The sequence below is a fragment of the Brachybacterium sp. GCM10030267 genome, assembly GCF_042666875.1.
In the GTDB taxonomy this organism is placed as follows: domain Bacteria; phylum Actinomycetota; class Actinomycetes; order Actinomycetales; family Dermabacteraceae; genus Brachybacterium.
This window is the reverse complement of the sequence record NZ_JBHTCX010000016.1, coordinates 1-44,164: the sequence shown is the minus strand read 5'-3', so window position 1 is coordinate 44,164 and position 44,164 is coordinate 1. Positions and strand designations below refer to the sequence as shown.

Here is a 44,164-nt window from a genome sequence, read left to right as displayed (position 1 = left end):
GGGTGCGGGGTGCGGGGTGCGGGGTGCGGGGAGCGGGTCAGCGGGGGCGGTGCACGCTGATCAGCACGGAGACGGTGACCGGCGGCGGTGAGGCCGGGTCGAGACGGGCGAGGGCAGCATCCAGATCGGCGACCTCGAGGTGCCGGGCGCTCGGGGTCATCCAGGCCAGGTCCCGGGCGGTCTCCGCGGACAGGGACAGGTCGACGTGGAGCTCGCGCCGGGCGGTCTCCGCGAAGTGCGGGTCCAGGGCGGCGTGCACCCGCTCCTCCTTGTGGGGATCGACGGCGACCATGCCGGGGACCAGCTCGCGCAGCTGGGCGAGGTGCCCCTCGAGCGGCCGCACCACGATCAGGCTCCCGCCGGGGCGCAGCACGCGCGCGAACTCGGTGGGGTTGCGCGGGGCGAAGGCATCCAGCAGCAGGTCGGCACAGCCGTCGGCGAGGGGGAGCGGGGCGAACACGTCCGCGCTGCAGACCGCCGCGCGGTCATGGCTGCGAGCGGCGAAGCGCAGTGAGCGGACGGAGGTGTCGAAGCCCAGCCCGCGAGCGGCGGGGAAGCGATCCAGGAGCCCGGCGAGGTAGTAGCCGGGCCCGCATCCGGCATCGAGGATGGTCGGGGCCGGGCTGCTGCTGCGGGGAGCGTCCGCGGCCAGGTCCGGGACGTGTGACTCGGCGAGGTCACCGATCGCCTCGAGAAGGGGAGCGTAGGCCCCGGTGGCCAGGAACCGCTGCCTGGCCCGGGCCATCTCGTCGTCGTCCCCGCTGGTGGCGCCGCTGCCGCTCAGCAGTGAGACGTAGCCGGCGCGAGCGAGGTCGAAGGTGTGCCCGTGGCTGCAGCGCAGCATGTTCTGCGAGGCCTGCAGGGCGCCTCCGCAGGCGGGGCAGCGCAGCGCATCGAGGAGCCCTGCCAGGGCGGAGGGGACGGCGGTCGGCACCCACATAGAGTACGTGCCGTCGGCCCTCAGGCCTCAGCCCCCTCCACGGCGGCGGTCGCGTGCTTTCCGGCCGAGGAGATGTACTCCCGCAGGTGCTGGCCGGTCAGGGTCGAGGCATCCGCGACCAACTGCGCCGGAGTGCCCTCGAAGACGACCTCGCCGCCTTCGACGCCGGCTCCCGGTCCCAGATCGATGATCCAGTCCGCGTGCGCCATCACGGCCTGATGGTGCTCGATCACGATGACGGTCTTCCCGGTCTCGACCAGCCTGTCCAGCAGGGCCAGCAGATTGCCCACGTCGGCCAGATGCAGCCCCGTGGTCGGTTCGTCGAGGACGAAGACACCACCCTTGTCGCCCATGTGGGTGGCGAGCTTGAGCCGCTGGCGCTCGCCTCCGGAGAGCGTCGTCAGCGGCTGCCCGATCGTGAGATACCCGAGCCCGACATCGCTCATGTGCCCCAGCAGCTTCGCCGCGGTCGGCACCTTCGACTCCGGGGCGGAGAAGAACTCCCGGGCCTCGTCCACCGACATCAGCAGGACGTCGGCGATGTTCGTCCCGCCGAGCGTGTACTCGAGCACGGCCGCCTGGAACCGCCTGCCCTCGCACTCCTCGCACGGGGTCGTGACCGTCTCCATGAAGCCGAGCTCGGTGAAGATCACGCCCGCGCCCTTGCAGACCGGGCAGGCCCCCTCCGAGTTGTTGGAGAACAGGGCAGGCTTCACGCCATTTGCTTTGGCGAAGGCCTTCCGGATGGGCTCGAGCAGCCCGGTGTAGGTCGCCGGGTTGGAGCGGCGGGAGCCGCGGATGGCGGATTGGTCGACGACGGTGACATCGGCCCCGCGCGGCAGGCTGCCGTGGACCAGTGAGCTCTTGCCCGACCCGGCGACCCCGGTGATGACGCTGAGCACCCCCAGCGGGATGTCGACGTCGACGTCGCGGAGGTTGTGGTGGCTCGCGCCGCGGATCTCGATCGCCCCGCTCCGCTCGCGCACCTGCTCTTTCAGAGCGACGCGCCGGTCGAGGTGGCGGCCGGTCAGGGTGGCGGAGGCGCGCAGGCCCTCCACGTCCCCTTCGTACTGAAGCCGGCCGCCCTCGGCGCCGGCGCGGGGGCCGAGGTCGACGACGTGGTCGGCGATCGCGATGGTCTCCGGCTTGTGCTCGACGACCAGCACGGTGTTGCCCTTGTCGCGCAGCGCCAGCAGTAGCTGGTTCATGGTGGCGATGTCGTGGGGATGCAGACCGATGGTGGGCTCATCGAACACGTAGGTGACGTCGGTCAGCGCCGAGCCGAGGTGGCGGATCATCTTGGTGCGCTGGGACTCGCCGCCCGAGAGCGTGCCGGAGGGGCGGTCCAGGGACAGGTACCCCAGCCCGATCATGACGAACGACTCCAGCAGGGCCGAGAGATTGCTCAGCAGCGGCGCGACCGTCGGCCCGCTGTGCCGCTCGCGCAAGGACTCGACCCAGCCCGCCAGATCGGTGATCTGCAGGGCGCTCGCGTCGGCGATGGAGACTCCGTCGATGGTGGAGGTGCGCGCGTGCTCCGCCAGACGCGTGCCCTCGCAGTCGGGGCAGACGATGAACTTCACGGCACGGTCCACGAACGCGCGCACATGGGGCTGCATGGACTCGCGATCCTTGTTCAGCATGGATTTCTGGATCTTCGGGATCAGACCCTCGTAGGTCATGTTCATCCCGTCGATCGAGATCTTCGTCGGCTCCTTGTACAGGAAGTCGTGCATTTGGCGCTTGGTGAAGGACTTGATCGGCTGGTCCGAGGGGTAGAAACCGGAGGAGGCGAAGATCTTCACGTACCAGCCGCCCGGTGAGTAGTTGGGGATCGTGAAGGGTCCCTCGTCCAGTGACTTGTTCTCGTCGTACAGCTCGGCGAGGTCGACGTCGGAGATCTGTCCCATGCCCTCGCAGCGCGGGCACATCCCGCCCACCCTGGAGTAGCTCGCCTTCTGGGCGATCGTCTTCTCGCCCTTGTCGACGGTGACCGCGCCGGCGCCGCTGACACTCGGCACGTTGAAGGAGTAGGCGCCCGGCCCCCCGACATGCGGCTCGGCGAGCTTAGAGAACAAGGTGCGCAGGTAGGCGCCCGCATCGGTGACGGTGCCGACGGTGGAGCGCACGTTGGCGCCCATCCGCTCCTGATCCACGATGATCGCCGTGGTGAGGTTCTGGAGCTCGTCGACATCGGGACGGGCGAGGGAGGGCATGAAGCCCTGCACGAAGGAGCTGTAGGTCTCGTTGATCATCCGCTGCGACTCCGCGGCGATCGTGCCGAAGACCAGCGAGCTCTTCCCGGAGCCGGAGACCCCGGTGAAGACGGTCAGCCGGCGCTTGGGGATGTCGAGCGAGACGTCGCGGAGGTTGTTCTCCCGGGCACCGCGCACCCGGATCGCATCGTGGGCATCGGCAGGCGGCTGGTGCGGCGAGGGGGCGGTCATCGGTTCCTCCAGGGCGTCGAGATCGTGCGACCGGTCCGGGTCCTGCGGTCCTCCAGCCTATCCTTGAAGAGCCGGTTGAGACCTGGTAGCCGGTGGCGCAGCCACGGGCGCGAAAATCCGCAAAGGAGGTCGAGATGCGGCCCATCGACCTGGCCCGTGAGCACGGGCTGTCGTCGCAAGCGGTGCGCAACTACGAGCAGGCCGGCGCCCTGCCGCCCGCGGAGCGCACCGCCTCCGGCCACCGGGTCTACACCGCCCGGCATGCGGCGGCGCTGCGGGCGTTCCTCGCCCTCGTGCAGGCGAGCGGCCACCGGCCGGCGCTGGAGATCATGACGGCACTGCACGCCGACGACGTCGAGCGGGCACTGGCGCTGCTCGACGGCGCGCATGCCCAGCTGCTGCGGGACCGCTCCACCCTCGACACGGTCGCACAGGCGGCCGGCGCTCTCACCGGCGAGGGCGACACCGCGGATGCCGCCGGGTCGACGTCGGCGCGCGGCGCGGGGACGCGCGGCACCGGCACCGGCGACACCCGGGCGGGAGGCGTCGCCCGGCTCCGGGACGCCCCGGGGCGCGACCTGCGCATCGGTGAGCTCGCGGCCCGGCTCGAGATCTCTCCGGCCACCCTGCGGGCGTGGGAGGACCAGGGACTGATCGCCCCGCCTCGCGAGCGGGGCAGCGGCCAGCGGCTGTATCCGCCGGCGCAGGTGCGCGACGCCGAGCTCGTCCACCTGCTGCGCCGCGCCGGCCACCGGCTGGAGGACATCGCCCTCGTCCTCGACCAGGTGCGCAGCATGGGGGAGACCTCATCGGTCCGCACCGCCCTGGAGGCCTCCCGCCGGCAGGTCACGGCGCGAGGCCTCGCCCTGCTCGAGGCGTCCGCCGCACTGGCCGCCTACGTCCGCCCCGAGGCGACTAGCCTGAGACGGTGACCGATGAGCAGACGCACGATGAGCCCACCCATTACGACATCGCCCTGATCGGGTCGGGCTCGGCCAATTCGTTCCCCGGCCCCGAGTTCGCCGATCGTCGCATCGTGCAGATCGACCGCGGAGTGGGCCCGGACCACGTGTTCGGCGGAACCTGCCTGAACGTGGGCTGCATCCCCACCAAGATGTTCGTCCACACCGCGAACCTCGCGCACGTGCCCGCCGAATCCGGCCGCTTCGGCCTGACCGAGCAGCTGCGCCACGTGGACTGGCGCGCCATCCGCGACCGCATCTTCGGGCGCATCGACCCGATCACCGCGGGCGGGGAGGCGTACCGCCGTGATCACGAGGACAACTCCAACCTCACATTGATCCGCGGCACCGCCACCTTCACCGGTCCCAAGACCCTCTCCGTCCTCGACCGCGACGGCGGCACCCGCACCATCACCGCGGACGACATCATCCTCGGCGCCGGGTCGCGCCCGATCCTGCCCCCGATCGACGGCCTCGAGGACGCTGAGCCCCACACGTCGGACACCATCATGCGCATCGAGGAGCTGCCCGCCTCCCTCGCGATCCTCGGCTCCGGCGTGATCGCCGTGGAGATGGCGCACGTGTTCGCCTCCCTCGGCGTCGAGGTCACCCTCATCGCCCGCTCCGAGCAGGTGCTGCGGGCGGCCGACGCCGACGTCTCGGCGCGGATCACCCAGATCCTCGGCGATCGACTGACGCTGCACACGCGACTGTCGACCACGTCGGTCCATCGCACCGACGAGGGGGTGCAGCTGCGCGGCCAACGCGACGGAGAGGAGATCGTGGTCCGCGCCGAGGAGCTGCTGGTCGCCACCGGACGCCGCCCGAACTCCGACCTGCTGGACGTCGCAGCCGCCGGCATCGACACCACCGCCGACGGTCGCGTGCTGGTCGACGCGCATCAGCGCGTCCTCGGCGGCGGCGAGGTGCTCGAGGGGATGTGGGCGCTGGGAGACCTCTCCAGCCCCCACCAGCTCAAGCACGTCGCCAACCACGAGCAGCGCATCGTCCGGCACAACCTCGCCCACCCCGAACAGCTGCGCCGCTCGGACACCATGCCGGTGCCCAGCGGGGTGTTCACCCATCCGCAGATCGCGTGGGTCGGGATGGACGAGGCCGCGGCGCGGGCCGACGGGCGGGACGTGAAGGTCGCCGTCCAGGAGTACGCCTCGATCGCCTACGGCTGGGCCATGGAGGACACCACCGGTTTCGCCAAGATCATCGCCGACGCCGAGACCACCGAGATCCTCGGCGCCCACATCATCGGCCCCGAGGCCACCACGCTGATCCAGCTGCTGATCCAGGCCATGAGCACCGGCCAGACCGCCCGGGACATCGCCACCACGCAGTACTGGATCCATCCGGCGATGCCGGAGCTGGTCGAGAACGCGCTGCTGCAGCTGGTGGACTGACCCGGCGGCGGGCCCCGGCCCGGTCGCCGGCCCGCCGCCGGGAGCCGGCGAGAAGTGCTCAGCCCTGTTCGGCGCCGGGGAGGCAGGACTTCAGCGGATCCTGTTCGATCTCGGGCGCCTTCTGCGACGAGTCCCCGGAGCCCTCGCTCGGCGTGGAGGACTCGTCGGTCGGTTCGGCCTCGGTGGTCTCCTCCTGCGAGGGAGTCTCCTCGGCGGGCGAGTCGCCCTCGTCGGTGCCGGGCTCGCCCTCGGGCGGGGCACCGGTCTCGGCGGGCTCGTCCGATCCGGGCTCGGTCTCGCCGATCACGGATTCCGGCGGATCCTGCTTCATGGAGTCCTCGATCGAGGCGTCGACCCAGTCCTCGAGGTAGTCCCAGTCGGCGTCGTAGGACGGTGTGACGTCCTGTGTGATCGGGTAGGAGGTGAACCCGCCCTCCTTGACCCGCAGGGCGAGATCGATGAAGGCGTCCAGATTCGAGACGGGGATGTCCGTCTGGATGTTCTCCTCGGTCGCGTTGACCAGCTTCGGGATGGACATGGCGACCGTCGCGGGGTCGGCCTCCTCGGTGACTGCGCGCACGATGCGCTGCTGGCGGCACATGCGGTTGAAGTCATTCGACCCCTCCCGGGAGCGTGCGTACCACAGCGCGTGGTAGCCGTCGAGCTCCTGCTCGCCGGGCTCGATGTATCCGGAGATGGGGCCGGCGCCGCCGCCGATGGGGATGCGACGCTCGACGACCATCTCCACGCCGCCCAGGGCGTTGACGAGGTCCTCGAAGCCCTGGAGGTTCACCATCGCGTAGTAGTCGGTCTCCAGGCCGAGGGTCTCCTCGACCGCCCACGTGGTCGCCGTCAGCCCCGGGTTCGGGTCGTCCGGGAAGAGATCCGGACGGTCCTCCGCCCAGGTCCACACGGCGTTGATGAGGTTCTGCTGCGGCCCGAAGTAGTCGAAGCCGTCGGGGAACACCTCGGCCGCCGCCGTGCCCTCGGGGAACTCGACGCTCTCGAGGTTGCGGGGGATGGAGAACAGGGCCGTCTGCCCCGTCTTGGTGTCGATCGAGGCGACCATGAGCGTGTCCGGACGGGTCCCGGTGCGATCCGCACCGGCATCCTGCCCGAGCAGGAGGATGTTGACCCGTTCCTTGCCCGCCCAGGGATCCTTGCCGTCGGCCAGCGGATTGTCCCCGTTGCGCCCCCCGAACACCGTGTCGGACCCGAGCAGCCCCTGGTACGCCCACAGCGACTGGACGCCCCGACCGAACGGGACGGCGACGGCCACCACCATCAGCGCGGCGAGACCGAGGGCGACGAATCGCTTGGCCCCGGCCAGACGCTGCTCGGTGGAGTGGGCGAGGTTCGCCAGCACGATCTGCAGGCCCCAGACGAGCCCGACGACCACGACCGTGACCATGGCCCCGATCAGCAGGCCGCGGTTGGTGATCAGCATCATGGCGTTGCGCAGCGGATCGCCCACCTGCATGAACGCCACGACGGATACGAGCGCGAGAGCGAGCAGCGCCAGGAGCACCCAGCCCAGCCGGCGCATCCGCGTGGTCAGCAGGCCCGCCCCGGGAAGGATGGAGGTCAGGACGGTCCAGAACGCCACCTTCGGCAGCGAACCGGAGTCGGCGTCCGGGGCGCCCTCGCCGTCCGCGTCGCGTCGGGTGCGCAGGGGGCGCCGACCGTCGGCATCCGCGGCGCCCTCGGAGGGGACGGCGGAGGACGCAGGATCGTCGGAGTCGCCGCCGGATGACGCGGCACCGGGGCCGGCGGACGACGCGGGACCACCGGGGGACGCAGCACCGTGGGCGGCGGACGCCGGTCCCGCGGCCGCGGCCGCCTGCTGCCCCTCCGGGGCAACCGGTGCAGAGGGGACGGACGGTGCGGACTGCGCCGAGACGGGCGTCGTGCGTCCCGGGACGACGGTCGGGCCGCGCCCGCTCGAGTCGGGTTCGCCGCGCCGGTTCTGGCGCGCGGACTGCCCGCTGGACGAGTCCTCTGCCGTAGGGGCCTCGTCCGCCGGGCGAGATCCTGAGGGGAACGTCCGCGCCTGCGAGTAGTCCCGCGCGGCATCTCGCCGTTCGGCACCGAGGCCTTCGCTGGCACCCGGGGCGCCGGATCCGGCGCTGCTATCGGGCGTGATGGGGGGCGACGCGCCGGCGCCGGGCGCGAGAGGCTCGGCGGGGGATCGGGGAGCGTGATCGCTCGACCACGCGTCGGGCTCCGGAGAGCCCTCGGCGGCGGACCAGGCATCGTGCTCCGACGTGGAGGAAGACGCCGACGATGCGGAACCAGCGGAGGACCAGGCGTCGTGCTCGCCGGCGGACGCGGGCCCGGCGGCGTCAGCCGAGCCGGCCGCGCCAGCGGCTCCGGCGGCTCCGGCCGCGGCAGATCCCTGGAGCGGGAAGGCGGCACGGCGACCACGGGCACGTCTCGGCGCGGATCCGGTCGGCGACTGCGGCTCGCCGGACGGCTGCGTTCCGACCGGCGACGACGGCGACTGCGAGCCGGGCGGCGGCTGCGCGCCACCCGAGTGCGGCTCGGCGGAGGGCTGCTCCCCGCCGGAGGACCGAGAGCCGGAGGGCTGAGAGGCCGCGGTCTCCTCCGAACCGCCCGCAGGGGAATCGGGGAGGTCAGTGGCCGGCAGCTGCGCCGTGGGGGGCTCAGCCGCCGATGCGGGCTCTGCAGAGTCTCCGGAGGCCGGGGTCCCGCCGATCCACGTGCGCTTGGGCTTGCGGGCGCCGAAGGCGGCGTCACGATTCCTCTGCGCCTGGTCCGGCGGCAGGCTCGGGGAGTCGGCACGTCGGGCCGGATCTTGGTGTCTGCCGGACCGACGGCGCCGGCGCCGGGGGGCCGAGGGCGGGTCCGTCATGCACTACATCCTAGGTTCACGGCGTCGGATCCTCTCGCATGTCGCTGTGAGAACGTCGTGGAGGTCATGTGCAATATCCATCCGGGGTGCATCCGTATCCTGGTCCCATGCGCCTGATCCACACCCCGACGACGGACCTGACCTACGACGACTGCTTCTTCCTGCCGGCTCGTTCCGCGGTCACCTCCCGTTCCGACGTCGACCTCAGCAGCGACGACGGCACCGGCACCACCATCCCGCTGGTGGCCGCGAACATGACCGCCGTGACCGGCCGCCGGATGGCCGAGGTCATGGCACGGCGCGGCGGCCTCGCCGTGCTCCCGCAGGATCTCTCGCCGGAGCGGATCGACTCGATCGTGCGCTCGGTGAAGCAGCGAGACCTGCTCGTCGACCACCCACTCACGCTCACGGCGGACGGCACCCTGGGTCAGGCCGCGGAGCTGCTGCTCAAGCGCCCGCACCCCATCGTCGTCGTGGTCGATGAGCACCACCGCCCCCTCGGCGCCGTCTCCGCGGAGGAGATCGCCGGACGCGACTCCTTCGCCGCCGTGGGCGACGTGCTCAGCGAGGACGTTCCCATCCTCGGGACGGCGGACCTCGCCGTCGAACCCGCCGCACTGCACGGACGGATCGCCGCCACCCACCACGACGCCGCCATCGTCGTGGACGACGCACCCGGCCGGAGCGAAGGCGGAGGTGCCGGTGTGCTGCGGGGCGTCCTGACCGCCACCAGCGTGCTGCGCTCGACGATCTACCGCCCCGCCACCGACGACGCGGGCCGGCTGCGCATCGCCGTCGCCGTCGGCATCAACGCCGACGTCGCCACCCGGGTCCGCGACCTGGTCGATGCCGGCGTCGACGTGATCGTGCTGGACACGGCCCACGGCCATCAGGACCGCATGCTCGAGGCCCTGCGCAGCGCCCGCGGCGTGCTCGGGGACAGCGGGAGCACGCCCGTGCGCCTGGTCGCCGGGAACGTGGTCACTGCCGAGGGCACGCGCGAGCTGATCGAGGCCGGCGCGGACATCGTCAAGGTCGGTGTCGGTCCAGGCGCGATGTGCACCACCCGCATGATGACCGGCGTCGGCCGCCCGCAGTTCTCCGCAGTCCTCGAGTGCGCCGCCGAGGCCGAGCGGCTCGGCGGCCACGTGTGGGCCGACGGCGGGGTCCGCCACCCCCGTGACGTGGCGCTCGCGCTGGCGGCGGGCGCCTCCAACGTGATGATCGGCTCCTGGTTCGCCGGGACCTTCGAGTCCCCGGGCCAGATGCGCACCGACGAGAGCGGCCGCCGTTTCAAGGAGAGCTTCGGCATGGCCTCCAAGCGAGCCGTCTCCCATCGCACGGCCCACGAGGACGCCTTCGCCCGCGCCCGCAAGGGCCTGTTCGAGGAGGGCATCTCCACCTCCCGCATGTACCTCGCCGACGGCAGGGGAGGAGTGGAGGACCTGATCGACGAGATCACCGCCGGCGTGCGCTCCTCCTACACCTACGCGGGGGCCCGCACCACGGCCGAGTTCCGCGAGCGCGCCGTGATCGGGCTGCAGAGCGCCGCAGGCTATGCCGAGGGCCGGCCTGTCGCGGCGTCCTGGAGCTGAGCGCTAGGCTTCGAGCATGACGACTCTCGTGATCGGTGGCGCCGGGTACATCGGATCGCACGTGGTGCGACTCCTCGTCGAACGAGGGGAGACGGTGGTCGTGGTCGACAACCTCTCCACCGGGATCGAGCAGCGCACCGAGGGTGCCGAGCTGCTCGAGCTCGACATCACCGCACCCGACGCCAGCGAGAAGCTCGCCTTCCAGCTGCGGGCCTCCGGCGCGGACTCGGTGATCCACTTCGCCGCGCACAAGCAGGTCGGCGAATCCGTCGAGAAGCCCGAGATGTACTGGCACGACAACATCGGCGGTCTCGCCAACGTGCTGGCCGCCTGCGCGAGCGCCGAGGTGCGCGACGTCGTCTTCTCCTCCTCCGCCGCGGTCTACGGGATGCCCGACGTCGACCTCGTGACCGAGGAGCTCGAACCCCGGCCCATCAACCCCTACGGCGCGACCAAGTACGTCGGTGAATGGATGCTGGCCGACGCCGAACGCGCCCACGGGATGCGCACCGTGGCGCTGCGCTACTTCAACGTCGCCGGCGCCGGCTGGCCCGAGCTGGCCGACACCGCTGTGATGAACCTGGTGCCGATCGTCCTGGACCGCCTCGAGCAGGGGAAGGCGCCCGTGGTCTTCGGCGACGACTACGACACCCCCGACGGCACCTGCATCCGGGACTACGTGCACGTCCTGGACCTCGCCCACGCCCACATCGCTGCGCTGGACTACCTGCGCGGCGAGGATCGCCCCCACCGGGTGTTCAACGTCGGCACCGGCGAGGGCTCCAGCGTGCTGGAGGTCATCGACGCCATCGCCCGCGCCAAGGGCATCGAGATCACGCCCGAGATCGGCGAGCGCCGCCCCGGGGACCCCGCCCGCCTGATCTGCTCCGGGGACCGCATCGCCCAGCACCTCGGGTGGAAGTCCGAGCACGGGCTCGATGACATCGTCCGCTCGGCTGTCGAGGCTCGCTCCGCGACCGTGGAGCCCGACGTCGAGGCGTACCCAGGGGCCTGACGGCACATCCCCTCGGAGCCTGAGTCCGCTCGTCCAGAGACCTGACGGTGCCCACGCCGGCAGCCCATCCGCAGCCACCGCCCCGTCGGCGGATCGGCCATGCACGAGTGCTCAGGACGGGTGCTCAGGTGAGGTAGCGGTAGATCGGCTCGCTGGGGTCGATCCGTTCGATGTGCAGGTTCGAGGCCGCCATGCGAGACATCAGCGGTTCGAGGTCCGTGCGCTCGCCGATCTCGATCCCCACCAGCGCCGGCCCCTCCTCGCGGTTGTTGCGCTTGATGTAGTCGAACAGCACGATGTCGTCGTGGGGGCCGAGCACCCGGTCCAGGAAACGGCGCAGCGCCCCCGGCTCCTGGGGGAACGTGACCAGGAAGTAGTGCTTGAGGCCCTCGTGGACCAGGGAGCGCTCGACGATTTCGTGGTACCGGGAGACGTCGTTGTTGCCGCCCGAGAGGATGACGATGATGTCGCCGGTGCCCTCCGACGCGGCGTCGGCCGGCTCGCCGTCCACCTGACGTGTGCCGCCCTGTCGTGCGGTCGCTCCGGTTCCCCCGATCGCACCGGTGGCCACGGCGGTCGCGGCCAGCGCTCCGGCGGGCTCGGCGATGATGCCGTCGACCTGATAGAGCTCGAGCATCTCGGTGCAGACGGCGCCTTCGTCGACCGTCGTCAGCTCGGGCTCGGCGGCCTGCACCATTCGCAGGGGGTCCGCGCCGACCCGGCGCACCGAGGCCCCGTCGACGAAGCGATCCATGTCCTGCAGGGTCACGGGATGACCGGCCTTCAGCGCGGCGGCCATGGACGCCGCCCCGGCGGGTTCGACGCCGAGCATCCGCACCGACGGGGCGCGCTCGCGCAGCCAGGCGGCACAGCCGCCCAGCAGGCCGCCGCCGCCGACGGGGAGCACCATGGCGGCCGGCTCACGGCCGTGCTCGCTGCGCAGCTGCTGGACCGCCTCGAGCGCGACCGTGCCCTGTCCCGCCATGACCAGGGGGTCATCGAACGGCGGGACGGGGGTGGCGCCGGTGCGCTCGGCGTCCGCGGCCGCGGCCTCCGCCGCGTCGTCGAAGGTGTCGCCGATCAGCACCAGCTCGACGAGGTCACCGCCGATAGCGGTGATCCTCTCGCGCTTCTGCCGGGGCGTGGTGCCCGGGACGTAGATGCGGCCGTGGATGCCCAGGGACCGGCAGGCATGGGCGACGCCCTGGGCATGGTTGCCCGCGCTCGCGGCCACCACGCCGGCCTCGCGGGCGGCCCGGTCGAGGGAGTCGAGGAACAGATGGGCGCCGCGCAGCTTGTACGAGCGCACCGACTGGAGATCCTCGCGCTTGAGCCACACCGGCACTCCGGCCAGATCGCTCAGCCGCTCGCTGCGCAGCACGGGAGTGCGCCGCAGGGCCGGCTCGAGGCGCACGGCCGCGGCCTCGACGTCCTCGGCGCTCAGCGGCAGCGTGGCACCGGACGGCGCCGTCACGACTCCTCCTGAGCGGCCACCAGAGCGGTCGCCATCGCCGCCAGCCCTTCGCCGCGCCCCGTCAGGCCCAGAGCGTCCGTGGTGGTGCCCGAGACGGACACCGGAGCCCCGGCGGCCTCGCTCATCGCGGCGCAGGCCTCGTCGCGTCGGCGCGAGAGGTGCGGGCGATTGCCGATGACCTGCACCGAGACGTTGGAGACGGTGAATCCGGTCTCGCGGACCCGCCGAGCCGCCTCGGCGAGCAGACGCGCCCCCGGGGCCCCGGCCCACTCGGGCCGGTCGGTGCCGAAGTGCGCGCCCAGATCGCCGATGCCGGCTGCCGAGAAGAGCGCATCACAGGCGGCATGGCAGGCCACGTCGGCATCGGAGTGCCCGGACAGCCCGCGCTCGCCCTCCCAGTGCAGTCCCGCGACCCACAGCTCCCGCTGAGCGCCCTCCGGGGCGAAGGCGTGCACATCCACGCCGATGCCCACGCGCGGCAGGCCGGGCGTCATTCCCCGCCCTGCGCGTCGATCCGGGCGAGCAGACGGTCGATGTCGTCGTAGGTGACCTGGGGGCTGGTGCCCAGGAGCAGGGGCATCCCCGAGACCGTCGGGACGCCGAGAGCGGCCGGCAGATCCACGGTGCTGACGACGAGATCGGCGTGGAAATCCGCAGAGAGCAGGTCCATCACGGTCGCCTGGACGACGTGCGCGTCGCGGCCCTGGGAGGCGATGTGATCACGCACCTGCTCCGCGACGAGCGCGGAGGTGGCGATCCCCGCGCCGCACACGATGGCAATGGTGAGCATTCGATCTCCTGGACAGGTCGGAAGTGGGAGGCCGGCGGCCACGGACGACTGCGGTCCGCGGGCGTGACGGTGCCCGGGCGCCGGTCGATTCTGTCACGAGCAGGCTGAGCGGTCCACGAACGCTCCCGCGGACGTCTACGATGCCAGCGTGAATTCGTCCCGTCGCCACCGTTCCCGCCGGCGCGGCCGCGCCGCGGCAGTGGTGCTGGCCGGCGGGTCCGGCAGCCGGGTCGGCGCCGGGATCAACAAGGCCTTCCTTCCTCTGGCCGGGCGCAGCATCGCCAGCTGGGCGCTGAACACGCTGGCCACGGTCGAGGGCGTCGGGATCCTGGTGTTCGTGGTCCGGCCCGACGATCTCGAGCACGCGCGCTTCGTGGCCGGCCGCGAGACCGACGAGCCCCCCGAGATCATCACCGGCGGCGACACCCGCCAGGAGTCCGAGCTGCTGGCGCTGCGTCATCTGGCCGACCGCATCGACACCGGCGCGGTCGACACCGTCCTCATCCACGACGCGGCCCGGCCGCTGGTCTCCCACGGGCTCGCCGCCGCCGTGCTGCACGCCGCGCGGGAGAGCGGGGGAGCGGTCCCCGGGATGCCCGCCGTGGACATCGCACCCGTGGGCCGGCCCGGTCGCCTCGCCGCGGGGGACGGGTTCCGCCCGGACAGCCTGGTGCGGGTCCAGACCCCGCAGGGCTTCCACGCCGCCACGATCCTGGACGCCTACGAGGCCGCCGCCCGGGACGGCTTCGTCGGCACCGACACCGCCTCCTGCGCCGAGGCCTACACGGATACCCGCGTGACCTGGGTCCGCGGGGAGGAGACCAACTTCAAGATCACCTACGGCCAGGATCTGCTCCTGGCGCAGGACGTGGTGACCGCGCTAGGTTTGAGGACCGGGTGAGGAGGAGCTGATGTCCGTCCAGGAGAGCTTCCTGCGATGCACCGCCTGCGAGCAGGAGGCGGAGCACGTCGTCATCTATGCCGGGCGCTTCGTCTCCGAGATCCAGTGCACCGGCTGCGGAGCGCTCACGCGCCTGGACGTCTCCGACGCCTACCTTCCCGATCTCCGGCAGCGCATCTCCAGCAAGCCGGGTCGCCTCGTGCGTCGCCTGCGCAACGATCCCGGGGAGCTCGCCACCAGCCTCCCTCATCGCACGCTGTCGAAGCCGAAGCGGATGGTCGAGGAGTTCCGCACCGTCTGGCGCAGCCGACGACGAGGCTGACCACGCTGATGGCGCCCGGTCCCGGCCGCCGCGCTGGGCCACGGCGCTGGGGGCACCGCGGGGGCACAGGTCCCTCGGGCGCTTCGCCGCCGCCGAAGGGATCCGATGCGCGGCCGTGCGAGCCCGTCAGGACCGTCGAGCGAGACCGTGGTGCTGCGAGGTGTCGCGCGCCAGCCCCAGGGCGATCTGCGCTCTCCACAGACTCAGCCGGTCCACGACCGCGAAGCCGGCATGGGAACCGTGGACGGTGCGCACGTCCGCCCCGTCGGCCAGGGCCGCGAGAATCTCGTCGTACGGCTCCGCGGAGCCGGCCCCGGCTCCGACCCCGTCGGAATGACCCGGACGTTCCGCCTCCCCCGCGACGCGGGCCTCCGGCCTGGCCAGGGCGCGCTCGAGCGTCGCCCGGCGCAGCAGGCGCGGGCTCTGCATCGCTGCCACGCTCGAGCGGTCGATGTTGTGCAGGCCGTCGTGGTCGACGCCCTTGACGGAATCGGTCATCGCGACCACGGGGACCACGGCGTCGATGCCCGCCCCGAGCGCGGCGAGCACCTCGGTCACGACCGTCGCCGGGGTCAGGGCGCGCTCGGCATCGTGGATCAGCAGCAGATCGTCGGTGGTCGCCGCGAGGGCGACGGAGAGGCTCGCGCGCCGGTCACCGTCGCTCGCGAGCACCTGTGCCCGGTCACCGAGGACGCGGCGCAGCGCGGGCACCGAATCGTGAGGGGCCACGACCACGGGCGAGGAGAGGCCCGCACCCTCGAGTGTGGTGAGCAGGCGTTCGATCAGCCGCGAGCCCCCGAGCATCTCCAGACAGGGCGCCACGGCCCCGTGGGAGGCGCCGGGAGCCAGTGGCGTACGGGCGAGGACGATCGGCCGCACCGGGGGCGTCGTCGGGGAATCCGGCACCGAGAGGATCCGGTTCAGGAGGCGAGGACCTCGTCGAGGATCGACTCGGCACTGGCCTCGTCGGTCTTCTCCGCGAGCGCCAGCTCGGAGACGAGGATCTGGCGCGCCTTGGCGAGCATGCGCTTCTCTCCTGCGGAGAGCCCGCGGTCCTGATCGCGGCGCCACAGATCGCGCACGACCTCGGCCACCTTCTTCACGTCACCGGAGGCGAGCTTCTCGACGTTCGCCTTGTAACGACGGGACCAGTTGGTGGGTTCTTCGGTGTAGGGCTGGCGCAGCACCTCGAACACCTCATCGAGCCCCTGCTTGTCCACCACGTCGCGCACGCCGACCAGGTCGACGTTGTCGGCGGGGACCTCGATGGTCAGATCGCCCTGAGCGACCTTCAGCTTGAGGTAGGTACGATCCTCTCCCTTGACGATGCGGGTCTTGACCTCTTCGATGAGCGCTGCACCGTGGTGCGGGTATACGACAGTTTCGCCAACGGCAAAATTCATGTGGTGGGCCCCTTTCCGCGCATCAGTCTATCACCGGTGTCTCATGCTAAAATTCGCGCCCCCGCGCGAAGGTGCTGTTCAGAGGTGCGACTCAGGGGTGCGACGCGGCAGGGACGCAGCGCGACGGCGAAGGCGGTCCACGGTGGGGGAGCGCGTCATCGGGCACGCCGATCCGGGGGTCGCGGTGGGGTATCGTGGCACTGCTGTCCCCGGAACATCCCGCCGTCCTCCGCGGCACCGAACAGGAGTCCTCCGTGCGCCGTCCCCGCCGTCTCGTGCTCTCCGCAGCCGCCCTGGGCCTCGCCCTCGCCGCCACCGGTTGCACGTACTTCAATCCGGTGCAGACGCACGACTTCTACCAGGCCGGCGACGGCACCAACGCGAACATCGAGCAGTCCGGTCAGCTGGCCGCCGGGATCCGCAACGCGATCGTCGTGGTCGCCGAGGACGGCAGTGCGGCGTTCTCCGCCACCGCTGTGAACTACACCGACCAGGAGCTCACCGTCGAGCTCAAGGGCATCGGGGACGATGGCAGCACCGTCTTCTCCTCGCAGGTGACCGTGCCCGCCCAGCAGACGCTCGAGCTCGGGCCGGGGGAGGGCCAGGAGCCGGTCGAGATCGGTGACCTGGGCGCACAGCCCGGCAGCGTCATCGATCTGAGCATCACCGTCGGCGAGCAGAGCACCGTGATCACGTTGCCCATCATCAGCACGGAGCTCGGCCACTACGGGCTCGAGTCGGCCCCTGCCGAGGGCTGAGACCGCACGATCCCCGGCGCGGCATCCGCGCCTCCGTGACGGCTGGCCGGGTGGATCACCGGCCGGATCTCAGCCGACGGATGACTGCCCGGCGGACTCGAACTTGTAGCCCAGCCCGCGCACCGTCACGAGGTGGACCGGGTTCTTCGGGTCATCCTCGATCTTCGCGCGCAGACGCTTGACGTGGACGTCGAGGGTCTTGGTGTCCCCGACGTAGTTGGCGCCCCACACGCGGTCGATGAGCTGACCCCGGGTCAGCACGCGATCGACATTGCGCAGCAGCATCTCCAGCAGCTCGAACTCCTTGAGGGGGAGCGAGACCTCCTCGCCGTGGACCTGGACCACGTGGCGCTCCACGTCCATCAGGATGTTGCCGGCGCTCAGCGCCGTGTCCTCCTCGGTCTCGGCCGAGTCCTGGCCGCGCCGCAGAACGGCCTTGATGCGGGCCAGCAGCTCTCGCGAGGAGTACGGCTTGGTGACGTAGTCGTCGGCGCCGAGCTCGAGGCCCAGGACCTTGTCGAACTCGTCGTCCTTGGCCGTGAGCATGACGACCGGCACGCTCGAGGTGCGCCGGATCTCGCGGCACACCTCGGTGCCGCTCATCCCCGGCAGCATCAGGTCCAGCAGCACCAGGTCGGCGCCGTGGGCGGAGAAGATCCGCAGCCCGTCGGTGCCGTTGTCGGCGACCGCGACCTCGTACCCCTCCTTGCGCAGCGAGTACGACAGGGGATCGGAGAACGATTCCTCGTCCTCCACGATCAGGATGCGCGTCATGTCAACTTCCCTTTCCCGGCGTGTGGTCCGGTGCAACGGTACGCGAGTCCTCGCCGGAGCCGGATCGCCCCGTGCTGCCCGGGCCCGGTGATGCCTTCTGAGGCGCCGCGTCGTCCTGCGCCGCCTCGTCCTGTGCGGCCGCGCTCTGCGCCGCCTCGTTCGATGTCGTGCTCGGACCCCGCGCCGGGGAGGCACCCTCGACCGGGTTCTCCTCCGGGGAGGCGTCGTCCGATGGCGTCCCGGCTCCGGAGGCCGAGCGCTGGGGGTCCTCCGCGGGCCTCGCACCGCCGACGGTGATCGTCTCGGTGCGGCCCATCTCCGGGAGGCGGAGCGTGAACGTCGATCCCTGCCCGGGCATCGACCACGCGGTCACCTCGCCGCCGTGATCGGTCGCGATGTGCTTGACGATCGCGAGCCCCAGTCCGGAGCCCCCGGTGTCCCGGGAGCGGGCCTTGTCCACCCGGAAGAACCGCTCGAAGACCCGCTCGAGGTTCTCCTTGGAGATCCCGATGCCCTGATCCTTGACCGACAGCTCGATCATCCCGCCGTCGCGACGCACCGAGACCCCGACCCGCGTATGCGGCTCCGAGTAGGTGATCGCGTTGGAGATCAGGTTGGACAGGGCGGTGGTCAGCATCGAGGCAGATCCGTAGACCCGCAGACCGTTCGTCCCCCCGACGGCCACCTCGATCTTCGACCCCAGCGCGAAATTGCGGTTCAGGCCGACGGCCTGCTCGACGACCTCGTCGATCTCGACCGGTTCCGCGTTCAGGAGTGCGGAGCTGCCCTGGACCCGCGAGAGCTCGATGATCTCCTGGACCAGGTGCGAGAGGCGGCGCGTCTCGGTCTGCATGTGCTCCGCGAACCGGCGCACCGCGTCGGGATCCTCGGCGGCGTCCTCCATCGTCTCGGCCAGCAGCGTGATCGCGCCGACCGGCGTCTTTAGCTCGTGGGACACGTTGGCCACGAAGTCGCGTCGGGTCTCCTCCACGCGGACCGCACGGGTGAGATCGTCGGCCAGCAGCAGCGCGCCGTGCTCTCCGAGGGCGCCGATGCGCACATCGATGACCGCGTCGGAGTCGCCGCGGCTGGAGCGCCGAAGGGTCAGGCGCTCGTCGCGGAAGCCGCCGTTGCGGCCGACATCGGACGCCAGTTCCATCAGCTCGGCGTTGGCCAGTCGCGGGTAATCACCCTCGGCGGCACGGACGATGCCGTACGAGTAGGCGAGCGGGGAGGCGCGCAGCACATCGCCGCTGGCATCGAGCACGACGTACGCCGAGGACAGGATCGCGAGCACTTCCGCGGCGGAATCCGGCACGACCGGCTGCGGCGCCGACGGGGCCGCCGAGGGCCGACGGTCCGATCGCTTCAGCGCCAGGGTCGCCGCGCAGCCGATCACGAGACCTATCGCTCCGGCGAGCAGGAGAAGGGCTGTCAAGGGCACCCGTACAGCCTAGGCCCGTCGCGGCGCCCGCCTGGCCTTCCGCGGCCGGACGCGAGAGACTGAGGGTCAGGAGTTCACGGGGGAGACGCTCGGAGTTCACTTATCGCCGGTGCGCGTTCATCCGAGGTTGCGACAATCCGTGGCGAAGCCCCCATCAGACAGAGGAGTATTGACCATGCGCGAGGCGTACCAGAGCGACCTTCGGCATATCGTCGACGACCTGCTCGACATGGCCGGACTCGTCGGGACGGCCCTCGAGAGCGCGACGACGGCCCTGCTCGAGGGTGACCTCGGCCTGGCGGAACGCGTGATCGCCGCCGATGCCCATCTCGACGAGCGTCAGGTGGAGCTGGACGGGAAGGCCGTGGAACTGCTCGCCCGGCAGGCCCCGGTCGCCACCGACCTGCGGCTGCTGGTCGCCACCCTGCGCATGAGCTCCTCGCTCGAGCGCATGGGCGACCTCGCTGCGCACGTCGCGCTGGTGGCGCGCCGCACCCACCCGACGCCCGCCGTTCCCGAGCAGCACCGCGACCAGATCGCCCGGATGTCCGAGCTGGCCCTGGCCGCCCTTCAGCGTGCCGCGCAGGTCATCGCCGAGCGGGACCTCGCCCTCGCGGCGCAGGCCGAGAAGGCCGATGACGAGCTCGACGAGCTCATGCTGCAGATCTCCCGCGAGATCTCGCGGGGGGAGGGGTACACGAACTCCGAGATCGTCGATCTCACCCTGCTGATCCGGTTCTACGAGCGCATCGGCGACCACGCGGTCTCGCTCGTGCGCCGCATCGGGTTCCTGGTCACCGGCGACTCGCTGGATACGCTGCACGAGGGCTTCGACGTCAGCGAGTTCTGAGAAGTCCGCGAGTCCGGACAGTCCGCGAGTTCTCAGCGCTGCCCCCGCGTCGCAGCGGCACGGCGCCGCGCTCGTGCCGGAGCGAGTCGTGGAGACCGCCCGCGCTGCACGCGCAGCAGCCCGTCCCGGCACGTAGACGACAGCAGAACCACGCACCGCAGTGATCACGCACTGCGATGCGTGGTTCTTCTGTCTACGGGCGAGGTCTGTTCCCATGTCGGCTGCCCGGCATCGGGACGTTTGTCGTCTCGGCTGCCCGGCGTCGGGACGTTTTTCGTCTCGGCTGTCCAGTATCGGGACGTTTTTCGTCTCGGCTGTCCAGCAACGGGACGCTCATCGAGGACGCCCTGCGATAGGCCGGGCACACTCGCGTGACGTCCCATCGGTGGTCGGTGGAGCAGCGCGTGCGCGGTGGAGTGGTGCGCCGGACCGTGGCGCGTGGCGCGGGGCGCCGGGTAGTGGCGCGTGACCGGCGACGCAGCACGCCCGCCTGCAGGACTCGGTGCGCCCGGCTGCAGGAGACGTAGCGGGCCCGGACTCAGCCTCGGTTCGCGCGCGGCCGGCGCGCCGTGAGTCGCTCCGCGCCGCTCTTGGCACCCCGCTTGGCAGCGATCCGCAGGCCTTGCAGGATGACGCCGGAGACCAGTGCCCACAGCATCACCTTCCAGACCGGCTGGTCCTCCATCGGGTCTTTGATCTGCGAGATCTCAGCCTTCGGGCGACCTTCCTTCTTGGCCTGCTTGCGGCGCTTCTGCGTCTCCTTCTGGGAGTTCTTGGCAGCCTTGACGGTGGGGGCGTCCTCACCGAAGACGGCGCCCCAGCCGGCAGCGGCGGCCTTGTTGCCCACGGCGGCGGCGACGATTCCGGCCACGGGCACGGCGATCTTGACGAGCGGATTGGCCACGGGATTCCTCCAAGCGGTGGGGCGGCTGGGACGTCGGGACCGGCGGGTCAGGTGCCGGCGTTCTGAGCGTAGTAGGTCCCCATGTCGTCGGAGCGCAGAGCCTCCCGCAGGACGTCCATCGACTCCTCGTCGGTGCCGACGACGCTCGCGCCGCCACTGGTCGTCTCCGGGCCGCTGTGGGGGACCGAGAGGAAGTACAGGTCATCGGTGCGCACGGAGCGCAGCGAGAGCCCGAGCTCGACCATCTTGCCGGAGCTGAGCCCCTCGTCGGTGGTCAGATACGGCGCGATCGCGCCGACGGTGTCCGAGAGCTTGCCGGGATCGCTGAGCGTGTCGGTGCTGATGAGCTTGCTCGCGATCCCCTTGAGGACGGCCTGCTGGTTGCGATTGCGCTGGAAGTCGCCCTCAGCGAACTGCTTGCGCTCTCGCACGAAGACCAGCGCCTCCTCGCCGTCGAGGGTCTGGGTGCCCTCGGTGAACTGGTGGCCGCCGGCCTCGAAGCTCTCGGGGATCTGCACATCGACCCCGCCGAGCGTGTCCACGAGACCTTCGATGCCGTCGAAGTCGATCAGCGCGACATGATCGATGGGCACCCCGGTGTAGTTCTCGACCGTGGTCACCGCCAGGCCCGGCCCGCCGAACGCCAGTGCCGCGTTGATGCGGTTCTTGCCGTGGCCGGGGATGTCGACGTACAGGTCGCGCGGGAACGAGGTGATGTAGACCTGCTGGTTGTCGTCGGTGACGTGCACCAGCATCACCACATCCGACCGCTGGCCGCTGACACCTTCGGAGGCGGCGTCCTCCTCGGAGCGTTTGTCCGAGCCCAGCAGCAGGAAGTTGCGGCCGCTCCCCTCGACCGCCTCGGGGCGCTCGCCGTCGGAGGCGCCGCGGGTGATCTGCACGACCGTGCGCTTCTCGTACTGGTTGCTGAGCCCGTTGAGGTAATTGGCCACCACCAGTCCCACGCCGAGCACGAGCACGGCGACCAGGCCCAGGGAGATCAGGGCGATACGACGACCGCGACCGCGACGCGGCTCGGACTGGTCGTCATCCTCCCAGTCGGCGGGCAGTTCGACGTCGTCGGGGACGTTCATTCGGGCTCGCTCTCACGCAGTGTCGCCGGCGGCGACGGAGGGTCCTCGGGGAGTGTCAGGCGTCGGTCCTCCGGTGCCGGGACACACGGACGTACGCAAGATCCCATACTAAGCGGCCCGCGCGCTGTCCTTTGCTCTCGAAGCTCGTCTTCACACGACCCTCGAATCGTGGCGCCCAGCCCGTCGCGGGAAGATCCTCGGGGACGGTGTCGCTGGTCTGCTGACCTGGGGCGGGTCCGTCGGGATACAGGAGTTCGAGCTCGGGGCGTGCATCCAGGAGGCTGCGCATGTGGTGTGCGTACTGTGCCCAGTCCGTGGCGAGACGGAACGTGGCGCCGTCGGCGAGCAGCGGCAGCACCGCGTCCAGGAACGGGGGATTGATCAGGCGTCGCTTGTGGTGGCGGGACTTGGGCCAGGGATCGGGGAAGTAGACCCACAGCTGCGAGATCGCGCCCTCGGGCAGGAGCGCGGGCAGCGCCCTCTGGGCATCGAGCGGCAGCAGCCGGACGTTGCCGGGCTCGCCGGCGCGTTCGATGCGGCGCAGGGTCTGCGCCAGGCCGGGGCGGTACACCTCGACACCCAGGTGGTCGCGTTCGGGATGCTCGGCCGCGGCGGCGGCGAGGTTCTCGCCCAATCCGCTGCCCACCTCGACGACGAGCTCACTGCGGCGCCCGAAGACCTGCTCGAGGTCGAGGTGCGCGTCCGGGCCGGGCAGGGTGTCGCGCTCACCCCGCGGCGGGTCGAGCACGTAGGTCGCGGCCAAGCGGTCCCACGCGTCCTGCCGGCCGGGTGAGAGCCGTTCGCCGCGACGGACGAAGGAGACGACCTCGCGTGGGGCGCGGTCCTCAGCTGGCACGGCGGACGAGACCGTCCTGGACGACCACGGACACTTCCGGCAGGTGCGTGGTGGCCGGTCCCAGCAGGACGTCACCGGTCTCGGCGTCGAAGCGGGAGCCGTGGCACGGGCAGTCCAGCTCGCCCTCGGTCTCCTGGCGCAGGGCGCATCCGTTGTGGGTGCAGTAGCCGGAGTAGGCGGCCAGGTCGTCGCCGCTGCCGCGCACGAGCAGCACGAAGGGCCGCTGCCCTCCGAAGTTGACCAGGGTGCTGGCGTTCTCCGGGACGTCCTCCAGCGGGACCGCGCCGTCCTCGGCCCGGACCGGCTCCGCGGTCCCGAATCCCTCGTCCTCCGGGGCGCAGGAGGCGAGACCGCCGACGGCCGCGGCGGAGGCGGGCAGCAGGAGGGCACGGCGGCGGGAGAGGCACGGACGTTCCATCCCGCCAGGATAGCCAGTCCGCTGGTCCGAGCGAGAAGCACGGGTCGGCACTGTGACCGTCCAGACGATCCGGGCGGGGCCGACGGGCGACGCGGGCCCTCAGACGTCGGCGGCCTCCAGCTCGCGCGGGTCCCAGGTGAGGATCGACCGTGCCCGCCAGCCGCGATCGCTGATCGCATCGAGTGCCTGCCGACGCCGCGCCGGCGTGAGGCGATCGAGGTACAGGGACCCCTCCAGGTGGTCGACCTCGTGCTGGAGCGCGCGAGCGAGCACCCCGCCCTCGTCCTCGACGACCACGTCGTGGCCCTCGAGGTCGGTGCCGGTGACCCGGGCGCCCCGGTGCCGCGCGGTGGGGAAGCCCTCGCCGGGCACCGAGAGGCAGCCCTCGATGGTCTCCTCGTCGAGCTCGATGCCGCCGAAGCGTTCCAGTCGCGGATTGATCACCACTCCGCGCTGCTCCGTCCCGCCGGCGTCGGCGCAGGAGTAGACGAACAGGCGCCAGCGGGATCCCACCTGAGGGGCGGCCAGCCCAGCCCCGTCGGCGGCGTCGTTGGTCTCGAACATGTCCGCCACCAGTGCACGGATGTCGTCGGTGATCTCCCGGACCCGGCGGGTGCGCTGTTCGAGGGCACGGTGACCGACGATCGTGATCGGGCGGATCGTCATGGGGAATGATCTCCTGTTCTCGGTGTATCGCTGGATCTGGTGGCCCCGGTGGACCCGGTGGCCCCGGTGGACCCCGGTGGACTCGTGACGCGGTGACGCTTGGGCGGATTGACGGCAAGCGGGTTGCGGGCGTCGACGACCCAGGGTCCGCGCTCGCGACGCAGCGGCTCGCCGTCGCGGGCGGCCCCCGCGACTGCACGGCCGATCTGCTCCGCCTCGGCGGCATCGGCGGCCAGGAAGTCCATCGTGTGGGTGGCATGGGAGTCCAGCACGATGTGGTCCCAGGCGTCGAGCCCGCTGGCGATCTGCCGTGCCCGCAGGAACTCCGCGTCCAGCGCCGCGCCGGCCACGATCACGATCGTCGCCAACCACAGCAGCAGGAGGATGGCGATCAGGCCGTTGAGGACGGTCAGCACCTCGGCGATGCGGGTCGCATAGTTCATCAGGCGCCCGGCCAGCAGCGCGGAGCCGAACAGCGTGAGCACCGACAGCACGGAGCCCAGGGTCATCAGCCGGTACCGCGGCAGCCGCACGTTGGGGAAGAGGTAATAGGCCAGGGAGACCCCGATGATCAGGATGACCAGCAGGATCGGCCACTTCACCAGGTTCCAGGCGAGGAAGGCGAATCGCGGGATCCCGATGAGCTCGCCGATGCGCTGCGAGGCGTCATTGCCCACGATCAGCATGCCGATGGCCAGCAGCACCACGGAGACGATGACCAGGGTCTCCCCGAAGACGATGGTCCGGAACCACAGGAAGGGGCGCCCCTCCCGGGTGTCATAGACCCGGTGCAGCACGCGATGGAAGGCGGCGACGCCGTTGGAGGCGGACAGGACCGAGCCGAAGGTGCCCAGCGCCAGTCCCAGGATGCCGCCACCGGTGTCGGAGGCAGCCTGGATGGCCGCCAGGTACGGCTCCGGATCCAGGGTCGGGAACAGCTCGGTGCTCATCCGCCCCAGCGCATCGAGGGTCTCGGAGCCGATCCCGATCAGCGACATCAGCGAGACCACGGCGACCGCTCCCGGGAACAGGGAGAGGACCGCGTAGAACGTCATGGTCCCGGCCACGTCCCAGACCTGGATCTCCAGCAGCCGCATCCGTACCCGGTTCAGGACGTGCAAGACGCTGAGCCGGGGTCGGGAGTACTCGACCGTCGGCTTCGGGCGACGAGGGCGCGTGGCGGTCACCGGAGCACACCAGCGGACGTCGCGCGGAGGATGGCGGTCGCCGCCGCATGGCCGCCGCGGCACGGGGCGGTGGCGATGCTCATGGTGCTCGATGCTCCTCGGGGCAGACAGGTCACGTCGGGGAATGACGCTGGTGGAGCCTATGCCACCGAGAGGTCAGATGCCCCGCTCAGCCGGTCTCGATGATGTCGTCGGGATCGGTCGCGACCGGATACTGCCATGGATCCTCGGGGTCCTGCGGCACGTAGGAGGTCACGATGGACCCGTCGGCGCGCCGGTCCCCGAGGCCGACGGGCGTGGCCAGGACCGCGTCGTCGAGCACCGGGCCCTGGTCCGCGAGCGGCACGGCGACCCCCTCGGCGGTGACCGTGACGTCCTGCTCACGCACCGAGACCTCGATCTCGGGGCCCTCCTCGAGCGTGAAGGAGATCTCGTCCCGCACCAGCCGCACCCGGAAGCGCGAGCCTCGCACCGTCAGGGGGAAGCGCAGCTCCGGCCACTCGGCGGGAAGACGGGGATCGAAGCAGATCCGGCCCTCCACCTGCCGCATACCGCCGAACCCGTGGACCAGCGCGTTCCACACGCCCCCGGCCGAGGCGATGTGCACCCCCCGGGAGGTGTTGTGATGCAGATCGGCGATGTCGACGAACAGTCCGGCCCGGAAGTAGTCCAGGGCGGCCTTCTGGTGGCCCACCTCGGCGGCCATGATCGACTGCACCACCGCCGAGAGCGAGGAGTCGCCCGTGGTGATCGGGTCGTAGTACTCGAAATCGGCCCGCTTCTCCTCCGGGGTGAACTCGGCGCCGCGCAGGAACAGTGCGAGCACCACGTCGGCCTGTTTGAGCACCTGGAACCGGTAGATGACCAGCGGGTGGTAGTGCAGCAGCAGCGGGAACGAGTCGGCCGGCGTGTTGGCGATGTCCCACACCTCGCGCTCGAGGAACCGGTCCTCCTGGAGGTGGATCCCGAAGGTCTCGTCCTTGGGGACGTGCATGCCGTCCGCGCAGGCATCCCACTGCTCGAGCTCCATCTCGTCGAACTCGATCTCGGCGGCCAGGACCTGATAGGCCTCCGGGTCGGCGGCGCGCAGCTCGCGCACCGCCCGTGCGGCCCGGCGCAGGTTGTGGCGGGCCATGACGTTGGTGAACATGTTGTTGTTGACCACGGTGGTGTACTCGTCCGGGCCGGTGACGCCGTTGATGTGGAAGCTGGAGCGGCCATTGCCGCTGAACCGCCAGAAGCCGAGGTCGGCCCAGAGGCGGGCGGTCTCGGCCAGCACCCGCACCCCGTCGCGGCGCTGGAAGTCGAGGTCGCCGGTGACGTCCACGTACTGGGAGAACGCAAAAGCGACGTCGGCATTGATGTGGTACTGGGCGGTGCCGGCGGCGTAGTAGGCCGAGGCCTCGTCCCCGTTGATGGTGCGCCAGGGGAACATCGCTCCGCGCTGGTTCAGCTCGCGTGCGCGCTCGCGAGCCTTGGGCAGCAGATTGGCGCGGAACCTCAGCGCGTTGCGCGCCCACGACGGCTCCGTGAAGGTCAGGAACGGGACGACGTAGATCTCGGTGTCCCAGAAGTAGTGGCCCTCGTACCCGGAGCCGGTCAGGCCCTTGGCGGGGATGCCCCACTGGTCGGAACGGGCGGAGGCCTGGGCGAGCTGGAACAGGCACCAGCGTGCGGCCTGCTGCTCGGCGGGCTGTCCGGGCATCTCGACGTCCGAGCGCTCCCAGAAGTCGGCGAGGTAGTCACGCTGATCCTGGTAATGCTTCTGGAACCCCTCGGCGCGGACCCGGTCCAGGGTGCGACGGCACCGATCGAACAGTTCGCGGTGGGGGACCGAGCGCGAACTGTGGTAGGCGACGGCCTTGCGCACGGTCAGGGTGTCACCGGGTCCCAGCTCGGCCCGGCTGACGTGGCGGCCGAGGTCCGGCATGGTGTCGATGAGTTCCTCGACCTCGACATCGGATTCGACGGTGTGGTCGGCGCCGACGGCGAGCGTCATGCCGGAATCGGCGACCTTGTACCCCAGCAGCATCCGGCGCTGGCTGTGCCAGTCCTGCTGGGGCTCGAGCACGCGGTGCTCGAAGGACGTGGTCTGGCGGGGATCGTCCTTGGTGGCGATCGGCCCGCCGTCGATGCCCTTGCCGTAGTCGTCGGCGATGTCCTGACGGTTGATCAGCTGTGAGGAGATCGCGACCGGGGCGGAGCCGTCGAGCATGGTGACCTGCATGCTCAGCAGGGCCAGATGCCGCTGGGTGAAGGACACCATGCGGTCGGTCGTGACCTTGACCCGCTTGCCGGCCGGGGTGCGCCAGATCAGCTCGCGCCGCATCACGCCCTCGCGGAAGTCGATCCAGCGCTCGTAGGTGTCCAGGTCGGCCATCGACAGCAGCAGCGGCTCGTCGTCGACATACAGCTTCAGCACCGAGCAGTCGGGCACGGAGATCATGGTCTGGCCCGACTTCGCGAAGCCGTACGCGGCCTCGGCGTGGTGGATGCGCCAGGTCTCGTGGAACCCGTTGAGGAAGGTGCCGTGGCTGTGCACGTCACGGCCCTCCGAGGGCGTCCCGCGCATCCCCAGGTACCCGTTGGCGGTGGCGAACAGGGTCTCCATGAGCCCGAGGTCGCCGTTGGGGCGGGACTCGACCAGTCGCCACTCGTCGACGGGGAGGTGGACGCGGTCGACGGGGTCGGTGGGTACGTTGCGCTGACGGTTCATGCGATCTCCTCGAGGTCGGTCACGACGAGGGTGGCGCCGGCGGCGGAGAGGTCATCGAGGCCCGCCCCGCGATCGACCCCGATGACGGCCCCGAAGTCCCCGTCGGCCCCTGCCTTCACGCCGGAGACGGCGTCCTCGTAGACGACGGCGTCTGCCGGGGCCACGCCCAGCAGCCCGGCGGCGTGGACGAAGGTATCGGGCCGCGGCTTGCCGGGCAGCCCCTCCCGCGCGGAGACGTTGCCGTCCACGACGTGCTCGAAGCGCTCGAGCAGTCCGGCGGCGCGCAGGACCTCCTCGGCGTTGCGGGAGGAGGAGACGATCGCCAGCCGTGCGCTCCGGGGCAGGGAGTCGAGATAGGTGACGGTGCCGGGGTAGGGCTTCACGCCCTCGGCGCGCAGCAGCTCCAGCACGAGATCGTTCTTGCGGTTGCCGAGGCCGCGCACGGTCTCCTGGCCGGACGGCTGGTCGGCGGGGTCGTCGTCGGCCCCCTCGGGCAGTTCGATGCCGCGGGAGGCGAGGAAGGTCCGCACCCCGTCGTAGCGGGGCCGGCCGTCGACGTGGGTGAAGTAGTCCAGATCGGTGTAGGGTTCCTCGACGCCGCGGGCGGCGAGGAACCCGTCGAACATGCGGGCCCAGGCGCGCATGTGCACCTCGGCCGTGGGCGTGATGACGCCGTCGAGGTCGAAGAGGTGGGCGGTGAAGTCGGACGGTCTGAAGTCTGCCTCGTAATCCACGGCCGCCATGCTACGGGCCGGGCGCTCGCAGGCGCCGGGGAAGGGGACCGGTGGCCATCTTGTGACCGGTGGCCGTCCTGTGGCCCCGGGCCGTCCTGTGCTCGCCCGCGGGAGCCGCCCGTGGGCGACCCCGCCGGTGCCCCGTTCGCTCACAGCGCGCTGCGCACCCATGGCACGGTGCGCTCCCGTGGGCTAATCTTCGATCGTCCGTGCCCGCGCACAGTCGCCGGTGCGGAGCGGTTCGACCCTCCGAGGAGAAGATGACTGTCACGGAGTCGCTGCCCGTGATCGATGCGGTGCGACGCGAACTCGAGATCGATGAGCAGCTGCATGAGGGGCGTGCCCTGGTGCGCACCGTGCTCACCCTGACCACCAATATCACCCGGGCCCCAGCGCAGCTGTGGCCGCTGCTGACACGCCCGGATCAGCTCGCCCGCTGGTTCGGCCCGGTGGCCGGGGACCTGCGCGAGGGCGGTCGGTTCGAGGCGCCGGAAGGTGCGGTCGGCCGGATCCTCCATGTGGAGGCGCCGCACAAGATCTCCTTGACCTGGGACCGCGGCGGCGCGGAGGACCCGCTGCTGATCCGGCTGGACCCGGAGGACGACGGCACCACAGAGCTGCGCGTGCGCCATACGACCCTGATCGAGCGCGATGAGTTCGACCGCGTCGGCCCCGGACTGGCCGCGGTCGACTGGGAGATCGCGCTGCTCGCGCTCGCCGCCCTGACCGACGGCTGGCGCGCGAGCTGCCTGCTCGATGTGCCGACGCCGACGCCCGCCTGGCTGGACAGCGCCGAGGGCGCCGAGCACGTGCGCGCCTGGTCCGTGCGCTGGGCGGCGGAGGCGATCGCAGCCGGCGTCGACGAGACCACCGCCCGGCGTGGGGAGGCGGCGACGGCCAGCGCCTACGGCGCCTGACGGCTCGCGTCTGACGGCTCGCGACGAGAAGGACGACCGCGGAGCGCGCGGCTCCGGATCTGCCGTGCGTCCGCGTCGTGGAAGTATTTGCCCAGGCTCAGTACCCGGTGGCAGAATCTGCGCGTGACACCGCCCGCGCAGATCTTCCCGACGGGGCGGTCGCGCAGCCCGCGCCAGGTGATGTGGGCGCTGACCCCGTCGGTGTACGCGCCGAGCCTGCTGGAGTTCTCCGGTCTGGCCGCCCTGATGCCGGTGGTCCCGCTGCTCGCGCTCGACCTCGGTTTCAGCGTGCCGCAGTCGGCGGCGCTGACCACCATCTTCGGGCTCGCCTCGTTCCTGGGCCCGATCCCCGCCGGACGGCTGATCTCGCGGTTCGGGGCGAGAGGCTCGCTCGTGGCCACCGGGTGCCTGCTGGTGATCGCCAACCTCATCGCGTTCTTCGTGATCACCCCGGCCCTGTCCGGTGCGCCCCGTCTCGCCCACCAGGTCACGCTCGTGGTGCTGCTGATGGTGATGGCGACCAGTACGCAGGTGTGGCAGCTGGGCCGGCAGGCCTATCTGGGGACCGTGCTGCCCCCGGCGATGCGGGCCCGCGGGATGACGCTGTTCGGCGGCGTGATCCGTATCGGCCAGGTGATCGGGCCGCTGCTCGGGGCGATCGTGATGGCGCTCGGCCCCGACACCGGCGTCTTCGTGCTGTTCGCGGTCACCTCGGCGGCGGCGACGACGATGGTCGCGGTGTTCCTGCCGCCGGGGGAGAGGCCGGATGTCACGCCCCGGCCGCGACGCGGGAGGGGCTCGCGCACCGAGGCTCGTACTCGGCTGAACCGTGCCGTGGTGGCCCGCATGGTCGTGGTGGGGCTGGGGATCGCACCGGTGATGATGGCCCGAGTGAACCGTCCCGTGATCATCCCGCTGCTGGGAGCGGCACTCGGCCTGGGCTCGGTGTGGGTCTCCATCGTCTTCGGCGTCAGCGCCGTGATCGAGATCCTGCTGGTGATCCCCGCCGGGACGATCATGGACCGCTACGGCCGCGTCGCGGTCGCCGTCCCGTGCGCGGTGATGATGGGGGCCGGGTTCGTGCTGCTCGCCGTGCTGGGCGAGGCGCTGGCCGGACGCGGCGTCGCGGCCGCGCTGGTCGCTCTGCTGGTCCCGACCCTCCTGATCGCGCTCGGCAACGGGCTGGGCTCGGGCATCGTCATGACCCTGGGGATCGACGTGTCCCCGGTGCACGGCCGCACCGGATACCTGGCGTGGTGGAACACCATGCTGGGCGCGGGGCGGCTGGCGGCACCGCTGATCGTCACCGGCATCACCCTGATCGCCCCGGTCGCGGCGGCCGGGGCCGCCACCGGCGGACTGTGCATCGCGGGCGGACTCTGGCTGATGCGGGTGCTTCCTCGCCTCACGCCGTCGGGCAGCACCCGGGTGCGCTGAACGGGAACGTCGGTCGAGGAGCGTCGGCCGAACCGGGCCGCGCGATGAGCCGGACCGGCGCAGCGGCCCGGCTCGTGCAGCCCCTCAGGCCGCCGAGTCCCCGTGGCCGGCGGCTCCGCCGGCCTGAACGGCCTGCTCAGCGGTATCGACCAGCAGCTGATGGGCGTCATCACGCGGGATGTCGCGGGCGATGGCGATCTCGGTGGCCAGCGGCGCGATCGCCTGCTTCAGCAGTGTGCGCTCGGCGAGGCTCGACGGTGTGCCTCCCGAGTCACCCAGGATGCCGCGGATGACCTCGATGCGGTCCGTGAGCCGACCGGTCTGCAGCTGCATGGTCAGCGCCTTGATCCGGTGCGCCCAGGACGCCTTCTTCTCCGGAGGCTCGATCGGTTCGCCGAGCTGCTCGATCAGCTCGGAGATCTCCTTCTCCTCGAGCAGCGGGCGCAGCCCGATGACGTCATTGCTGTCGGCCGGGACGGAGATCCGCATCTCGTCCCCGACGACTTCGAGGTCGACGTAGTCCCGGTCGGTCCCGCGGACGGAGCGGGTGCAGGTGGCCAGGATGCGAACCGGGCCGTGGACCGGGTGGGTCAGCAGATCGCCGGGCTTCGGCGGGGTGGTGCTGACGGGTGCGGTGGCAGCGGACAAGGGGGACCTCCTCGTTGGACCTGTGCGTCGCCGGTACCGGGAACCGGAACGGTTCACGGCGGCCGTGCGCGACGTCTCGCGACGACCCGGGCGGGGAACGGGGACGGCGAGTGCGCGCACAGCAGCTCGGGTGCCGTCCGACCTGCAGAAACAGGGTGCCGGCACCTACGGCGGCGCCCCACCAGGATCTCACGGGGCGGAGACGATATCCAGTGGCGGGCCGCCCGGGATCTCTCACACCCGATCGCGCGGCCCCGGCCGGGCGGCCTCCGGGGTGGGTGCCGCCGACAGTGCCGGCTCGACCCTCGTCATCGCGACCACGACCGATGGCGGATGCCCGGCCGCTCCGCGATGAGGTCTCATGGGGCCATGAGTCGCACTCCCCGGCGCAGCGCCGCGAGCCCGTCGCCCGTTCCGGTCCGGTTCGAGGGCGTCGGCGTCGTCGCCGACGAGAACGTGCTGCTGGCCGAGGCCACCGGGAGGGTCCGGTCGGGGGAGATCCTCGCTGTCACCGGTGCCAACGGATCCGGGAAGACGACGCTGCTGCGCGTGCTGGCGGGCGTCATGGCACCCACGGCGGGCAGTGTCCGCATCGCCGGTCGCGTGCCCGACGATCGGGATCGCACCTTCCGTGCCGCGCTCGCCGCGCTCATCGGGCCGCCGCAGACGGCGCGGGACCTCACGATCGCCGAGCACCTGCAGTTCATCGGGGCCACCTGGGGAACGGCCACCGGAGCAGCGCGCAGGCGCGCCGACGACCTGCTGGAGGAGCTGGCGATCGCCCCACTGGGACGACGTTTCCCGCACGAGCTCTCCAGCGGGCAGTCGCAGCTGGTCGCGCTCGCCCTGACCTTCGCTCGTCCGTGCAGCGTGCTCCTGCTCGACGAGCCCGAGCAGCGGCTGGATGCCGAGCGCCTCGGCCTGGTGATCGACGCCATCCGGGCCCGGGCCGAGGCCGGCGCGGCCGTCGTGCTGGCCAGCCATAGCCCGCGTCTGCTGGACGAGCTCGCCGGCGCGCGCCTGGGCCTGGAGGAGCAGGCGTGAGCAACCAGCTGGCCGCGGTCCGGGAGGTCTGGGCCCAGCGCGACCAGGCCCGAACCCGCGGCGATGTCCTCTATCTCGTCTACGTCGCGGCCCTCAGCGTGCTCGTGTTCGGCTCGTCGGCACTGCAGGCGGCCGGCAGCGCCCTGGCCCGGCCGGACGTGCTTCCCGTCCTGACCACGACGGCCGCCCCGCAGGTCAGCACCGCGGTGACGCTCGCCGCGGGCGCTGCGCTGGTCCTGCTCGGTGCGGTGCGCGGTCCCGCACTGCTCGCCCCGTTCTTCATCGAGACGCTCGCCTGGAGCGGGATCCGCCGCCGCGCGGTGCTGTGGCGTCCTTTCCTCCGCGCCCTGATGGTGCCGCTGTTCGCCGCGGTCGTCCTCGCGGCGCTGATCGCGGTCACGCTGCTGACGGCCGGGCACACCACGGCGGCGGGGTCGATGTGGTTCGTCGTGGCCGCGGTGGGCACCGGACTGCTCCTGGCCACCTCGTGGCTGGCGGGCCAGCTGCTGGACCCGGCGGGGCGACGTCTGCTGGCCGGGGCGCTCGCGGTGGGCGCGGTGCTGACCGCCTTCGCGCCGTTGACCGTGGGCCTCGGCGGTGCCTACCCGGTCGGTGCCGGGGCGGCCGGCGCCTGGGCGCTCGGCCTGCTCGTGACGGGGATCCTGCTGACCGCGGCGGGAGTCCCGCTTCTGGATCGGCTGCGCGGGCGGGTGCTGCAGGAGCAGGCGCAGCGATGGCAGTCCGCCGTCACGGTCGCGACCAGCGGCGATCTTGCCGCCGCGGCCGGCACGTTCCGCCTGCCGCCTTCGACGGGCAGGCGCCTCGGCGCCATCGGGCCGGGGCCGCTGATGCTGGTCTACGCGCGACGGGATGCCGTGGCCTGGCTGCGGTCGCCCGAGAGCGTCACCACCGGTGCGCTGGTGACGGTGCTGGCGGCCGCGACCCTCGCCGGATCGACCACGATGACCGGGCCGCTGGCCTGGTTCGCCGTCCTCGTCGGCTCCATGGGCCTGTGGGCCGCGAGCGGGCCCTTCGTCGACGGGATCCGCCACGCCGTCCACACCCTCGGGGCGCCCGGCCTGTTCGGGCAGAGCGCCGAGGTCCAGGCGCTGCTGCACACCGTGGCCCCGGCCCTGCTGCTCGCCGGCCTGGCGAGCGTCGGCGGCGCCGGATACTGGCTCATCGGGGCCGGGGGCCCGGGCGCGCTGCAGGCCGTGCTCCTGCCCCTCGCGCTGACGCCGGTGATGATCACGGGTCGCGTGCGCGACGCCGCGAAGGGGCCGATGCCGCTGCGGCTGATCACCCCGATGCCGACGCCGCAGGGCGATGCGTCCGTGATCCCGATGCTCGCCTGGCAGTCGGACGCGGTCCTGCTCGCCGTGGCAGCCGGGGCGCTCACGGCCGCGCTCGGCCTGCTGGGACCGCTCTGGATCCTTGTCGCTGCGGCCGGCCTGACAGGGGTCACAGGGCTGATGGCACGCGCTCGCCTGCGCGCCCTGCGCACCTGAGTCATCCGGACGGACGAGGAGAGGAACGACCATGGACATCCGCACCACCGAGAACCCGGTGATCCGCTGGGCGGGCCGCGGGCTGAAGCGCCTCAACGACCGGCATCCGTGGAACCACAACCACCACTTCCACCCCTGGATCCTGCGCTCCCTGCCCGCCACCAGCGGCCGGGTGCTCGACGTGGGCTGCGGGAGGGGTGATCTCGTGGCCGCCCTGTGCGCTCACGCCGGGCGCATCGATGGGATCGACCCGGACCAGGCCATGGCCTATGCCTCGGCCACCCGCTTCCACGAGAATCCCCGGGTACGCATCTGGCGCCGCACGCTGGCCGAGCACTCCGAGCACGCAGAGCACTCTGGCCTGCTCGGCACCTACGACGCCGTCACCATGGTCGCGTCGTTGCACCACATGGATCTCGACGAGGCCCTGCTGCAGGCCCGGGATCTGCTGTGCCCCGGCGGCCGCCTGCTCGTGGTGACGCTGGTTCGCCCGGCCGGCGCGCTGGATCAGCTGTGGGATGTCGCCAACGCTCTGGCCAATCCGCTGATCGGGATGCTGAAGCACCCGCGACCCGCACCGGAGCCCTCGCGACCCGCGTCGAGGGAGCCCGGGATCGTCGTGCAGGAGCCGCACGAGTTCTCCCCACCGGTCCGCGAGGCGGCCTGGTCCCTCGCCACACTGCGCGAGCGTGCTGACCTGATCGTTCCGGGTGCCGTCCTCCGGCGCCGCGAAGGATTCCGGGTGACGCTGCGCTGGCAGAAACCGCGCGAGCTCACGGCGTAGCGCGGCCGGCGGCGGGCCACGGCGACGGCGTCCGGCTACCGACGGCGGGCGGCGCGGCCACGCATCAGGACGTACAGCGCTCCGAGCACGACGCCGAGCAGGACCAGTCCGGGCGCCACCCACGGTGTCTCCGTCCAGAACCAGCGGAGACCGGTCCGGTCGACGGAGAAGCCGAAGGACAGGCAGATGCTGATGATGGCGGCGACGAGCAGGAGGCCACCTGGCCGGCTCTCCCGTTGGTTCTGCGTGGCATGCATGACGACCCTCCCCGGAGCCCTCAGTTCGCTGATCCACGTGTGAGTGCTGTCACAGATCACGGTACGCCGTCCGGCGCCGCGCCTCAACGACGGCGCGTCTCAGTTCCGCCCGTGGCGCGCGATGACCTCGCCGAGCCGAGTGATCGCCTGCTCGATGACGGCGGGGGAGTGCGTGACGAAGCTCAGTCGCATCGTCGAGCGGTCCGGGTTCTCGGCGAAGAACGACCAGCCGGGCAGGTAGGCGACGCCGGCCTCGACGGCGTCCATGAGCATCGTCTGCGCGTCATAGCCGTCGCCGAGCGCGGTCCACAGGAACATGCCGCCATCGGGATGAGTGACGTGGGCGCCCGCGGGCAGCACCGGCGCGATCGCCTGCGCCATCGCATCGCGCCGCTCGCGGTAGACGGCGGCTACCCGGGTCACGTGCGCATCCAGGTCCGTCGTCTCGAGATACCGGGCCACGGTCAATTGATCCACCACGGAGGACTGCATCGAGATCGCGGCCTTGGCGACCGCCAGCGTGTCCAGGACCGGGCCCTCGGCGCGGATCCAGCCGATCCGCAGGCCCGGGCTCATCAGCTTGCTCATCGAGTTCAGCAGCAGGGTGCGCTCGCCCATCCCGGGCAGGGAGGCGATCGGGGCCCAGGTGCTGCCGGTGAAGCAGAGCTCCCCGTACGGGTCGTCCTCGATCAGCGGCACGTCGTTGCGCTGGAGCACGTCGGCCACGGCCTGCCGGCGGGCCACGGGCATGGTGCGCCCGGTGGGATTCTGGAAGGTGGGGATCAGATAGACCATCCGCGGGTGATGGGTGCGGATCGCCTCCTCGAGCGCTTCGGGCACCACGCCGTCATCGTCGGTCTCGACGCCGACCATGCGCGCGCCGTGGACGGAGAAGGCCTGCACCGCCGCGAGGTATGTCGGCGACTCCACGAGCACCACGTCACCGGGCTCCAGCAGGGCCTCGGCGACGACGAACAATCCCTCCTGCGACCCCGAGGTGATGCGGATCTGGGAGGCGGCGGTGGGCAGGGAGCGGGACAGGCGCGCAGCGGCCTGCTCGCGCAGCTCCACCTCGCCCTCGCTGACGCCGTACTGAAGAGCGCGATGACCCTGGTGGGTGAGGACCCAGTCATAGGCGGCGGCCACGTCCTCGAGCGCGAACAGGTCCGGGTCCGGGATCCCGCCGGCGAAGGAGACGACGTCCTCGCGGGCGGCGAGGGTGAAGATGTCCTTCAGCGGCGAGGACTCCATGCCCGCGTAGCGGGCGGCGACGGGGAAGTGGAACGGGTGCTGCACGGGTCGGGACATAGCCGACATCGTGTCACGCGGGCAGGGCCCCCTCGAGGACCAGCAGTGCCTGTTTCGTCTCTATTCCGCCCGCGTACCCGGTGATCGCGCCGCTGGTTCCCAGCACGCGATGGCAGGGCACCACGATGGAGATCGGGTTGGAGCCGACGGCGGCGCCGACGGCCTGCGCGGCGCGGGGACGGCCGAGGTCGTGGGCGATCCGTCCGTAGGTGGTGGTCGACCCGCGAGGGATCTCCCGGAGCCGGTCCCAGACGGCGTGCTGGAACGGTGTCCCGCGCGGGGCCAGCGGCAGGGCGAAGTCCTCGCGCTCGCCGCCCAAGTAGGCGAGCAGCTGCTCCTCGGCGCGGGTGAGCAGCAGGTCATCGGGCGATGCGGGTCTCCCGAGCCGCTCCGGCCTGGGATAGTGGCTCTGCCGCGCGCGCCAGAGCCCGGTGATGCCCTCGCCCTCCGCGGCGATCACGTACTCACCGAGCGCAGTGGCCACGCGGCGGTGGCGCGGTGCGTTCGGCGACGTGGTCGCCGGTGCGCTGCGGGCCGGGCTGCCGGCGACCGGCCCGCTGGGTGCTGCGCGGCGGAGAGCCGATGTGTCGGCGGCCGACGGACCGAAGGGGTGCGGCTGAGTCATGGGAGATGTCCTTCCGAGAGGTCGCGGACCGGTGCGTCCCGGTCCGTCCGGGACCGGCCGCGGCCGGCGGGCTGTTCAGGAGCGCGCAGCTGGGCCTGGTGGTGCCAGAGCTGCATCGCGGCGTAGGAGCGCCACGGAGAGGCGGCGGCGAGTGCGGCCTCGAGCGAGGCGTGGTCCTGGGCGATCCCGAGGTCGCGGGCAGCGGCCAGCAGCGCGACGTCTCGTGCCGGCGCGACATCGACGGCCCTGACGGCACGCAGCAGGACGTAGTCGGCGCTCCAGGGACCTATCCCGCGCAGTGCGAGCAGTCGGGTCCGCAGCTCGTCGAGGGGCAGCGAGGCGTCGATCCCGGCGTCCGGGTCGGTGGCGGTGCGCACAGCGGTCTGCAGGGTCATGCAGCGGATGCGGGGTCCACGGAACCATTCCTCGGCGTGGGCGGCCGCGATGCCGGGGTCCACCGGCAACCGGCGGACGCCGTCGACGTGCAGGCTCGCCGGCAGCGGCGTCCCGAGGAGATCCGTGGCCCGGGTGATCTGATCCCGGGCCTGAGCGGTGGTGATCTGCTGGCCGGTGATCGCCCACAGCAGCGCCTCCGCGATGCTCGGAAGGCCCGGCAGGCGCACTCCGGGGCGGTGGTCGACCAGGTCCCCCAGTGCGGGACGTGCAGTGGCCAGCCCGGCGTCGATCCCGGCTGGGTCCGCGTCCAGGTCCAGCAGCCGACGGGCCAGGGAGATCGCCACGGCGTGATCGCGCAGATCGGCCAGATGCACCCTCAGGGGCAGCGGTCCCTCGGCCCCCAGGTCAACCTGCAGCACCGCAGGCCCGTGCTGAAGGCGGAGCGCCCGCGTCCACCGCAGGCCCCTCACCTCCTCCACGCCGGGCACCGCCCGATGCGCGAACCATGCGGCGAGCCCGGCTCCGTCGAAAGGGCGGCGCACAGCCAGCTGGGCGGTGACGATGGCGGCGTCACCGGTCGCGCCGGCCGCGTCACCGGCCCGCCCCCGTGCTGCGCCGCCCTGTCGGCCCCGAGCCTCCGGGCCAGCCCCGCGCACGTTCGCGGACCACCGAGGGCGCATGGCCGAAGATGCGGGTGAACGTCTCGTGGAACTGCCGTTCACTGCCGAACCCGGCCGCGTGCGCGATCTGCGCCAGCGGCAGAGAGGACCCGACGACGAGCTCATGGGCGCGGCGCGCCCGGCGCAGTCGGGCATGGGCGAGGGCACCGGCCCCGGTGGCGGCCAGCAGCGCCCGGTGCAGCGTCCGCTCGGAGACCGCCAGCCGCCGCGCCAGGCCGGGAACCGTGCCGCCGTCATCCAGCGCCCCCGCATCGATCAGCCGCAGCGCCCGCCCGGCGAGCGAACCCGTCGGGTCGTCATCCGGGCTGCCGGGAGGGGCCATCGGCCCGCAGCGCTTGCAGGCCCGGTACCCGGCGGCCACCGCAGCAGCGGCCGACGGGACGAACTCCACGCCGGTCCGTCGCGGGGTGCGGGCCGGGCACGAGGGGCGGCAGAAGATGCCCGTGGAGCGCACGCAGGTGAAGAACATCCCGTCGAAGCGGGTGTCCCGGGCGCGGATCGCGGCGTAGCGCTCGTCGTCGGTCATCATGGTCATGTGCCCAGTGAACCGCGTTGCGGCCAGCGGCACCAGCGGGATTCGGTCATGGCGATGCGCGCGGGGGCCCTCGAGGGGCGAGAATGCCGGTCATGGGACCCGATCCGCTGGTGGCGCGGCTGCGCCGTGCCGGCTGTGTCTTCGCCGAGGACGAGGCGCGGCTCCTGCGCGCCGCCGCCGAGAGCGAGGACGAGCTGGAGAGGATGACAGCTCGCCGCGTGGCGGGGGAGTTCCTCGAGCACGTGATCGGCGCCGTCGAGATCGCGGGGGAGAGGCTCCGCGTCGGGCCCGGGGTGTTCGTCCCCCGCCAGCGCACCGAGCTGCTGATCGAGGAGGCCGCCGCCGCTGCCCACCGGCGCCCACGAGCCGTCGTGCTGGAGCCCTACTGCGGCATCGCCCCGATCGCCGCGATCGTCGGCCGCCGGGTCCCCGGGGTGCGGCTGCACGTGAGCGACCAGGACCAGCAGGCGCTGCGCCACGCCCGGCGCAACCTCCCGCCGGGCTCCGGCGTGCACCACGGCGCCGCTCTGGCGGGCTTCCCGGGCGAGCTCATGGGCACGGCCGACGTGATCGCGGCGGTCCCGCCCTACGTTCCCGCTCCCGCGCTGGCCACGATGCCGCGCGAGGCGCGTGAGCACGAGCCGGTCGCTGCGCTGGTGGCCGGGGACGACGGTCTGACGGAGATCCGTCGCCTGCTCGAGCAGGCACCGCACTGGCTCGCCCCGCGAGGCATGCTGCTGATGGAGATGCACCGCGACCAGGCACCCTCGGCGCTGGCCGCGGCGAGAGCGAACGGCGCGCTCGGACACGGGGACACCGTGGTGGCAGAGGACGGGGAGACCGTCGTCGTGCGGATCCCGGCAGGGCGGCCCCGGCCCGTCGTCCCGACGGCGGACCTGGTGGCGCTGCGACGGGCGCGAGACCGCATGGACCGCGACCACGCCCAGGCCCTCGACGTCGACTCACTCGCCCGCTCGGTGCACATGTCCGCCGGGCACTTCAGCCGCCGCTTCCGCGAGGAGTACGGGGAATCGCCGTACTCCTACCTCATGACGCGGCGGATCGAACGGGCCATGACCCTGCTGCGGCAGACGGACCGATCCGTCACGGACATCTGCATGGAGGTGGGCTTCACGTCGCTCGGCACCTTCAGCACGCGGTTCCGAGAGCTCGTGGGCGTCCCGCCCTCCGTCTACCGTGAGCGGGGCGCCGACGTTCTGGACTCCATGCCGCCGTGCATCGCGCGACGAGTCACCAGACCGGTCAGGAATCGAGAAGCGTCGGCTCCGGAACCCCTCTAACGTCTCAGGCATGACCACGAACGCCGAGACGCCCCCCGCCCTGACCATCCACTCCAGCTTCCTGCCGCACACCGATGCGGAGGCCTCGCTCGCCTTCTACCGTGACGTCCTCGGCTTCGAGGTGCGCCTCGACGTCGGAGGCGGCCAGATGCGGTGGATTACCGTCGGGCCCGCCGGTCAGCCGGACACCGCGATCGTGCTGCATCCCCTGTTCGAGGGCAACGGGGTCACGGCCGAGGAGAACGCGACCCTGCAGGCGATCATCGCCAAGGGCTCCTACTTCGGCGTCAACCTCGCCGCGACAGACCTCGATGCGACGTTCGCTGCGCTCGAGGCCGCCGGGGCGGACATCGTCCAGGAGCCGATCGACCAGGACTACGGCCTGCGGGACTGCGCTGTGCGCGACCCCGCCGGGAACATGATCCGCATCCAGCAGAATCCGGCCTGAACCGGGAGGGCCGTTCTGGCCCACGGCCTTCGCGATCACCGCCATCGATGACGAGGTCGCCGGGCGGATCGCGGAGCTGGTGCGCCGCGCCACCGGCTGATCCCGGCCGGGAACCGCGTCGCCGCCCTCAGTCCCAGCGGAACAGCCAGGCGGAGATCCCGACCCCGAGGACGAGGGTCAGGGTCAGCGAGAGCACGGAGGTGCCGGCGACCGGTTCACCGGCCCATGCCGCGGAGAGTCCCTCGACCGCGGCCCCGAAGGGCAGGTGGGAGCCGAGCTCGGCGACCGGCTCCGGCAGGGCCTCGGTTCCCCCGAACATGCCTCCGCTGGCGCCCAGGAGCAGGAACGCGACCAGACCGATGGCGACGGCGGAGTTCGGGGTCGGCGCCACCGCCGCGACGATCATCCCGGTGGCGTACAGAGCAGCCGCGGCCAGAGCCAGCACCCCCAGCGCCGGGAGCACGTACACGGGAGGGTTCGCCCCGAACAGCGCCACCGCGAGGGCTCCCGCCAGGCCGATGCCCAGCGCTGATTGCAGAATGCTGGTGATGACCTGGGCGAGCATCACCATCAGCGGCGAAGCGGGCGTCACCCTCAGCCGACGCAGGACCCCGGTGCGGCGATAGGTCGCCAGGAAGCTCGGCATGTTCAGCACCCCCACCATCGTCAGCACCATCACGATGATCAGTGGCAGCACGAACAGGTCCAGTGCCGTGCGCCCGCGGACGATCTCCTGCTCGCCCGCCGACCCGGCGCTGGTGAGCAGGATCAGCAGCGGCAGGCCGAGCGGAACCAGCAGGCCAGCCGTGTCGCGCACGACCATCCGGATCTCGCAGCGGACCAGCACCAGCAGGGACCGCAGGCCCGGCGACCGGGCGGGGATCGCAGCGGGGACGTGTGCGTCGGTGGCATTCATTCGGAGACCTCCGGGTCATGGCCGGTGAGCTGGAGAAATGCTTCGTCGAGGGTTGAGGTGCCGCTGCGTGCGAGCAGCTCGGCAGGTGCGGCCGCGGCGATCACCCGCCCGGCCTCGAGCAGGACGAGGCGGTCGCACAGCCGCTCGACCTCCTCCATCGTGTGGGAGACCAGGAGGATGGTCACGCCCTCGGCGCGAAGGGTCTCGATGGTGCGCCACATGCGGCGCCGGGCCGCCGGATCCAGTCCCGTCGTGAGTTCGTCGAGGATGAGGATCCGCGGCCTGCCGGCCAGGGCGAGAGCGATGGAGAGCCGTTGCCGGCGACCCCCGGAGAGCTTCTCGAAGCGGACGTCGCGCTCCGCGGTCAGCTCGACGAGCTCGAGGAGCTCGGCCTGGGACCGCGGGTGGGGGTAGAAGCTGCGGTACAGCTCGATCAGTTCCGAGACCGTCAGGGAGGGGTGCAGCTGCGCCTCCTGCAGCTGCATCCCGAGAACCTGGGTGAGCTGTGCCCGGTCGCGGCGGGGGTCGAGCCCGAGGACGCTGGTGCGCCCGTGATCCGGAGCGCGGAGCCCGGCGATCATCTCGACGGTGGTGGTCTTCCCCGCTCCGTTGACGCCGAGCATCCCCACCGTCTCGCCCTCGCGCACCTGCAGCGAGACGTCCGCGACGGCGACCGCGCCGCGGTAACTCTTGGCGACGTGCTCGACCTCGATCACGGCTGGTGCAGGGGTGTTCGTCATATCTCGACGGTAGGCAGCGGCGGTTCGCCGCCGCGCGTGCCGACGGTCACCACCATGACCCATGACCATCGGCACGGGTGCCCGCGGGTGGCGCCGCTCTACGATGAGCGCATGCGACGACTGGGCACCGAGGGCTGGGCGGGGCTGGCGATGCTGGTCATCGCGGTCGCGGTGTCCATGCCGTCGCTGCTCGGGGTGATCGAGCCGCGGATCGCGCGACCGCTGTGGGCGCTGCTGCTGGTGGTGTTCCTCGCCGCCGTGTTCGGCACGGGCGCACTGATCAGGCGTCGCGGGGCGGCGATCGCGTCCCTGTGCTGTGCACTCGTGAGCGCATGGGCACTGATCCTCACGGTGCCCGCGACCGGCGTGCTGCACATCGTCGTCGTGCTGACGACCGCACTCAGCGTGTACGTGGTGCCGCTCCCGGTGACCGTGGCCATCGCCGTGGTCAACACCGCCGCGGTCCTGGGCGCGAGCCTGCTCGCCTCCAGCGGCCGCTCCGAGGCGCTGGTGCTCGCCGGGTTCTACCTGATGATCCAGATCGCCTCGGCCCTCAGCACCGCCGCCCTGCTGCGGGAGAAGCGCCTGCGTACCGAGCTCGCGAGGGCGCACGTCGACGCGCGGGCCGCGAGCGTGATGCTCGCCGAATCCACCCGGACCGCGGAGCGGCTGCGGATCTCGCGCGAGCTGCACGACCTGATCGGCCATCAGCTCACCGTGCTGACGCTGAACCTCGAGGCTGCCCGGCACCTCGACCCGGAGCGGGCCGGGACCCATGTCGAGAAGGCCGACGAGGTGGCCCGGGCGCTCCTGCGCGACGTGCGCTCGACCGTCGGCGAGCTGCGCGCGGAGCCGGTCGACCTCGCCGGGGCGCTGCGGGGCATCGTCGAGGGGATCCCCGGGCTCGAGGTCGAGGTCCGGGTGGACCCTGACGTGCCGCTGACCGAGGATCAGGCCCTCGCCTTCCTCCGCCTGGCGCAGGAGGCCGTGACCAACACGATCCGGCACTCCGATGCCGGGCGCCTGGTCATCGAGCTGGGCCGCGACGGCGGCGACGTCGTCCTGGAGGCGCGCGACGACGGGGCCGGGGCGGGGGCGCCGCAGCTCGGCAACGGACTGCGAGGCATGCGCGAACGGTTCGAGGCCCTCGGTGGGGCCCTCACCATCGACGGCCGAGACGGATTCCGCGTCAGCGGACGATTGGAGGCGCCATGAGACGCGTCGTGCTCGCGGACGACCAGACGCTGGTCCGGGAAGGGATCCGCACCCTGCTGGAGGTGGCCGGGATCGAGGTGGTCGCCGAGGCGGAGAACGGAGTGACGGCGCTGGAGCAGATCGAGAGGCATCTGCCGGATGTGGCGATGCTGGATCTGCGGATGCCGCGACGCGACGGGATCTGGACCCTCGAGCAGCTCCGCGCGCGGGGATGCAGCATCCCGGTACTCGTGCTGACCACCTTCGATGACGACGAGCTCGTGCTGCGGGCTCTGCGCGCCGGCGCCCGCGGCTACCTGCTCAAGGACGTCACCGTCGACCAGCTCGCCCGCGCTGTGGACACGCTCGCCGACGGCGGCACCCTGATCTCGCCGTCCATCACCGAGAGCCTGCTCCGGGCCATTCGCGCGGGCTCGTCGATATCGGGTGACGGGGCGCCGATCCAGCAGCTGACCGGGCGGGAGCTGGACGTGCTGCGGCTGATCGCCGAGGGGTACAGCAACCGTGAGATCGCCGGTCTGCTCCACCTGGCCGAAGGGACCGTCAAGAACCATGCCTCGACGATCCTGGCGAAGATGGGGGCACGCGACAGGACCAACGCCGTGCTGCGAGCCCTGCGCGAAGGAGTGCTGGGATGAGCGAGCGCGCCGAAGCGTGGGCGCGACCGACGGCCTGGAGGGCCCGAGGACGGCGCGAGCCGCGGCCCGATGGACGGTGCCGCGGCTCGCGCGCTGGAGCGGATGACGGTGTCTTGGTTCAGGACATCGGAATGGGATGTCTCGGGACATCGGCATAGCGTGTTGCAGGACATCGGCATGAGTCTCAGGCATGTCGAAGCGTCGGTTGGTTGTCACTGCTGTCCTTGCTGGGT

43 protein-coding genes are annotated in these 44,164 nt (G+C 71.6%); 17 read left to right on the top strand and 26 right to left on the bottom strand.

Going from position 1 to position 44,164, the window contains the following annotated elements:
• Positions 1-37: 37 nt before the first annotated feature.
• A complete protein-coding gene (locus ACFQS2_RS14565; RefSeq protein WP_377794212.1) occupies positions 38-940 on the bottom strand; it encodes a putative RNA methyltransferase in 903 nt (300 codons plus the stop codon).
• Positions 941-960: 20 nt separating this feature from the next.
• Entirely contained in the window at positions 961-3,387 is a 2,427-nt protein-coding gene (locus ACFQS2_RS14560) for an ATP-binding cassette domain-containing protein (protein WP_377794211.1), read from the bottom strand.
• Between the two features lie 134 nt (positions 3,388-3,521).
• Between ACFQS2_RS14560 and ACFQS2_RS14555 the strand changes: the two genes are divergently transcribed.
• Together ACFQS2_RS14555 and ACFQS2_RS14550 are read left to right on the top strand one after the other, a co-directional pair.
• Positions 3,522-4,319, top strand: coding sequence for a MerR family transcriptional regulator (locus ACFQS2_RS14555; protein ID WP_377794210.1), 798 nt, complete (start codon positions 3,522-3,524; stop codon positions 4,317-4,319).
• Positions 4,316-5,761, top strand: a complete 1,446-nt coding sequence (locus ACFQS2_RS14550; RefSeq protein WP_377794209.1) for a mycothione reductase — start codon at positions 4,316-4,318, stop codon at positions 5,759-5,761. The genes ACFQS2_RS14555 and ACFQS2_RS14550 overlap by 4 nt, the downstream gene beginning before the upstream one ends.
• A 58-nt stretch (positions 5,762-5,819) precedes the next feature.
• Here the strand turns inward: ACFQS2_RS14550 and ACFQS2_RS14545 are convergent, their stop codons facing one another.
• Positions 5,820-7,367 (bottom strand): LCP family protein, encoded by a 1,548-nt coding sequence (locus tag ACFQS2_RS14545; RefSeq protein ID WP_377020262.1) that lies wholly within the window; start codon positions 7,365-7,367, stop codon positions 5,820-5,822.
• Positions 7,368-8,740: 1,373 nt separating this feature from the next.
• Between ACFQS2_RS14545 and ACFQS2_RS14540 the strand changes: the two genes are divergently transcribed.
• Both ACFQS2_RS14540 and galE read left to right on the top strand, forming a co-directional pair.
• Positions 8,741-10,228 carry a GuaB1 family IMP dehydrogenase-related protein gene (locus ACFQS2_RS14540; protein WP_377794208.1) on the top strand — a complete coding sequence of 496 codons (1,488 nt, stop codon included), beginning with the start codon at positions 8,741-8,743 and terminating at the stop codon, positions 10,226-10,228.
• A 16-nt stretch (positions 10,229-10,244) separates the two neighbouring features.
• Positions 10,245-11,243 carry a UDP-glucose 4-epimerase GalE gene (galE, locus tag ACFQS2_RS14535; RefSeq protein WP_377794207.1) on the top strand — a complete coding sequence of 333 codons (999 nt, stop codon included), beginning with the start codon at positions 10,245-10,247 and terminating at the stop codon, positions 11,241-11,243.
• A gap of 124 nt (positions 11,244-11,367) precedes the next feature.
• Here the strand turns inward: galE and ilvA are convergent, their stop codons facing one another.
• Genes ilvA through ACFQS2_RS14520 form a run of 3 tightly spaced genes read right to left on the bottom strand, consistent with a single transcriptional unit; the run spans position 11,368 to position 13,507 of the window.
• Positions 11,368-12,717: a threonine ammonia-lyase IlvA gene (ilvA, locus tag ACFQS2_RS14530; protein WP_377794206.1), complete on the bottom strand. Its 1,350-nt coding sequence runs from the start codon at positions 12,715-12,717 to the stop codon at positions 11,368-11,370.
• Positions 12,714-13,211, bottom strand: a complete 498-nt coding sequence (ispF, locus tag ACFQS2_RS14525; RefSeq protein WP_377794205.1) for a 2-C-methyl-D-erythritol 2,4-cyclodiphosphate synthase — start codon at positions 13,209-13,211, stop codon at positions 12,714-12,716. The genes ilvA and ispF overlap by 4 nt, the downstream gene beginning before the upstream one ends.
• Positions 13,208-13,507 carry a PTS sugar transporter subunit IIB gene (locus ACFQS2_RS14520; RefSeq protein ID WP_377020267.1) on the bottom strand — a complete coding sequence of 100 codons (300 nt, stop codon included), beginning with the start codon at positions 13,505-13,507 and terminating at the stop codon, positions 13,208-13,210. The genes ispF and ACFQS2_RS14520 overlap by 4 nt, the downstream gene beginning before the upstream one ends.
• Before the next feature lie 148 nt (positions 13,508-13,655).
• Here ACFQS2_RS14520 and ACFQS2_RS14515 point away from each other — a divergent pair, with 148 nt between their 5' ends.
• Together ACFQS2_RS14515 and ACFQS2_RS14510 are read left to right on the top strand one after the other, a co-directional pair.
• Positions 13,656-14,408: a 2-C-methyl-D-erythritol 4-phosphate cytidylyltransferase gene (locus ACFQS2_RS14515; protein WP_377020268.1), complete on the top strand. Its 753-nt coding sequence runs from the start codon at positions 13,656-13,658 to the stop codon at positions 14,406-14,408.
• A gap of 10 nt (positions 14,409-14,418) precedes the next feature.
• Complete coding sequence (locus ACFQS2_RS14510) at positions 14,419-14,730, top strand: hypothetical protein (RefSeq protein WP_377020269.1); 312 nt, start codon at positions 14,419-14,421, stop codon at positions 14,728-14,730.
• A gap of 126 nt (positions 14,731-14,856) precedes the next feature.
• Here ACFQS2_RS14510 and ACFQS2_RS14505 read toward each other — a convergent pair whose 3' ends face one another.
• On the bottom strand, positions 14,857-15,636 hold the full coding sequence (locus ACFQS2_RS14505) for a 2-C-methyl-D-erythritol 4-phosphate cytidylyltransferase (protein WP_377794204.1): 780 nt from the start codon (positions 15,634-15,636) through the stop codon (positions 14,857-14,859).
• Between the two features lie 14 nt (positions 15,637-15,650).
• Positions 15,651-16,133, bottom strand: coding sequence for a CarD family transcriptional regulator (locus ACFQS2_RS14500; protein WP_377020271.1), 483 nt, complete (start codon positions 16,131-16,133; stop codon positions 15,651-15,653).
• Positions 16,134-16,327: 194 nt separating this feature from the next.
• On the opposite strand from ACFQS2_RS14500, the gene ACFQS2_RS14495 reads away from it, so the two are divergent.
• Positions 16,328-16,891 (top strand): hypothetical protein, encoded by a 564-nt coding sequence (locus tag ACFQS2_RS14495; RefSeq protein WP_377794203.1) that lies wholly within the window; start codon positions 16,328-16,330, stop codon positions 16,889-16,891.
• A 69-nt stretch (positions 16,892-16,960) separates the two neighbouring features.
• Here the strand turns inward: ACFQS2_RS14495 and ACFQS2_RS14490 are convergent, their stop codons facing one another.
• Both ACFQS2_RS14490 and ACFQS2_RS14485 read right to left on the bottom strand, forming a co-directional pair.
• Complete coding sequence (locus tag ACFQS2_RS14490; protein WP_377020273.1) at positions 16,961-17,665, bottom strand: response regulator; 705 nt, start codon at positions 17,663-17,665, stop codon at positions 16,961-16,963.
• 1 nt (position 17,666) lies between these two features.
• Complete coding sequence (locus ACFQS2_RS14485; protein ID WP_377794202.1) at positions 17,667-19,109, bottom strand: sensor histidine kinase; 1,443 nt, start codon at positions 19,107-19,109, stop codon at positions 17,667-17,669.
• Positions 19,110-19,284: 175 nt separating this feature from the next.
• Between ACFQS2_RS14485 and phoU the strand changes: the two genes are divergently transcribed.
• Entirely contained in the window at positions 19,285-19,959 is a 675-nt protein-coding gene (gene phoU / locus ACFQS2_RS14480) for a phosphate signaling complex protein PhoU (RefSeq protein WP_377794201.1), read from the top strand.
• A 538-nt stretch (positions 19,960-20,497) separates the two neighbouring features.
• Here the strand turns inward: phoU and ACFQS2_RS14475 are convergent.
• The 8 genes from ACFQS2_RS14475 to ACFQS2_RS14440 all read right to left on the bottom strand — a co-directional run bounded on the left by ACFQS2_RS14475 (position 20,498) and on the right by ACFQS2_RS14440 (position 28,543).
• On the bottom strand, positions 20,498-20,863 hold the full coding sequence (locus ACFQS2_RS14475; protein ID WP_377794200.1) for a DUF4235 domain-containing protein: 366 nt from the start codon (positions 20,861-20,863) through the stop codon (positions 20,498-20,500).
• A 47-nt stretch (positions 20,864-20,910) separates the two neighbouring features.
• The gene (locus ACFQS2_RS14470; protein ID WP_377020277.1) at positions 20,911-21,957 is read right to left on the bottom strand and encodes an LCP family protein; all 1,047 of its coding nucleotides are present in this window, start codon (positions 21,955-21,957) and stop codon (positions 20,911-20,913) included.
• 55 nt (positions 21,958-22,012) lie between these two features.
• A complete protein-coding gene (trmB, locus tag ACFQS2_RS14465; RefSeq protein ID WP_377794199.1) occupies positions 22,013-22,813 on the bottom strand; it encodes a tRNA (guanosine(46)-N7)-methyltransferase TrmB in 801 nt (266 codons plus the stop codon).
• Positions 22,803-23,231, bottom strand: a complete 429-nt coding sequence (locus ACFQS2_RS14460) for a ubiquinol-cytochrome c reductase iron-sulfur subunit (RefSeq protein WP_377794198.1) — start codon at positions 23,229-23,231, stop codon at positions 22,803-22,805. The genes trmB and ACFQS2_RS14460 overlap by 11 nt, the downstream gene beginning before the upstream one ends.
• A gap of 99 nt (positions 23,232-23,330) precedes the next feature.
• On the bottom strand, positions 23,331-23,897 hold the full coding sequence (gene def, locus ACFQS2_RS14455) for a peptide deformylase (protein WP_377020280.1): 567 nt from the start codon (positions 23,895-23,897) through the stop codon (positions 23,331-23,333).
• Complete coding sequence (locus tag ACFQS2_RS14450) at positions 23,894-25,084, bottom strand: YihY/virulence factor BrkB family protein (protein ID WP_377794197.1); 1,191 nt, start codon at positions 25,082-25,084, stop codon at positions 23,894-23,896. Before ACFQS2_RS14450 ends, def begins: the two co-directional genes overlap by 4 nt.
• Positions 25,085-25,253: 169 nt before the next feature.
• A complete protein-coding gene (locus ACFQS2_RS14445) occupies positions 25,254-27,800 on the bottom strand; it encodes a glycoside hydrolase family 65 protein (RefSeq protein ID WP_377794196.1) in 2,547 nt (848 codons plus the stop codon).
• Positions 27,797-28,543: an HAD family hydrolase gene (locus tag ACFQS2_RS14440; protein WP_377020283.1), complete on the bottom strand. Its 747-nt coding sequence runs from the start codon at positions 28,541-28,543 to the stop codon at positions 27,797-27,799. Before ACFQS2_RS14440 ends, ACFQS2_RS14445 begins: the two co-directional genes overlap by 4 nt.
• Before the next feature lie 251 nt (positions 28,544-28,794).
• Here ACFQS2_RS14440 and ACFQS2_RS14435 point away from each other — a divergent pair, with 251 nt between their 5' ends.
• Together ACFQS2_RS14435 and ACFQS2_RS14430 are read left to right on the top strand one after the other, a co-directional pair.
• Positions 28,795-29,451, top strand: coding sequence for an SRPBCC domain-containing protein (locus ACFQS2_RS14435; RefSeq protein WP_377020284.1), 657 nt, complete (start codon positions 28,795-28,797; stop codon positions 29,449-29,451).
• 123 nt (positions 29,452-29,574) lie between these two features.
• Positions 29,575-30,888, top strand: coding sequence for an MFS transporter (locus tag ACFQS2_RS14430; protein WP_377794195.1), 1,314 nt, complete (start codon positions 29,575-29,577; stop codon positions 30,886-30,888).
• Between the two features lie 84 nt (positions 30,889-30,972).
• Here the strand turns inward: ACFQS2_RS14430 and ACFQS2_RS14425 are convergent, their stop codons facing one another.
• The gene (locus ACFQS2_RS14425) at positions 30,973-31,536 is read right to left on the bottom strand and encodes a CarD family transcriptional regulator (protein WP_377020286.1); all 564 of its coding nucleotides are present in this window, start codon (positions 31,534-31,536) and stop codon (positions 30,973-30,975) included.
• 369 nt (positions 31,537-31,905) lie between these two features.
• Here ACFQS2_RS14425 and ACFQS2_RS14420 point away from each other — a divergent pair, with 369 nt between their 5' ends.
• From ACFQS2_RS14420 to ACFQS2_RS14410, 3 genes are read left to right on the top strand one after another with little or no spacing between them, the layout of a single operon-like run.
• Positions 31,906-32,580, top strand: a complete 675-nt coding sequence (locus ACFQS2_RS14420) for an ATP-binding cassette domain-containing protein (RefSeq protein WP_377794194.1) — start codon at positions 31,906-31,908, stop codon at positions 32,578-32,580.
• Complete coding sequence (locus ACFQS2_RS14415; RefSeq protein WP_377794193.1) at positions 32,577-34,088, top strand: hypothetical protein; 1,512 nt, start codon at positions 32,577-32,579, stop codon at positions 34,086-34,088. The genes ACFQS2_RS14420 and ACFQS2_RS14415 overlap by 4 nt, the downstream gene beginning before the upstream one ends.
• A 31-nt stretch (positions 34,089-34,119) precedes the next feature.
• Positions 34,120-34,872, top strand: a complete 753-nt coding sequence (locus tag ACFQS2_RS14410) for a class I SAM-dependent methyltransferase (RefSeq protein ID WP_377794192.1) — start codon at positions 34,120-34,122, stop codon at positions 34,870-34,872.
• Positions 34,873-34,907: 35 nt separating this feature from the next.
• Here the strand turns inward: ACFQS2_RS14410 and ACFQS2_RS14405 are convergent, their stop codons facing one another.
• From ACFQS2_RS14405 to ACFQS2_RS14385, 5 genes are all read right to left on the bottom strand, one after another.
• Positions 34,908-35,129 carry a hypothetical protein gene (locus ACFQS2_RS14405; RefSeq protein WP_377020291.1) on the bottom strand — a complete coding sequence of 74 codons (222 nt, stop codon included), beginning with the start codon at positions 35,127-35,129 and terminating at the stop codon, positions 34,908-34,910.
• A 99-nt stretch (positions 35,130-35,228) separates the two neighbouring features.
• Positions 35,229-36,437 carry a PLP-dependent aminotransferase family protein gene (locus tag ACFQS2_RS14400; RefSeq protein WP_377794191.1) on the bottom strand — a complete coding sequence of 403 codons (1,209 nt, stop codon included), beginning with the start codon at positions 36,435-36,437 and terminating at the stop codon, positions 35,229-35,231.
• A 13-nt stretch (positions 36,438-36,450) separates the two neighbouring features.
• Positions 36,451-37,062, bottom strand: a complete 612-nt coding sequence (locus ACFQS2_RS14395; protein WP_377794190.1) for a methylated-DNA--[protein]-cysteine S-methyltransferase — start codon at positions 37,060-37,062, stop codon at positions 36,451-36,453.
• Positions 37,059-38,138 (bottom strand): DNA-3-methyladenine glycosylase family protein, encoded by a 1,080-nt coding sequence (locus tag ACFQS2_RS14390; protein ID WP_377794189.1) that lies wholly within the window; start codon positions 38,136-38,138, stop codon positions 37,059-37,061. Before ACFQS2_RS14390 ends, ACFQS2_RS14395 begins: the two co-directional genes overlap by 4 nt.
• Positions 38,050-38,673 carry an Ada metal-binding domain-containing protein gene (locus ACFQS2_RS14385; RefSeq protein WP_377794188.1) on the bottom strand — a complete coding sequence of 208 codons (624 nt, stop codon included), beginning with the start codon at positions 38,671-38,673 and terminating at the stop codon, positions 38,050-38,052. Before ACFQS2_RS14385 ends, ACFQS2_RS14390 begins: the two co-directional genes overlap by 89 nt.
• Before the next feature lie 854 nt (positions 38,674-39,527).
• On the opposite strand from ACFQS2_RS14385, the gene ACFQS2_RS14380 reads away from it, so the two are divergent.
• Both ACFQS2_RS14380 and ACFQS2_RS14375 read left to right on the top strand, forming a co-directional pair.
• Positions 39,528-39,974 carry a helix-turn-helix transcriptional regulator gene (locus ACFQS2_RS14380; protein ID WP_377794213.1) on the top strand — a complete coding sequence of 149 codons (447 nt, stop codon included), beginning with the start codon at positions 39,528-39,530 and terminating at the stop codon, positions 39,972-39,974.
• A 10-nt stretch (positions 39,975-39,984) separates the two neighbouring features.
• Positions 39,985-40,422 (top strand): VOC family protein, encoded by a 438-nt coding sequence (locus ACFQS2_RS14375; protein ID WP_377794187.1) that lies wholly within the window; start codon positions 39,985-39,987, stop codon positions 40,420-40,422.
• Positions 40,423-40,549: 127 nt separating this feature from the next.
• Here the strand turns inward: ACFQS2_RS14375 and ACFQS2_RS14370 are convergent, their stop codons facing one another.
• Entirely contained in the window at positions 40,550-41,338 is a 789-nt protein-coding gene (locus ACFQS2_RS14370; RefSeq protein ID WP_377794186.1) for an ABC transporter permease, read from the bottom strand.
• The gene (locus ACFQS2_RS14365) at positions 41,335-42,078 is read right to left on the bottom strand and encodes an ABC transporter ATP-binding protein (protein ID WP_377794185.1); all 744 of its coding nucleotides are present in this window, start codon (positions 42,076-42,078) and stop codon (positions 41,335-41,337) included. Before ACFQS2_RS14365 ends, ACFQS2_RS14370 begins: the two co-directional genes overlap by 4 nt.
• 111 nt (positions 42,079-42,189) lie before the next feature.
• On the opposite strand from ACFQS2_RS14365, the gene ACFQS2_RS14360 reads away from it, so the two are divergent.
• Together ACFQS2_RS14360 and ACFQS2_RS14355 are read left to right on the top strand one after the other, a co-directional pair.
• Positions 42,190-43,293, top strand: a complete 1,104-nt coding sequence (locus ACFQS2_RS14360) for a sensor histidine kinase (protein ID WP_377794184.1) — start codon at positions 42,190-42,192, stop codon at positions 43,291-43,293.
• Positions 43,290-43,931 (top strand): response regulator, encoded by a 642-nt coding sequence (locus ACFQS2_RS14355; protein WP_377794183.1) that lies wholly within the window; start codon positions 43,290-43,292, stop codon positions 43,929-43,931. The genes ACFQS2_RS14360 and ACFQS2_RS14355 overlap by 4 nt, the downstream gene beginning before the upstream one ends.
• The last annotated feature ends 233 nt before the right edge of the window (positions 43,932-44,164 follow it).

Bases quoted from the DNA above. Each gene is read 5' to 3' on its own strand.
- ACFQS2_RS14440 (WP_377020283.1), bottom strand. From the start codon at position 28,543: ATGGCGGCCGTGGATTACGAGGCAGACTTCAGACCGTCCGACTTCACC.
- ACFQS2_RS14370 (WP_377794186.1), bottom strand. From the start codon at position 41,338: ATGAATGCCACCGACGCACACGTCCCCGCTGCGATCCCCGCCCGGTCG.
- ACFQS2_RS14510 (WP_377020269.1), top strand. From the start codon at position 14,419: ATGTCCGTCCAGGAGAGCTTCCTGCGATGCACCGCCTGCGAGCAGGAG.
- ACFQS2_RS14395 (WP_377794190.1), bottom strand. From the start codon at position 37,062: ATGACTCAGCCGCACCCCTTCGGTCCGTCGGCCGCCGACACATCGGCT.
- ACFQS2_RS14360 (WP_377794184.1), top strand. From the start codon at position 42,190: ATGCGACGACTGGGCACCGAGGGCTGGGCGGGGCTGGCGATGCTGGTC.
- phoU (WP_377794201.1), top strand. From the start codon at position 19,285: ATGCGCGAGGCGTACCAGAGCGACCTTCGGCATATCGTCGACGACCTG.
- ACFQS2_RS14365 (WP_377794185.1), bottom strand. From the start codon at position 42,078: ATGACGAACACCCCTGCACCAGCCGTGATCGAGGTCGAGCACGTCGCC.
- ispF (WP_377794205.1), bottom strand. From the start codon at position 13,211: ATGACGCCCGGCCTGCCGCGCGTGGGCATCGGCGTGGATGTGCACGCC.
- ACFQS2_RS14355 (WP_377794183.1), top strand. From the start codon at position 43,290: ATGAGACGCGTCGTGCTCGCGGACGACCAGACGCTGGTCCGGGAAGGG.
- ACFQS2_RS14385 (WP_377794188.1), bottom strand. From the start codon at position 38,673: ATGACCATGATGACCGACGACGAGCGCTACGCCGCGATCCGCGCCCGG.
- ACFQS2_RS14410 (WP_377794192.1), top strand. From the start codon at position 34,120: ATGGACATCCGCACCACCGAGAACCCGGTGATCCGCTGGGCGGGCCGC.
- galE (WP_377794207.1), top strand. From the start codon at position 10,245: ATGACGACTCTCGTGATCGGTGGCGCCGGGTACATCGGATCGCACGTG.
- ACFQS2_RS14375 (WP_377794187.1), top strand. From the start codon at position 39,985: ATGACCACGAACGCCGAGACGCCCCCCGCCCTGACCATCCACTCCAGC.
- ACFQS2_RS14555 (WP_377794210.1), top strand. From the start codon at position 3,522: ATGCGGCCCATCGACCTGGCCCGTGAGCACGGGCTGTCGTCGCAAGCG.
- ACFQS2_RS14390 (WP_377794189.1), bottom strand. From the start codon at position 38,138: ATGCGCCCTCGGTGGTCCGCGAACGTGCGCGGGGCTGGCCCGGAGGCT.
- ACFQS2_RS14405 (WP_377020291.1), bottom strand. From the start codon at position 35,129: ATGCATGCCACGCAGAACCAACGGGAGAGCCGGCCAGGTGGCCTCCTG.
- ACFQS2_RS14400 (WP_377794191.1), bottom strand. From the start codon at position 36,437: ATGTCCCGACCCGTGCAGCACCCGTTCCACTTCCCCGTCGCCGCCCGC.
- ACFQS2_RS14560 (WP_377794211.1), bottom strand. From the start codon at position 3,387: ATGACCGCCCCCTCGCCGCACCAGCCGCCTGCCGATGCCCACGATGCG.
- def (WP_377020280.1), bottom strand. From the start codon at position 23,897: ATGACGATCCGCCCGATCACGATCGTCGGTCACCGTGCCCTCGAACAG.
- ACFQS2_RS14500 (WP_377020271.1), bottom strand. From the start codon at position 16,133: ATGAATTTTGCCGTTGGCGAAACTGTCGTATACCCGCACCACGGTGCA.
- ACFQS2_RS14540 (WP_377794208.1), top strand. From the start codon at position 8,741: ATGCGCCTGATCCACACCCCGACGACGGACCTGACCTACGACGACTGC.
- ACFQS2_RS14490 (WP_377020273.1), bottom strand. From the start codon at position 17,665: ATGACGCGCATCCTGATCGTGGAGGACGAGGAATCGTTCTCCGATCCC.
- ACFQS2_RS14470 (WP_377020277.1), bottom strand. From the start codon at position 21,957: ATGAACGTCCCCGACGACGTCGAACTGCCCGCCGACTGGGAGGATGAC.
- ACFQS2_RS14460 (WP_377794198.1), bottom strand. From the start codon at position 23,231: ATGGAACGTCCGTGCCTCTCCCGCCGCCGTGCCCTCCTGCTGCCCGCC.
- ACFQS2_RS14445 (WP_377794196.1), bottom strand. From the start codon at position 27,800: ATGAACCGTCAGCGCAACGTACCCACCGACCCCGTCGACCGCGTCCAC.
- ACFQS2_RS14565 (WP_377794212.1), bottom strand. From the start codon at position 940: ATGTGGGTGCCGACCGCCGTCCCCTCCGCCCTGGCAGGGCTCCTCGAT.
- ACFQS2_RS14435 (WP_377020284.1), top strand. From the start codon at position 28,795: ATGACTGTCACGGAGTCGCTGCCCGTGATCGATGCGGTGCGACGCGAA.
- ACFQS2_RS14520 (WP_377020267.1), bottom strand. From the start codon at position 13,507: ATGCTCACCATTGCCATCGTGTGCGGCGCGGGGATCGCCACCTCCGCG.
- ACFQS2_RS14420 (WP_377794194.1), top strand. From the start codon at position 31,906: ATGAGTCGCACTCCCCGGCGCAGCGCCGCGAGCCCGTCGCCCGTTCCG.